Source organism: Pelomonas margarita, from assembly GCF_043555875.1.
Taxonomy (GTDB): Bacteria; Pseudomonadota; Gammaproteobacteria; order Burkholderiales; family Burkholderiaceae_C; genus Pelomonas; species Pelomonas margarita.
Genome location: NZ_JBIGHW010000003.1, coordinates 111,982 through 169,652, shown reverse-complemented (window position 1 = coordinate 169,652; position 57,671 = coordinate 111,982). Strand labels below are relative to the sequence as shown.

42 protein-coding genes, 2 tRNA genes and 1 other RNA gene (2 of these 45 only partly in view) are annotated in these 57,671 nt (G+C 68.6%); 25 read left to right on the top strand and 20 right to left on the bottom strand.

What is annotated here, in order from left to right:
- From ACG0Z3_RS06725 to ACG0Z3_RS06715, 3 genes are all read left to right on the top strand, one after another.
- Positions 1 to 742, top strand: the 3' portion of a protein-coding gene (locus tag ACG0Z3_RS06725; protein ID WP_394396468.1) for a heme biosynthesis HemY N-terminal domain-containing protein. Its footprint begins 506 nt before the window's first position; 742 of the gene's 1,248 nt are visible here — the last part of the coding sequence; its start codon lies beyond the left edge, outside the window; the stop codon is at positions 740 to 742.
- Between the two features lie 81 nt (positions 743 to 823).
- Positions 824 to 900 (top strand) — tRNA-Arg (locus ACG0Z3_RS06720).
- Positions 901 to 972: 72 nt separating this feature from the next.
- Positions 973 to 1,049: transfer RNA gene (locus ACG0Z3_RS06715), tRNA-Arg, on the top strand.
- 92 nt (positions 1,050 to 1,141) lie between these two features.
- Here the strand turns inward: ACG0Z3_RS06715 and ACG0Z3_RS06710 are convergent.
- A complete protein-coding gene (locus tag ACG0Z3_RS06710; RefSeq protein WP_394396465.1) occupies positions 1,142 to 2,092 on the bottom strand; it encodes a LysR substrate-binding domain-containing protein in 951 nt (316 codons plus the stop codon).
- 36 nt (positions 2,093 to 2,128) lie between these two features.
- Entirely contained in the window at positions 2,129 to 3,433 is a 1,305-nt protein-coding gene (locus ACG0Z3_RS06705) for an MFS transporter (RefSeq protein WP_394396463.1), read from the bottom strand.
- 212 nt (positions 3,434 to 3,645) lie between these two features.
- Here ACG0Z3_RS06705 and ACG0Z3_RS06700 point away from each other — a divergent pair, with 212 nt between their 5' ends.
- The 15 genes from ACG0Z3_RS06700 to ACG0Z3_RS06630 all read left to right on the top strand — a co-directional run bounded on the left by ACG0Z3_RS06700 (position 3,646) and on the right by ACG0Z3_RS06630 (position 23,690).
- Positions 3,646 to 4,617 carry an ABC transporter substrate-binding protein gene (locus ACG0Z3_RS06700; RefSeq protein WP_394396460.1) on the top strand — a complete coding sequence of 324 codons (972 nt, stop codon included), beginning with the start codon at positions 3,646 to 3,648 and terminating at the stop codon, positions 4,615 to 4,617.
- A gap of 16 nt (positions 4,618 to 4,633) precedes the next feature.
- Positions 4,634 to 5,659, top strand: a complete 1,026-nt coding sequence (locus ACG0Z3_RS06695) for an amidohydrolase family protein (RefSeq protein WP_394396457.1) — start codon at positions 4,634 to 4,636, stop codon at positions 5,657 to 5,659.
- Between the two features lie 238 nt (positions 5,660 to 5,897).
- The gene (locus ACG0Z3_RS06690; RefSeq protein ID WP_394396455.1) at positions 5,898 to 6,743 is read left to right on the top strand and encodes an amidohydrolase family protein; all 846 of its coding nucleotides are present in this window, start codon (positions 5,898 to 5,900) and stop codon (positions 6,741 to 6,743) included.
- A 29-nt stretch (positions 6,744 to 6,772) separates the two neighbouring features.
- Positions 6,773 to 8,038 carry an MFS transporter gene (locus ACG0Z3_RS06685; protein WP_394396453.1) on the top strand — a complete coding sequence of 422 codons (1,266 nt, stop codon included), beginning with the start codon at positions 6,773 to 6,775 and terminating at the stop codon, positions 8,036 to 8,038.
- A gap of 162 nt (positions 8,039 to 8,200) precedes the next feature.
- Positions 8,201 to 9,193, top strand: coding sequence for a DODA-type extradiol aromatic ring-opening family dioxygenase (locus tag ACG0Z3_RS06680; protein WP_394396451.1), 993 nt, complete (start codon positions 8,201 to 8,203; stop codon positions 9,191 to 9,193).
- Between the two features lie 110 nt (positions 9,194 to 9,303).
- A complete protein-coding gene (locus ACG0Z3_RS06675) occupies positions 9,304 to 10,161 on the top strand; it encodes an HpcH/HpaI aldolase family protein (RefSeq protein ID WP_394396449.1) in 858 nt (285 codons plus the stop codon).
- Positions 10,162 to 10,245: 84 nt separating this feature from the next.
- A complete protein-coding gene (locus tag ACG0Z3_RS06670; RefSeq protein ID WP_394396447.1) occupies positions 10,246 to 11,796 on the top strand; it encodes an acetolactate synthase large subunit in 1,551 nt (516 codons plus the stop codon).
- Between the two features lie 24 nt (positions 11,797 to 11,820).
- Positions 11,821 to 12,705, top strand: a complete 885-nt coding sequence (locus ACG0Z3_RS06665) for a substrate-binding domain-containing protein (RefSeq protein ID WP_394396445.1) — start codon at positions 11,821 to 11,823, stop codon at positions 12,703 to 12,705.
- Between the two features lie 101 nt (positions 12,706 to 12,806).
- Positions 12,807 to 13,703: a helix-turn-helix domain-containing protein gene (locus tag ACG0Z3_RS06660; protein ID WP_394396443.1), complete on the top strand. Its 897-nt coding sequence runs from the start codon at positions 12,807 to 12,809 to the stop codon at positions 13,701 to 13,703.
- A gap of 159 nt (positions 13,704 to 13,862) precedes the next feature.
- Positions 13,863 to 14,996 carry a porin gene (locus tag ACG0Z3_RS06655; protein WP_394396441.1) on the top strand — a complete coding sequence of 378 codons (1,134 nt, stop codon included), beginning with the start codon at positions 13,863 to 13,865 and terminating at the stop codon, positions 14,994 to 14,996.
- A complete protein-coding gene (locus tag ACG0Z3_RS06650) occupies positions 14,986 to 16,119 on the top strand; it encodes a lactonase family protein (protein WP_394396440.1) in 1,134 nt (377 codons plus the stop codon). The genes ACG0Z3_RS06655 and ACG0Z3_RS06650 overlap by 11 nt, the downstream gene beginning before the upstream one ends.
- 44 nt (positions 16,120 to 16,163) lie before the next feature.
- Positions 16,164 to 18,077, top strand: a complete 1,914-nt coding sequence (locus ACG0Z3_RS06645; RefSeq protein ID WP_394396439.1) for a hypothetical protein — start codon at positions 16,164 to 16,166, stop codon at positions 18,075 to 18,077.
- Positions 18,078 to 18,170: 93 nt separating this feature from the next.
- Positions 18,171 to 21,023 (top strand): TonB-dependent receptor domain-containing protein, encoded by a 2,853-nt coding sequence (locus tag ACG0Z3_RS06640; protein ID WP_394396438.1) that lies wholly within the window; start codon positions 18,171 to 18,173, stop codon positions 21,021 to 21,023.
- Between the two features lie 45 nt (positions 21,024 to 21,068).
- Positions 21,069 to 22,508, top strand: a complete 1,440-nt coding sequence (locus ACG0Z3_RS06635; RefSeq protein WP_394396437.1) for an aldehyde dehydrogenase family protein — start codon at positions 21,069 to 21,071, stop codon at positions 22,506 to 22,508.
- A 45-nt stretch (positions 22,509 to 22,553) separates the two neighbouring features.
- Positions 22,554 to 23,690: a PA0069 family radical SAM protein gene (locus ACG0Z3_RS06630; protein WP_394396436.1), complete on the top strand. Its 1,137-nt coding sequence runs from the start codon at positions 22,554 to 22,556 to the stop codon at positions 23,688 to 23,690.
- On the opposite strand, the gene ACG0Z3_RS06625 is transcribed toward ACG0Z3_RS06630, so the two are convergent.
- From ACG0Z3_RS06625 to argA, 14 genes are all read right to left on the bottom strand, one after another.
- Entirely contained in the window at positions 23,687 to 25,402 is a 1,716-nt protein-coding gene (locus ACG0Z3_RS06625) for a phosphoethanolamine transferase (protein WP_394396435.1), read from the bottom strand. The two genes, ACG0Z3_RS06630 and ACG0Z3_RS06625, sit on opposite strands and share 4 nt — an antisense overlap.
- Before the next feature lie 6 nt (positions 25,403 to 25,408).
- Entirely contained in the window at positions 25,409 to 27,055 is a 1,647-nt protein-coding gene (locus ACG0Z3_RS06620; RefSeq protein ID WP_394396433.1) for a response regulator, read from the bottom strand.
- A 275-nt stretch (positions 27,056 to 27,330) separates the two neighbouring features.
- Positions 27,331 to 28,479 (bottom strand): molecular chaperone DnaJ, encoded by a 1,149-nt coding sequence (dnaJ, locus tag ACG0Z3_RS06615; protein WP_394396432.1) that lies wholly within the window; start codon positions 28,477 to 28,479, stop codon positions 27,331 to 27,333.
- 68 nt (positions 28,480 to 28,547) lie between these two features.
- Positions 28,548 to 30,569, bottom strand: coding sequence for a molecular chaperone DnaK (gene dnaK / locus ACG0Z3_RS06610; protein WP_394396846.1), 2,022 nt, complete (start codon positions 30,567 to 30,569; stop codon positions 28,548 to 28,550).
- A gap of 84 nt (positions 30,570 to 30,653) precedes the next feature.
- Entirely contained in the window at positions 30,654 to 31,178 is a 525-nt protein-coding gene (grpE, locus tag ACG0Z3_RS06605) for a nucleotide exchange factor GrpE (protein WP_394396431.1), read from the bottom strand.
- Positions 31,179 to 31,258: 80 nt separating this feature from the next.
- Positions 31,259 to 31,681, bottom strand: a complete 423-nt coding sequence (locus ACG0Z3_RS06600) for an RNA-binding S4 domain-containing protein (RefSeq protein ID WP_394396430.1) — start codon at positions 31,679 to 31,681, stop codon at positions 31,259 to 31,261.
- Positions 31,678 to 32,784: a ferrochelatase gene (gene hemH / locus ACG0Z3_RS06595; RefSeq protein WP_394396429.1), complete on the bottom strand. Its 1,107-nt coding sequence runs from the start codon at positions 32,782 to 32,784 to the stop codon at positions 31,678 to 31,680. The genes ACG0Z3_RS06600 and hemH overlap by 4 nt, the downstream gene beginning before the upstream one ends.
- A gap of 9 nt (positions 32,785 to 32,793) precedes the next feature.
- Positions 32,794 to 33,762 (bottom strand): adenylate/guanylate cyclase domain-containing protein, encoded by a 969-nt coding sequence (locus ACG0Z3_RS06590; protein ID WP_394396428.1) that lies wholly within the window; start codon positions 33,760 to 33,762, stop codon positions 32,794 to 32,796.
- A 57-nt stretch (positions 33,763 to 33,819) separates the two neighbouring features.
- Positions 33,820 to 36,039 carry an RNA polymerase sigma factor RpoD gene (gene rpoD / locus ACG0Z3_RS06585; RefSeq protein WP_394396427.1) on the bottom strand — a complete coding sequence of 740 codons (2,220 nt, stop codon included), beginning with the start codon at positions 36,037 to 36,039 and terminating at the stop codon, positions 33,820 to 33,822.
- Between the two features lie 331 nt (positions 36,040 to 36,370).
- The gene (gene dnaG / locus ACG0Z3_RS06580; RefSeq protein WP_394396426.1) at positions 36,371 to 38,260 is read right to left on the bottom strand and encodes a DNA primase; all 1,890 of its coding nucleotides are present in this window, start codon (positions 38,258 to 38,260) and stop codon (positions 36,371 to 36,373) included.
- Positions 38,261 to 38,269: 9 nt separating this feature from the next.
- On the bottom strand, positions 38,270 to 41,425 hold the full coding sequence (locus ACG0Z3_RS06575) for a putative bifunctional diguanylate cyclase/phosphodiesterase (protein WP_394396424.1): 3,156 nt from the start codon (positions 41,423 to 41,425) through the stop codon (positions 38,270 to 38,272).
- 204 nt (positions 41,426 to 41,629) lie between these two features.
- Positions 41,630 to 41,926: an H-NS histone family protein gene (locus ACG0Z3_RS06570; RefSeq protein WP_394396423.1), complete on the bottom strand. Its 297-nt coding sequence runs from the start codon at positions 41,924 to 41,926 to the stop codon at positions 41,630 to 41,632.
- Between the two features lie 310 nt (positions 41,927 to 42,236).
- Entirely contained in the window at positions 42,237 to 42,515 is a 279-nt protein-coding gene (locus ACG0Z3_RS06565) for an oxidative damage protection protein (RefSeq protein ID WP_394396422.1), read from the bottom strand.
- 74 nt (positions 42,516 to 42,589) lie between these two features.
- Positions 42,590 to 43,933, bottom strand: coding sequence for an amino-acid N-acetyltransferase (argA, locus tag ACG0Z3_RS06560; RefSeq protein ID WP_394396420.1), 1,344 nt, complete (start codon positions 43,931 to 43,933; stop codon positions 42,590 to 42,592).
- 39 nt (positions 43,934 to 43,972) lie between these two features.
- Here argA and hrpA point away from each other — a divergent pair, with 39 nt between their 5' ends.
- The 3 genes from hrpA to ACG0Z3_RS06545 all read left to right on the top strand — a co-directional run bounded on the left by hrpA (position 43,973) and on the right by ACG0Z3_RS06545 (position 52,274).
- On the top strand, positions 43,973 to 47,902 hold the full coding sequence (gene hrpA, locus ACG0Z3_RS06555) for an ATP-dependent RNA helicase HrpA (protein ID WP_394396419.1): 3,930 nt from the start codon (positions 43,973 to 43,975) through the stop codon (positions 47,900 to 47,902).
- A 224-nt stretch (positions 47,903 to 48,126) separates the two neighbouring features.
- The gene (locus tag ACG0Z3_RS06550; RefSeq protein WP_394396418.1) at positions 48,127 to 49,863 is read left to right on the top strand and encodes an HDOD domain-containing protein; all 1,737 of its coding nucleotides are present in this window, start codon (positions 48,127 to 48,129) and stop codon (positions 49,861 to 49,863) included.
- A gap of 14 nt (positions 49,864 to 49,877) precedes the next feature.
- The gene (locus ACG0Z3_RS06545; RefSeq protein ID WP_394396417.1) at positions 49,878 to 52,274 is read left to right on the top strand and encodes a protein kinase domain-containing protein; all 2,397 of its coding nucleotides are present in this window, start codon (positions 49,878 to 49,880) and stop codon (positions 52,272 to 52,274) included.
- A 52-nt stretch (positions 52,275 to 52,326) separates the two neighbouring features.
- Here ACG0Z3_RS06545 and ffs read toward each other — a convergent pair.
- The 3 genes from ffs to ACG0Z3_RS06530 form a co-directional block, all read right to left on the bottom strand.
- Positions 52,327 to 52,423: signal recognition particle sRNA small type (gene ffs / locus ACG0Z3_RS06540), an RNA gene on the bottom strand.
- An 18-nt stretch (positions 52,424 to 52,441) separates the two neighbouring features.
- Positions 52,442 to 52,819 (bottom strand): SirB2 family protein, encoded by a 378-nt coding sequence (locus ACG0Z3_RS06535; RefSeq protein ID WP_394396416.1) that lies wholly within the window; start codon positions 52,817 to 52,819, stop codon positions 52,442 to 52,444.
- A 19-nt stretch (positions 52,820 to 52,838) separates the two neighbouring features.
- Positions 52,839 to 53,948, bottom strand: coding sequence for an AIR synthase-related protein (locus ACG0Z3_RS06530; RefSeq protein WP_394396415.1), 1,110 nt, complete (start codon positions 53,946 to 53,948; stop codon positions 52,839 to 52,841).
- Positions 53,949 to 53,993: 45 nt separating this feature from the next.
- Here ACG0Z3_RS06530 and dnaX point away from each other — a divergent pair, with 45 nt between their 5' ends.
- The 4 genes from dnaX to ACG0Z3_RS06510 are packed head-to-tail and all read left to right on the top strand — an operon-like array spanning position 53,994 to position 57,235.
- The gene (gene dnaX / locus ACG0Z3_RS06525) at positions 53,994 to 55,913 is read left to right on the top strand and encodes a DNA polymerase III subunit gamma/tau (protein WP_394396414.1); all 1,920 of its coding nucleotides are present in this window, start codon (positions 53,994 to 53,996) and stop codon (positions 55,911 to 55,913) included.
- Between the two features lie 11 nt (positions 55,914 to 55,924).
- Entirely contained in the window at positions 55,925 to 56,251 is a 327-nt protein-coding gene (locus tag ACG0Z3_RS06520; protein WP_268165600.1) for a YbaB/EbfC family nucleoid-associated protein, read from the top strand.
- Entirely contained in the window at positions 56,239 to 56,829 is a 591-nt protein-coding gene (recR, locus tag ACG0Z3_RS06515) for a recombination mediator RecR (protein ID WP_394396845.1), read from the top strand. Before ACG0Z3_RS06520 ends, recR begins: the two co-directional genes overlap by 13 nt.
- Positions 56,830 to 56,842: 13 nt before the next feature.
- Positions 56,843 to 57,235, top strand: a complete 393-nt coding sequence (locus ACG0Z3_RS06510; RefSeq protein ID WP_394396413.1) for an MAPEG family protein — start codon at positions 56,843 to 56,845, stop codon at positions 57,233 to 57,235.
- Between the two features lie 18 nt (positions 57,236 to 57,253).
- On the opposite strand, the gene ACG0Z3_RS06505 is transcribed toward ACG0Z3_RS06510, so the two are convergent.
- Positions 57,254 to 57,671 carry the 3' end of a transglycosylase SLT domain-containing protein gene (locus ACG0Z3_RS06505; RefSeq protein WP_394396412.1) on the bottom strand. It continues 1,172 nt past the right edge of the window, so the window shows 418 of its 1,590 coding nt (coding positions 1,173–1,590); its start codon lies off the right edge, out of view; the stop codon is at positions 57,254 to 57,256.

The following is a 57,671-nucleotide window of genomic DNA, read 5'->3' as shown; positions in this document are numbered from 1 at the left end:
CGGCGCCCGGCTGCTGGCTGCCGAGTGGGCGCTGGACGACCGCGACTCCGCGCTTGCGCTGCGGCTGCTGGGCGAACTGCCGCCCGGCGTTGCTCGCCGCACGCAGGCGCTGCGGCTGCGGTTGCAGGCCTCGCGCCTGGCCAACCAGTCGCTGGACGCCCTGCGCACGGCGCGCCTGCTCGCCAAGCACCAGGCTTTCTCCAAGGTGGCTGCGCAAGGTCTGCTGCGCACGCTTGCCTTCGAGGCGCTGGATGCCGCCCGTGATGTGGATCAGCTCCGCACAGCCTGGCAGCAGCTCGATCCCGCCGACCGCCGCGATCCGCTGGTGGCCGCGCGTGCAGCGCATTGCGCCGCACAGCTGGGCGCCCCCGACGATGGCCGAGGCTGGCTACGCCCGTTCTTCGACGACCTGGCCGAGTTGTCGGCTGACGATCGCCACGCGCTGACGCTGGCCCTGGTGCCGGTGCTGGCGGGTTGTGGGCCCGACTGGCTGCAGCGCCTGGAAGCCGCTCAATCACGTTTCCCGCGCGAGCGCGCGCTGGCCTATGCGTTGGGCCATGCGCTGGCCGAGCGCCAACTGTGGGGCAAGGCCCGGCTGATGCTGGATGCCGTTGCGGAGGATGTCGCGATGCCCAGCGCTGCCCGCCGGCGCAGCTGGCTGGCCCTCGCGGCGCTGGCCGAGCAGGAGGGCGATGACGTCCGCCGCGCGCGCTGCTTCGAGGCGGCGGCCCGCCTTCCGTGAGAGCCACGGGCGCTGTCGACATCAAAAATTAGCAAACTATTGCTGAGCGTCTGAAAATCTGGTTATACTGTGAGGCTTGCAGCGGCTGTAGCTCAGTTGGATAGAGTACTTGGCTACGAACCAAGGGGTCGTGGGTTCGAATCCTGCCAGCCGCACCAAAAATAAAAAATTAAATCAACGGATCGCCAGTGCCATCGGCACCGGCCCGTCATAAAAATCGTCAGATTTCAGCGGCTGTAGCTCAGTTGGATAGAGTACTTGGCTACGAACCAAGGGGTCGTGGGTTCGAATCCTGCCAGCCGCACCAATAACAAGAAGTAGTTCAACGGGCCAGTGTCGAAAGACGCTGGCCCGTTTTGTTTTGGGCGCCCGCACGGCGTCAGCGCGCGCGGCGCGTCGTCAGCTGTCGTGGTCGAGCCGCTGCTGGAGCAGCGGCGCCGTGTACTCCAGGCATTCGATGACGCGGCGTGCGCTGGGCGTGAGCTGCCGGTCGCGGTTCCACAGCACTCCCGCGGGGCGCAGCAGGCGTGGCAGGGTCAGTGGCAGCGTGTGCAGCGCCTGCAGGCCCTCGCTGGCATAGGTGCCGGCCATCACGGCCACTGCGTCGGAGATCTGCAGGTAGGCCCGGGCAAAGTGCGTGGACAGCGTCTCGATGTAGTTGTTCGACAGCGGCAGCTCATGTGCCTGCAGGGCGCGCTCCAGCGGGTCGCGCAGGATGGACTCGGGCGGCGGCAGGATCCAGGGGTAGTCGCGCAGGTCGGTCCACTTCACGCCGCGCTTCTTCGCCAGCGGGTGGTGGGCGCCGGTCATCAGTCGAACGGGCTCCTCCAGCAGTTCCTTCTCGTGGAAGCCGCTGACCTCGCCGGGCGGCGGCAGCCGGCCGACGACGAGATCCAACTGGCCGCGCCACAGGTCGGGCAGCAGTGTGGCTTTGGAGCCTTCGATGACCAGCACGTTGGTGCCGGGCGACTGCTGCTTGAGCAGGGCCAGCGCCTGCGGCAGCAGCACCGACGCCGACGCCGGCAGCACGCCCACGCGCACCTTGCCCTCCGTGCCGGTGCTGAGCGCCTTCAACTCGTCTCGCGCCTGGTGCAGGTTTGCCAGCAACGTGCGCGCATGGCGCACCAGGCATTCGCCGTAGACCGTGGGTTTCAGGCCCTGGTTTGTGCGCGAGAACAGTTCCAGTCCCAGGCCCTTCTCCAGCTCGGCCAGCGCCTTGGATACGGCCGGCACGGTGACGTGCGTGACCTCGGCGACCTGTGTGAGGTTGCGGTAGGTGTCGATGGTCACCAGCAGGCGCAGTTGGCGCGCCTTCAGGTTGATCTGCACATACCAGTCGAGTTCGGCCATCAGCGGCTTGAGCGTTTGTTCACTATGGCTTGAATGTTATGGGCGCGGGTGCAGGCTGTCGCGCCTGGCGAGGGCGGGGAAAAGCCGAAACCACAGGCCCACGACGGCCAGCACGCCAAGGCCGCCCAGCAGCACCGAACCGACCGGGCCCAGCACGGCCGCCGTGGCACCGGACTCGAACTCGCCAAGCTGGTTGCTGGCGCCGATGAACACCGAGTTGACGGCGCCGACACGGCCGCGCATGTCGTCGGGCGTCTCCAGTTGCACCAGTGATTGGCGGATGACGACGCTGATCATGTCGGCCGCGCCGCTGATGGCCAGCACGGCGAAAGCGATCCAGAACGAGGTTGTCAGCGCGAAGCCGATCATGGCGAGGCCGAACACGGCCACTGCGCCGAGCAGCCAGTGGCCGGCGCGGCGAGCGATCGGGTGGCGGGCCAGCCACAGGCCGACCAGCAGCGCGCCCAGGGCGGGTGCCGCGCGCAGCAGGCCCAGGCCCTCGGGACCCACATGCAAGATGTCCTTCGCGAAGATGGGCAGCAAGGCGGTGGCGCCGCCCAGCAGCACGGCGAACAGATCCAGCGAGATGGCGCCCAGCACGACGGGCCGTTGCCAGATGAAGCGCAGGCCGGCCGTCACCTCGTGCCAGCTCGGTGCTGCGCGGCGCGTGGCGACCGTGCGCGGCGCGATGCCCAGCACCGCCGCAATCGCCACCGCCAGCAGCAGCAGCGACACCGCATAGACGCCGGCTGCACCCCAATGCGCCGCGTCAGCAGCAGTGGGCGAGGGCGTGTGCCCGAGCTGCCGGCTCAGCCACGGCCCCAGGGCGTACAGCGCGCCGCCCAGCGCAGGCCCGCCGATGATGGCCGCCTGCATCGTGGAGCTGGCCGCAGCCACCGCGCGCGGCAGCAGCGCCGGCGGCACGAGGCTGGGCATCAGCGCTTGCTGTGCCGGCATCTGCAAGGCGCGCGCCATGCCCAGCAGCACCGACAGCGACAGGATCAGCCCCGGCCCCACCCATGCACCCGCGCTGCCCAGCGCCAGCATGGCGGCCACGACGCTTTGCAGCACCAGGCTGGCGGCCAGCAGCAAGCGGCGGTCGCGCTGGTCCACCAGATGGCCGGCGGGCAGCGTCAGCAGCAGCGCGGGCAGGAACTGCGCCAGGCCCACAAGGCCCAGGTCCCAGGCGCTGCCGGTCAGGTCGTACATCTGCCAGCCCAGGGCCACCATGAGCATCTGGTTGGCTGCACCGCCGCTGACACGGGCGGCCAGCAGGCGCAGGTAGTCACGTTGCTCGCGCAGCTTCGGCGTGGCTGCGTCAGGGGTATCCGGCGTATTCATCGCGGCGCAGTCTAAGGCGCTGCACATCGGTGCATCAGGGTTTGTGCCCAGGGCGTGGCGGGTGCGCCGCAGCATCAAAAAAGTGCCAGCGAATCTGCTTTTTGTGGCTGGGCTGCGAAGAGGGGCGCTCCTACGCTTCAGCCTGCCAAATCAATAGGGTCCGGCCAGCATCAGACAGCGGCGGAAACCTCTCAAAACCAAGGAGCAGTCAATTGGCCGAGAAAGTCCACCTGAAGATCGCGATTGCGGAACATCCGCATACCTCGGCCATTCGCAGTGGCGCGATTCCCATCGAAGGCGTGGATGCGGAATTCGTCACCGTGCAGCCGCAAATTGGCGCTTTCCGGCGCATGGTGCGCGATGTCGAGTTTGACGTCTGCGAAATCGCACCGACCACCTACATCATCGCCCGCGCCTATGGCGCACCGTTCGTCGCGCTGCCGATCTTTGTCGTGCGCCGCTTCCACCACGCCGGCCTGCTGGTTCGTCCGGACGCCGGCATCAACTCGCCCAAGGACCTGGAAGGCAAGAAGGTTGGCGTGCGCGCCTACTCGGTGACCACGGGTGTGTGGACGCGCCAGGTGCTGATCGACGAGTACGGCCTGGATGCGTCGAAGGTGACCTGGGTCGTGGACGACGAGGAGCATGTGACGCAGCTCAAGCTGCCGGCCAACGTCATCCACACCGCGCCGGGCACCTCGCTGCACGAGATGATGGCCAGGGGCGAGTTGGCTGCCGGGTTTGCTGCTGCGGCCGGCATCGGCCGCACGGGCGCGCCGACGGGGGGCTGGAAGGAAGTCGAGACCGATTACCCGGATCTGTTCCCGAACGCGGCGCCCATCGAGGCGGAGTATTTCAAGCGCACGGGGATTTATCCGATGCACGGCACCATCGTCGTCAAGGATGAAATCCTCGCCAAAAACCCCTGGGTCGCGCAATCAATATACAAGGCCTTTGATCAAGCGAAAAAGGAATGGCTGGCGAAGCTGGATTCCGGGGAGGCCGCGACGGCCGGCGACAAGAAATATCTGAAATTGCGAGACGTGGTGGGGTATGACCCGCTGCCCTATGGCTTGAAGGAAAACATCAAGACCATTGAAGCGCTGGAGCAGACCGCCTTCAAGCAGGGTTTGACGCCGCGCCGCATGGCGATCAACGAATTGTTTGTCGACCCGAACGCATAAGGTTTCCGGAGCCAAGATGATCATCGACTGCCACGGTCATTTCACGACCGTTCCCGCCTCCTTTCGCGACTGGCGCGCCGCCCAGGTGGCGTCAGCCAACGACCCGGTCAACGCACCGCCGCTGTCCGGCGCCCATGTGTCCGACGACGTCATCCGCGAGGCCATCGGCAACGGTCAGCTCAAGCTGCAGCAGGAGCGCGGCGGCGACCTGACGTTGTTCAGCCCCATCGCCGGCCTGATGAGCCACCACCTCGGCAACGAGCGCACCAGCCTGGAGTGGGCCACCATCTCCAACGACCTGGTGAAGCGCGTCTGCGAGCTCTATCCGGACAACTTCGTGCCGGTCGGCATGCTGCCGCAGTCGCCGCTGGCGCCACCGAAGAATTCGGTGCCGGAGCTCAAGCGCATCGTCAACGAGCTGGGTTTCGTCGGCGTCAACCTGAACCCCGACCCCAGCGGCGGCCACTGGACCGGCCTGCCCATGACGGACAAGAGCTGGTACCCGGTCTACGAGGCGCTGTGCGAGCTGGACGTGCCGGCCATGATCCACGTCGCGGCCTCGTGCAACGCCTGCCACCACGGCACCGGCGCGCACTACCTGAACGCCGACACCTCGGTCTTCATGCAGCTGCTGCAGGGCGACGTGTTCAAGGACTTCCCGACGCTGCGTCTCGTGATCCCGCACGGCGGCGGCGCGGTGCCCTACCACTGGGGCCGTTACCGCGGCATGTCGCTGGAGCTGGCCAAGCGCCCGCTGGAAGGCCTGCTGGACAACGTCTTCTTCGACACCTGCGTCTACCACCAGCCTGGCGTTGAGCTGCTGACCAAGGTGATCCCGGTGAAGAACGTGCTGTTCGGCTCCGAAATGATCGGCGCCGTGCGTGGCCGCGATCCGTTCACGAACCACTACTTCGACGACACCAAGCGCTACGTCGACCAGTGTGACGCCCTCAGCGCCGAGGACAAGCACGCCATCTTCGAGGGCAATGCCCGTCGCGTGTATCCGCGCCTGGATGCGCTGCTCAAGGCCAAGGGACTATAGGCCTAGCTACAGCAGCTGACCGTTTGCTACTCATCCACGTCCCAATGTTTCAACACCAAGCGCGCTCTTCCATGGTCACCACTCCGGTGACCAGCGCTGCACGCCCGCTGGTCTGGCGCTTCGGGCCGTTGGCGGCGTTGCTCCTCCTTGTGGGCACTAGCCCACTGCGTCGTCACGCCTTGCCATCGACCCGCCTCGCCAGCCCCTCGGGCGAGCCCAACTGCTGCATCCAGGCCCCATGAACATCATCGACATCCACCCTCACATCATCTCGGACGACGAGACCCGCTACCCGCCGGCGCCGCTGTTCGGCAAGCGCTCGGACTGGTCGCAAGAGCGCCCCAGCACGGTCGAATCGCTGATCGCCGCGATGGACGCCGCAGGTGTTGCCAAGGCCGCTGTGGTGCACTCGTCGACCACCTACGGCTTCGACAACAGCTATGTCGTCGACGGCTGTAACCAGTATGCGGACCGCCTGGTCGCCGTCGGCTCCGTCGACATGCTGGCCGACGACGTGCCCGCGGTCATCAAGGGCTGGGCCGACAGGGGCTTGGCCGGCCTGCGCATCTTCACCGGCGGTTCGACCAAGGACTTCGACCCCAGCGAGCTGGACAACCCCAAGAGTTTCAAGGCCTGGGAAGCTCTGGCCGAGCTGGGCCTGCCCATGTGCATCCAGACCGGCCCCATCGGGCTGCCACAGGTGCGCATGCTGTGCGAGAAGTTCAAGAACGTGAACATCATCCTCGACCATCTCGGCCGCCCCGATGTGCTCGACGGCCCGCCGTATGCCAACGCGCAGAGCCTGTTTGACATGGCCGACCTGCCCAACCTCTACATGAAGCTCACGCCGCGCATCTTCGGCGACGTGAAGAAGGAAAAGGCCTCGGCCGAGACCTTCTTCCCCCGTGTGGTTGAAGCGTTCGGGCCTCAGCGCCTGGCCTGGGGCTCCAACTTCCCGACCTCGCCCGGCACGTTGGGCGAGATCCTGGCGACGGCGCAGGCGGGCCTTGGCAGCCTGTCCGCCGCCGACCGCGAGTGGATCTTCGGCAAGACCGCGCAGACGCTCTACCCGCGCCTGGCCTGAGCAGCCCCACCAAGAAAGAGAACCACGCGATGGAGACAACCACGAGACCCGCCAGACCCCGGACGCCGCTGCGCATCTGGGTCGTGCTGGGGCTGCTGATGGCCGGCCTGCTTATTTCGTTCATCGACCGCACCAGCCTGTCCTCGGCCCTGGCCGACAAGCACTTCATTGAGCAGTTCGCGCTGAGCAGCGTGGACCGCGGCTGGCTGAACTCGGCCTTCTTCTGGTCCTACGGCCTGATGCAGCTGCCCATGGGCTGGCTGGTGGACCGCTACGGCGTGAAGTGGCCGTACACGGTGTGCTTCGCACTGTGGTGCCTGGCCACGGCGGCCACGGGCGCCGTCACCGCGCTGATGGGCCTGATCATCATGCGGCTGGTGGTGGGGGCGGCCGAGGCCATCGTCATCCCGGCCAGCTACCGCTGGATCGGCAACAACATGAGCGAGCACCACAAGGGGTTGGCGGCCGGCATCCTGTCCATGGGCGGCAAGTTCGGCCCGGCCATCGGCGCACCGGTGGCGGCCTGGATGATCGTCACGTGGTCGTGGAGCTGGATGTTCGTGCTGACCGGTCTGCTCGGGCTGCTGTGGCTGGTGCCCTGGCTGCTGTGCGTGAAGAGCGACCTGCCGAGCAAGGAGCAGCTCATCGTCTCCAAGGCGCATGCCGCGTCGGTGACGCTGTCCAGCATCCTGAAGAGCCCCGTCATCTGGGGCGCCATGATCAACAACTTCTGCTACGGCTACTTCACGTTCTATTGCATGACGTGGATGCCCGCCTACCTGGTGGAGCAGCGTGGCCTGTCGCTGAAGGACTCCGGCCTCTACACCTTCTTCAGCTTCGCGGGCATTGCCATCGTCGCCACGGCCGCCGGCTGGCTGGCCGATCGCATCATCGAGCGCGGCCATAACGCCGTGATGGTGCGCAAGGCCTTCGTCATCGCCGGCTTCATCGGTGGCACGACGGTGCTGCTGGGCACGACAGCTGGCTCGCTGGAAGCGGCGCTGTTCTGGAACGTGCTGTCGCTCACGCTCCTGGGCCTGGCCACGGCCAACAACCTGGCGCTGTGCAAGCTGACGCTGATCCCCAAGCAGGCCATCGGCCTGGCCACCGGGGTGCAGCAACTCGCCACCAGCCTGGCCGGCGGTGTGTCTGCCTCGCTGTCGGGCTGGCTGCTGCACACCAGCGGCAGCTACGACCTGCCCATGAAGGTCATCGTCGTCTTCCTGCTGATCGGCGCGGTCAACACGGTTGTCCTGCTGCAGCCCAAGTGGGCACCAAAGGTGGCTGCGCCATGACGCCCCTCGTCCGCGGAGTACCGCAGCCGGCCCCCCGAGGGGGCGGCGATGCATGCGGCATTGAGCCGCATGCACATCGCCATGACGGGCCGGCTTGGGAGCGGCCCGGCGCTCGGCCCGACGAATTCATGCGTCGCCCTCAACCCTAGACGTTCAAACACCATGGCAAAGATTGTTTTCGGCATGGCCGTGCCGCACAGCGGCATGCTCGGGCAGAAGCCCGAGGACTGGCTCAACAACGCCGAGCGCGACTTCAAGAACCCGGAACTCTGGTTCCGCAACAAGACCTGGACCTACCCGGAGCTGGAGGCCCACCGCGGCAAGGTCTTCGAGCCCTACCTGACGCTGGAAGAACGCACCGTCCGCGCCGCGCGCTGCCGCGCCGCGCTGGACGAGATGGCAGCCGCCTACCGGCGCGCCAACGTCGACGTAGCCATCATCCTCGGCAAGGACCAGAAGGAAATCTGGCCCGACGTGTCGCCCTCCATCGCCATCTACAGCGGCGCCGAGGTGCACAACGGCCCGCCGCAGCGCTCGGTCTATGCGCCCGATCACCACGTCGTGCACCAGGCCCACCCGAAGCTGGCGAACTACCTGCTGAAAACCTTCCAGGCCAAGGGCTTTGACCTGTGCGACCTGCAGGCCTGGCCCGAGAACGTGTGGATGGAGAAGCAGATGAAGCAAAAGGCCGACTACCCCGTCGTGCCGCATGCCTACAGCTTCGTCTACCACCAGATCATGGGCGACAACCCGCCGCCACACGTGCCGGTGCTGATGAACCTGTTCTACCCGCCGACGCAGCCGTCCATGGCGCGCTGCATCCAGTTCGGGGATGTGCTGCGCGATGCCATCGAGGCCTGGCCCGAGGACGTGCGCGTGGCCGTCATCGCGTCGGGCGGCCTGTCGCACTTTGTCAACGACGAGGAGTTCGACCAGGACATCCTGAAGAAGCTGGCTGCCTACGACTACGAGGGCCTGGCTGCCATCCCCGACGGCTGGTTCCAGTCCGGCACATCGGAAATCAAGATCTATTCGGCCGTCATGAAGGCGCTGCAGCACACGGGTGCGCAGATGACGCTCGTCGACTACGTGCCCTGCTGGCGGACCGCCGCCGGCACCGGCGAAGGCATGGGCTTCATGTATTGGATGCCTTGACCCGCCCCTAAGCGCTTCGCGCGCCCCCTCAAGGGGGCACCGCTGGCGGCCCGGAAAAGCCGGTTCCGCGGCGGTCGCTTGGCAAGACACCACTCCTTTGAGAGATCGAAATGACTGAACGTCTGAACAGCATCATCAAGGCCTTCGAGGCCGGCAAGCCCGCGTTCGCGGCCTTCTCCAAGCTCGACAAGCTCAGCGCCGCCGAGTTCGCCGATTCGCCGTATGACGGCATCGTCTACGAGATGGAGCACAACCCCTACGACGTGGCCGCTCTGGGCGACGCGTTGCAGTACATGCTCAACCGCAAGCAGATTGCCGAGACGGGCTCGGTGGCGCCCAAGGTCACGCCGCTGTCCCGAATCCCGGCGAACGGTGTGGAGATGAACCAGAGCTTTGCCAAGCAGGTGCTGGACCGTGGCGCCTACGGCGTCATATGGCCGCATGTGTCCACCGTGGAGCAGGCCTACAACGCCGTGGCGTCGTGCCGTTATGCGCGGCCCAAGGGCGCGCCGCTGTACGAACCCAAGGGCGTGCGTGGTGATGGCCCGGCCAACGCGTCGCGCTACTGGGGTCTGAGCATGGCCGACTACTATAAAAAGGCCGACGTGTGGCCGCTGGTTCCCGAGGGCGAAATCCTCGTCGGACTGATGTGCGAGAGCCCCGAGGCCATCGAGAACCTCGATGACATCCTCGCCAACGTGCCCGGCATCGGTTTCATCCTCATCGGCGAAGGCGACCTCAGCCAGGCGCTGGGCTTCCCGCGCCAGTACGAGCACCCCGAGGTGCAGGACGCGATGCGCCGCATCGTCGAGACCTGCCACAAGCACAAGGTCGTCGTGGGCAACCCGCACGTCACGGCCAAGAACCACAAGAAGCTGCTGGAAGAGGGCTACCGATTCCTGATGGCTGCGCCGACCAAGAGCTATGGCGTCGTCGGCCTGGCTCAACAAGCTGCAACTTCTTACTGACATGAAGCCCCCACGCTCACTTTGTTCGCTGCCCCCCGAGGGGGTGCTGGCCTTCCCTTGGGGCGGCCCGGCGGGAGGCCAGACATGAACGGCGCCGAAAGCCTCGTCGCGACCCTGGTCGACCAGGGCGTCGACATCTGCTTCGCCAACCCCGGCACGTCGGAGATGCACTTCCTGGCGGCGCTGGGCAACAACACGAAGATGCGCAGCGTGCTGTGCCTGTTCGAGGGCATCGCCACCGGCGCGGCCGACGGCTGGTGGCGCATGAAGGACAAACCCGCGTCCACGCTACTGCACCTGGGGCCGGGTCTTGCCAACGGTCTGGCCAACATCCACAACGCCAAGCGGGCGTCGTCGGGCATGGTCAACATCATCGGCGAGCACTCCCTCTCGCACCTGAAGTACGACCCGCCGCTGACCTCCGACATAGAGGGTCTGGCACGGCCGTTGTCGCACTGGGTGCGCCGCTCGGACTCGGCCGGCAGCATTGCCTGGGACGCCACGCAAGCCGTCGCCAAGGCCGGCGAGCACCCGGGCCAGATCGCCACGCTGATCCTGCCCGGCAACACCGCATGGGAGCAGGCCGGTGCGACGGCCGCATTGCCCGCCATCGAAGCCCCGCAGCGCAAGGCGCCTGATGTCGCGCGCATCGAGCACATCGTGCGTGTGCTGCGCTCGGGCGAACCGGCGCTCATCATCCTGGCCAACAAGGCCACGCGCGGCACGGCGCTGAGCAAGGCCGGCCAGCTCGCCGCTGCCACTGGTGCGCGGCTGGGCTCGCAGTTCTTCACCGCCCGCATCGAACGCGGGGCCGGACGTACGCCGATTGAGCGCATTCCCTACGCCGTGCCGCAGGCGCAGGCTTTCCTGAAGGGCTTCAAGCACCTCATCACCGTTGAGACGCGCGAGCCGGTCGCCTTCTTCGCCTACCCCGACAAACCCAGCCTGCTGAAGGCCGAGGGCACGCAGGTGCATGCGCTGGTGCAGGCCGATGAGGACAGCGAACTCGCCTTCGACATGCTGCTGGACGAGCTGGACGCCCGGCGCGTGCCCGGCCTCACGCAGGCGCGCATCGAGACGCCGGTGCCCACCGGGGCGCTGAACCCGCTGTCCATCGCCCACGTGCTGGCCGCGGCCATCCCCGAGCACGCCATCGTCGTTGACGAGTCGCTGACCACCGGCCGCGAATCCATGGGCCACACGATGGGCGCGCTGCCACACGACCTCATCAACAACATGGGCGGCTCCATTGGTTACGCCACGCCTGTAGCCACCGGCGCGGCGCTGGCCTGCCCGGACCGCCGTGTCATCTGCATGGTGGGCGACGGCAGCGCGATGTACACCATCCAGTCGCTGTGGACCCAGGCGCGCGAGAACCTCAACGTCACCACGGTCATCTTCGCCAACAACAGCTACGCCATCCTGAAGGCCGAGTACGCCAACATGGGCGCGGGCACGCCGGGCGAGCGCGCGCTGTCCATGATCGACATCGACAAGCCCCGCATCGACTGGCTGGCCATGGCCCGCAGCATGGGCGTGCCAGCCATCGCTGTCGAGACGGCAGAGAGTTTCTACAAAGCCCTCGCAGATGCCAACCGCGAGCCGGGGCCGCGCCTCATTGAAGTCCGCCTCTAAGGCCAAGAACAAGAGACAACCGACATGCTCAACACCAAGCTCACCCTGCGCACCAACCTGGCCGACTACGCCGTCACCAAGGCGATGAAGGACGGCCGCGTCAGCTCTGACGTCGTCACGCTGGACTACTGCGGCCCCACGCCCGCGCACAACGGCTTCAAGGCCATGGTGCGGGAGAACAAGTTCGAGGCCGGCGAACTGGCCATCGTCACCTTCCTGCAGGCCAAGGCCTACGGCAAGCCGTACGTGCTGCTGCCTGCGCCCATCTCGGGGCGCTTTCAGCACCATTGCGCCGGCTTCAATATCGACTTCGGCGACCTCAAGCCCAAGGACATCGAAGGCAAGCGCGTGGGCGTACGCACCTACACGCAGACCACCGCGCTGTGGATACGCGGCATCCTGCGGCATGAGTACGGTGTGGACCTGGACAAGGTCACCTGGATGACGCTGGGCGATGGCCACCTGGCCGAGTACAAGGACCCCGAGAACTGTCAGCGCCTGCCGGCGGGATCGAGCATCCCCGACATGATGCTCAAGGGTGAGCTCGCCGCCGCACTGCTGGGCGAGGACATGCCCAAGGACCCGCGCGTGCGCACGCTGGTGCCCGATGCGCACAACGCCGCCAAGGCCTGGTTCGAGCGCGAGCACGTCGTGCCCATCAACCACATGTTCGTCGTGCACGAGGAGTTGTCCAGGACGCGGCCTGACGTCGTGCGCGAGGTCTACCGCATGGTGGCCGAGAGCCGCGCCGCCGCGGAAGGGCTGCCGGCCGTGTTCCCGCCACTGGGCCTGGAGGCAAACCGCAAGGGTCTGCAGCTGGCCATCGACTGGGCGCTAGACCAGAAGATCATTCCGCACCGCCTGACCGTGGACGAGCTGTTCGACGACGTCACAGGCTCGCTGGGCTGATCCCTTTGCCGTGGCGCCCGGGCCGGGAGGCCTGGGCGCCGCGTGGTGCAGCGCTACATTCGGCGCATGTGCCGTGTTTTCGTCTCGACGCCCGACCGCCCATGAGCAAGGACTCCCGCGCCGCTGCGGCCACCGTGCCGCAGGTCCGGCTCTACGTGGACAAGCCCGAGAGCGAGCAGGAAGCCTGGTTCGTCAATGTCGGCCACGTGACCGAAGGCGGCCGTCGCCGCACAGCGCCGCATGCGCACCCTGCCTATGGCCAGGTCATCTTCGTGCGCCAGGGGCGCGGCGTAATGAACCTTGAAGGGCGCAGCGTGCCCTTCAGGGGCGCCTGCGCACTGCTGCTGCCGCATGACTGCGTGCATGGGCTGGACTACGAGGTCGACGTGGACCGCTGGGTCGTCACCATCGAGCAGACCTTTCTGCACCAGGTCAACGCCCGCCTGCCCGAGTTCCTGCAGCTGTGGGCTGAGCCGCGCGTCATCCCCCTGGACTACGACGCCGAGGCGCCGCTGCATTTCTACAACCTCGTGCGCCGGCTGGAGCAGGAGGTACGTTCCAAGGCCATCGGCCACATCATCGGCACCGAGTCGTTGCTGACCTCCATGCTGCTGCGCCTGGTGCGCAGCACGCGGCTGGACCAGATCGACAAGGAAGGCGCCACGCGCAACGCGATCAAGCTGGCCGACCGCTTCCGCGAGCTGGTGCACCAGCACTACCGTGAGCACCTGAAGCTGCAGGACTATGCGTCCAGGATGGCCGTCTCTCCCACCCAGCTGCGTGCCGCCTGCGTGGCCGCCACCGGCACGCCACCCAACAAGCTCATCCATGCCCGCCTCATCACCGAGGCCAAGCGCAACCTGATCTTCGGCGACATGTCCATCGAGCAGATCGCCTACGGGCTGGGCTTTGTGGACACGGCCTACTTCACGCGCTTCTTCCGCAAGGAAGTGGGGCAGTCGCCCAGCCAGTTCCGCGCCGCCGCGCGCCAGTCCTGAATCGCCCCCCCCGGGGAAGCCCTGATCGCGCCCGGCCGGCGCACAAAAGTGCCAGCGAAGCTGTCTTTTGTGTAGGGCGCTGCGGTGGCCCGCTCCCTATTCTTGTCGTCATACACAGGGCAGGAACCCTGGGATGACGAGAACGATGTGGAGACAACGATGATGAAGTTCGCGCTGAGCTGGGTCATGCTCGGCTGCCTGGCCGCCCCGGCCCTGGCCCAGTCCTCCTCGGTGCAGCTGTTCGGCATCGTCGACGTTGCGGTGTCGCGCGTCGACGGCGGGCAGAGCAACCTGGGCTATTTCAGCGATTGGCAGATCGGCCGCCCCGGCCGCTGGAACGTGCATTCGGCGTCCAGCTCGCGGCTGGGCCTGCGCGGCAGCGAGGACTTGGGCAACGGCCTCAAGGCCGGCTTCCTGCTGGACCACCGCTTCCAGCCCGACAGCGGGACGGTGGAGCCGCGTGACGGCGTGAGCTACTCGGGTGGCGCGCGCAGCTACAACGCCGGTTTCTGGAACGCGCAGGCTTATGTGTCGCTCGCCAGCCGCGAGCTGGGCGAAATCCGCCTGGGCCGCCAGGCCACGCCGACCTTCGTGCTGGGTCTGCTCAGCGACCCCTGGGGCATGGAGTACAGCGTGGCGGGCCTGGCCGGCTTCACGCGTGGCGGCAACTTCGTCGGTGCCAGCAACAACGCGCTGCTCTACCTGTCGCCCAGCGTGGCCGGCCTGTCGGCCCAGGTGCTGGTCGGGGCGGGCGAGGGCGGGGCGGCCGCCACCGCCACGGGCGCGCCCAACGGGCGCAATCTGGGCCTGGGCCTGCGCTACCAGGCCGGCCCGTTGCTCGCGATGCTGGCCTTCAACGATTCGCGCCGCAGCGACGCCACGCTGAACCGCACGCTGGCGTTCGGTGCGACCTACGACTTCGGCCGCTTGAAGGGCTTTGCGAACTACTCGGTCGGGCAAAACAGCACGCCCGGCAATGCGCGCATGACCACCTGGCTGCTCGGTGCCCATGTGCCGCTGGGCAGCGGCTTCGTGCGTGCGGGCGTGGGTCACCATGCGCCGCCGGCGGGCTACAACCCCAACAGCGTCACGCCGGGTGCCACCGCCGCGACCACGCCCAACCCCTACGCCGCCTATCCCGTGCTGCTGGGCCAGTCGTCCACCAAGCTCGGCCTGGGCTATGTCTATACGCTGAGCCGGCGCACCAGCCTGTCGGCCGATGTCGGCACCAACCACACCCAGGGCTACAGCCGCTCCAGCGGCGTGCAGGGAGGCATCAAGCATGTGTTCTGAGCGGCGCCCCTTCATCGCGACGTTGGTGCTGGCTGCCACGGCGTTGCTGGCCGGCTGCGTCACACCCCCCCAGATGCCGCGCTGCAGCGCCGATGAGCTGGCGTACGTGGGCACCGACGGCACAGGGCTGCGCGCGCTGCGCTTTGACAGCTGCGCGGGCCGGCTCGCCTCGCTGGGTGTGGTGGCCGACGTGGCCAAGCCGCGCTGGACCACGCCGCACCCGCGCCTGCCCGTGCTCTACGCCGCACTGGACAGTGGCCGCGTGGCAGCCTTCGCGGTCGACCGTGCCAGCGGCGCGCTCGCGGTGCTGAACGAGGCCCCTGCCGGCGGCGCCGGCACCACCCATCTGCTGCTGGATGCGCCGTCCCAGACGCTGCTGGCCGCCAACTTCGGCGCGGGCTCGGTGTCCACGCTCGCGGTGCAGCCGGACGGCCGCGTGGGCCCCACCATCAGCACCCGCCAGGCCAGCGGCAGCGGCCCGCACCGCCGTCAGGCCAGTCCGCATGCCCATGGCAGCGCGGTGGACCCGGGCGGCCGCTACGTGCTGGTGCCCGACCTCGGGGCCGACCGCGTATTCGTCTACGGGCTGAACCGCGCCACACGCACCCTGGCCGCCGACGATGTCGGCCGCAGCCTCGTCGTGCCGCCCGGCAGCGGCCCGCGCCGCGCTCTGTTCGGCCGCGATGGCCGCTTCGCCTATGTGCTCAACGAACTCAGTGCCGAGCTCATGGTGTTGGCCTGGGACGGCGCGCAGGGCCTGCTGACCCCGCAGCAGACACTGGCCGTGTCGACGCCCGGGTTCCAGGGTGTGCGCAGCGCGTCGGAGATGCTGCTCAGCGCCGATGGGCGCTTTCTCTACGTCGGCAACCGCGGCGAGCACCTGTTGACCGTCTATCGCGTGGACGCCGCCAGCGGCGCGCTGACGCTGGCCCAGCGCCTGCCAAGCGGTGGGGAGGGGTTGTGGGCGTTCGACCTGCATGCCTCCGGCCGCTGGCTGCTCGTGGCCCATTACCGCAGCAACCGCGTCCAGCTCTTCGCCGTCGACCCGCTGACGGGCCAGCTCACCGACACCGGCCGCACCGTCGAGTCGCCCGCACCGGTCAGCGTCGGCTTCATGCCATGAGGGCGGCGCTCCCGGCCGCCCATTGATTCCACAGGAGACACATCTTGGATCGCAGAAAGTTCCTCGGCGGCGCATCCGCCACGGCGCTGGCCCTGGGCCACGCCCCTCTGAGCGCGCTGGCGCAGTCCGCCCCGGCCGCCCGGCAGCGCCCGCTGCTGCTCAACCGCATCGGCCCGTCGGCATCGCGCCTGTTCATCGCCAATGCTGACGGCACGAACGAGCGCAAGCTGGTCGACAGCGGCACGCTGGACTACAACGCCAGCTTCTCGCCCGACGGGCAGTGGATCGTCTTCACGTCCGAGCGCGACGGCCTGGGCAATTCCAACCTGTACCGCTGCCGCACGGACGGCAGCGCCGTGGAACGCCTGACCGACGGGCCCGCCGTCGAGGACGCCGCCGTCTTCTCGCCGGATGGCCGCAAGCTCGCTTTCGTCAGCACGCGCGATACGCTGCTGGCCAACATCTGGGTTATGGACCTGCAGAGCCGCGAGCTGCAGAACCTGACCGCAGCGCTGCCGGCCAAGGCCGACTCGCCCAACGGCTTCTTCCGCCCGAGCTGGTCGCCCGACGGCCAGTGGCTGGCCTTCTCGTCCGACCGCCACACCGACTGGAAGGGCCACCACAAAGGCGCCGGCTGGGAGCACACCCAGGAGTTGAGCATCTACGTCATCCGCGCCGACGGCACGGGCTTGCGCAAGGTCAGCAGCCGCAAGGACTACTGCCAGGGCTCGCCCAAGTGGTCGGCCGACGGCAAGCGCATCGTCTTCTACGAGACGCTGGCCGAGTACACCTACTGGGTGCTGCGCCCGGACCTGCTGCTGAAGATCGACGCACAGATCGTGTCGGTCGACGTGGCCAGCGGCGCGCGCACCGAGCACACCAGCGGCCCGGGCTTCAAAATCAGCCCGCAATACCTGGGCAACGATGAGATCGTCTACCGCCGCAAGGGCGGCCCCGAGGACGGCCTGTACTCCACGCAGGCGGGCAAGGCCCCCATCAAGCTCGCCGGGCTGCGCACGCCCACCTGGTCGCCTGACGGCAAGCAGGTGGTCTACGAGAAGTTCACCTGGCGCGGCTGGCAGCAGAACCAGGCGCTTTACAGCTGGGACGCCACGCGCGAGTACCGCTACACCGACGTGTGGCCGGCGTTCTCCAAGGACGGCTGGATGGTGCTGACGGCCAAGGGCGAGGACGGCTCGGTGGACGTCATGAAGGCCGACGGCAGCGAGCGCCGCCGCGTCTACGACGTGACGAAACAGAGCGGCCTGGACCCGACGTTGGTCAAGCGCGGCCTGGCGGGCGCTTTCTTTCCGGTGTGGTCGCCCGACGGCGAGTGGATCGTGTTTGGCGTGGGCCAATGGTTCACGCAGCGTGGCAAGGGCCGGGCCAAGCTGATGCGCGTGAAGCGCGACGGCAGCGGCCTGGAGCAGCTCACCGATGACAGCATCTTCAACGCAGGCTTCCCCAGCTACTCGGCGGACGGCCGTGAGGTCGTGTTCCGCATCGCCAATGAGGATGCCAACAGCGCCTCGCTGGGCGGTCTGGCGGTGCTGGACCTGGCCACGCGCAAGGTGCGCCGCATCACCAGCGGCTACGACAACATGCCGATGTGGAGCCCGGACGGCAGTCGCATCATGTTCAACCGCGGCGTGCGGCTGCCGGGCAGCATCTGGTCCAACTTTGACCTCTACACGGTCAAGCCCGACGGCAGCGACCTGCAGCGCCTGACCAGCCACCCGGCCAGCGACGGCCACGCGGTGTGGACGTCTGACGGTAAGCAGATCCTCTACAACAGCGGCCAGGCCGGCTACCGCGACGAGGCCTGCCACTACGACCAGACCTTCCAGCCCTATGGCCAGCTGTTCGTGATGAACGCCGACGGCTCGGGCAAGCGCCAGATCACCGACAACATCTGGGAAGACTCGACGCCGCAGTACGTGCCGCCTGGCGCCCGCTGACCGGCCGGCTCCCGCTCGCCCACCCGCCACCGACACAACGCGCCGACACAGGCGCGGGTGGCTTCGCTTTGCCTAAAAACAGGAGACAAGACCATGAAGAAGCCCCCGAAGCCGGGCCGCCCCCTGATGCGCTGCGGCGCAGGCGCCTTGCTGGCGTTGACACCGCTGGGCGCCGCGCTGGCCCAGGCCACCGAGCCCGGTGCGACGCAGCAGATCGAGAAGGTCGTCATCACCGGCTCGCGCGTGATCAGCAACGGCGACAGCAGCCCGTCGCCGGTCACCGTCATGCGCGCCGACGAGCTGCTGGCGTCCAAGCCTGGGGCCACGCTGGCCGAGGCGCTGAACAGCCTGCCGGTGTTCGCCGGCTCGCGCGGCGCCACCAGCAACCCCACCACCTCGGGCAGTGCGGCAGGCGGCAACGGTGCCGCCAACCAGCTGAACCTGCGCAACATCGGTGCCACGCGCACGCTGGTGCTGATGGATGGCAAGCGGGTGCCGCCGACGCTGTACAACGGCGTCGTCGACGTGGACCTGATCCCGCAGATGTTCGTCGAGCGCGTGGACGTGGTGACCGGCGGTGTGTCGGCCGTCTACGGGTCGGACGCGATGAGCGGCGTCGTCAACTACATCATTAATCGCCAGTTCAACGGCGTGCGCGCGGAGGCGAGCTACGGCCTGTCTGCACTGGGCGACGCGGGCCGTGCGTCGGCGGGCATCGCGTGGGGCGGCAACGTCGCGCCTGGCCTGCATCTGGAGGCGGGCTTCGAGGCGCGTGAGCAAGACGGCATCGACCATCGCACCAGCCGCGACTGGCTCACGCAATGGGGCGTGACTGGCGCGGGCACGACGGCCAACCCCTATGTGCTGCAGAACAACGTGCGGCAGAAGGACTTCCCGTTCGGTGGCCTCATCACCAGCGGTGCGCTGGCGGGCCAGGTGTTCAAGACCAACGGCCAGCTCAGCCCCTTCGTGGCGGGCACATCCACCGGCACCACGTCCCTGCAGTTGGGCGGGGACGGTGGCTACTGGGATGCCAGCCTGATGTCGGCGCTGTCGGGGCGGCAGTTCTTCGGCCGGGCCGACTACCAGGTGTCGGACAGCGTGCGCGCCCACGCGCAGATCTCCGGCAACCTGAAGACCAACACCAACTGGGCCGAGACACCGCAGCTGGCCGCTGTGTCCCTGCGCCGCAGCAACGCCTTTCTGCCCGACGCCGTGCGCGCGCTGATGCCGGCCGGCGAGAGCACCTTCCGCTTCAGTAAGTTCATGTCGGACATCCCGCGTGCCAACGCGGTGGCCGACGCCGAGCAGTGGGTCGCGATGGCCGGCGTGGAAGGTAAGGGTGCCGGCCTGAGCTGGAGCGTGGACGTCGTGCACGGTCGCGCGCGGCTGGAGACGGCGCTGAACAACGTCATCAACCGCCAGTCGCTAGCCGCCGCGCTGGACGCCGTCAGCAGCAATGGCCAGGTCGTCTGCAACATCCGGGTGAGCAACCCCGGCCTGGCGGACGATTGCGTGCCGCTGAACGTGTTCGGCCCCAGCGCCGCGTCGGCCGCTGCCATCGACTACGTGACCGATACGGTGCGCTTCGGCTCCACGACGACGATGAACGATGTGTCTGCACAGGTCAGCGGCAGCCTGTTCTCGACCTGGGCCGGCCCGGTGACGGCGGCCCTGTCCGGTGAATGGCGCGAGCTGTCCTTCAGCTCCACCAGCTCGTCGCGGCCGGGCGACCTCGTCAGCTGCACCGGCCTCACGCTGAATTGCACGGCTGGCACCGTGCGCAACGAATACGTGTTCGGCGAGACGCCGCAGGGCGTCAGCCAGCGCGTGTGGGAGGTTGCCGGTGAGCTTGACGTGCCACTGCTGAAGGATGCCGCCTTCGCCAAGCAGCTGAACCTGAACGCCGCCCTGCGCGACACGCACTACGACACCAGCGGCAACTACAAGACCTGGAAGCTGGGGCTGGACTGGCATGTGCTGGACGCGCTGCGCTTTCGCGTGACCCGCTCGCGGGACATCCGCGCGCCGACGCTGTATGACCTGTACGCGCCCACCTCCATCGTGCAGGTGCGCCCCACCGACCTGCTGACGGGGCTCACGCCGACGGTGCCGCAGTACGACCAGTCGAACCCCCGTCTGACGGCCGAGATCGGCAACACGACGACGGTGGGCCTGGTGTGGAAGCCCGCACCCAGGCTGAGCCTGGCGGTCGACGCTTACCGCATCCGCATCAGCGACGCGGTCACGCAGGTGGCCGGCTCCACGACGACCTTCCAGCAGCTCTGCTACGCCAGCGGTGGCGCGTCGACCTACTGCGCGATGCAGACGCGCCCCAACGGCTACACCGACACCTCGGCCGCCAACGCGGTGACGGCCTGGACCACCAGCTACATCAACATCGCCGAGATCGAGACTTGGGGCGTGGACCTGGAGGCCAACGTGGCCGGCACGCTGCTGAACCGCCCTGCGTCGCTGCGCGTGCTGACGGCCTGGCAGCCGCATGTGTACTACCGCCAGCCGGGGCTCGCGACGGTGGACCAGGGTGGCGTGGCCTTCGGCGCTCTGGGCCTGGCGTCGACGCCGTCGGTGCGCGTGTCGGCCTTCTTCCGCTTCAAGCCGACCGATGCGGTCAGCCTGGAGCTGGGCCAGCGCTGGCGCAGCGCGATGAAGCTGGGCGGCGATCCGACGCAGGTCTGGGTCAACAACCACATGGCCTCGTTCGCGACCACCAGCCTCAACGTGGCCTACGACTTCGGCCTGTCCCTGGGCCGCCATGAGGGCGATGCGCAGGTCTACCTGAACGTCGACAACCTGTTCAACCGCACGCCGCCGCCGGGCGCCTTCTCGGGCAACGGCACGCGTGCTGGCCTGCGCGACGGCTTCTCGCCGGCGGACGACCCGCGCGGGCGCTACTTCACCGTCGGTGCGCGCCTGCTCTTCTGAGCTTGTCGCGCCGGCGCCCACTTTCCTTCACTTCAGAGCAGTCCCATGTTCAAGCAACTGATCAACGGCGAGTGGGTCGCCGGCGCGTCCTCGTCCCGCAACATCAACCCGTCGGACACCCGCGACGTCATCGGCGAGTACGCACAGGCCGATGCCGTCCAGGTGGCTGACGCCATCGCTGCGGCCAGCGCCGCCGCGCCCGCCTGGGGCCTGACGACGCCGCAGCAGCGTTTCGACATTCTGGACGCCGCGGGCAGCGAGATCCTCGCGCGGCGCGCCGAGCTGGGCGAGCTGCTGGCGCGCGAGGAGGGCAAGACGCTGCCCGAGGCCGTCGGTGAGGTCATGCGCGCCGGCAACATCTTCAAGTTCTTCGCTGGCGAGGCGCTGCGCCAGGGCGGCGAGGCGGTGGCGTCGGTGCGGCCCGGCGTGGGCGTGGAGGTCACGCGCGAGCCGCTGGGCGTGGTCGGCCTCATCACCCCGTGGAACTTTCCCATCGCCATCCCCGCCTGGAAGATCGCGCCCGCTCTGGCCCATGGCAACGCGGTGGTCTTCAAGCCCGCCGAGCTGGTGCCCGGTTCGGCCTGGGCGCTGGCGGACATCCTGCATCGCGCTGGCCTGCCCCGCGGCGTGCTCAACCTCGTCATGGGTCGTGGCGCGGTGGTGGGCCAGGCGATGCTGGACGATGCGCGTGTGCACGGCATCAGCTTCACCGGCTCGGTGACCACCGGCCGGCGCGTGGCCGAGGCCTGCGTTGGCCGCCTGGCCAAGTTCCAGCTGGAGATGGGCGGCAAGAACCCCTTCATCGTGCTGGACGACGCCGACCTGGACGTAGCCGTGACGTGCGCCGTCAACAGTGGCTTCTTCTCGACGGGCCAGCGCTGCACGGCGTCCAGTCGCGTCATCGTCACGGACGGCATCCATGACCGCTTCGTCGCGGCCGTCATCGAGCGCATGCGCTCGCTGAAGGTGGGCGATGCGCGCAAGGCCGGCACCGACATCGGCCCGGTCGTCGACGAGCGCCAGCTTGCGCAGGATCTGGGCTACATCGAGATCGGCAAGGCCGAGGGCGCCACGCTGGCCGCTGGCGGCGAGGCGATGGCGCACAACGCGGATGGCGCGCCGGGCTTCTACCTGCAGCCCGCGCTGTTCACCGACACGACGCCGGCCATGCGCATCAACCGTGAGGAGGTCTTCGGCCCGGTGGTCAGCGTGCAGCGCGCGCGCGGCTACGAGGAGGCGCTGGCGCTGGCCAACGACACGCCGTTCGGCCTGGCTTCGGGCATCGCGACGACGAGCCTCAAGCACGCCACGCACTTCAAGCGCCACGCCCAGGCCGGCATGACGATGGTGAACCTGCCGACGGCGGGCGTGGATTACCACGTGCCCTTTGGCGGCCGCAAAGCGTCCAGCTACGGACCCCGCGAGCAGGGCCGTCACGCGGCGGAGTTCTTCACGACGATCAAGACTTGCTACACGCAGGGCTGATTGCCCGATGCGGCACGGGTAGCAAATGCTGTATATATTTACAGCATGTCGTTCACGCCCCGCCGCATCGCCGCCGCCCAGCCGGCCCTGGTTCCCGTCGCCTCCATCAAGGGGCGGGGCACGGCCACGGCCATGCCACATCGCTTCGAGCGGCATGAGCGCGAGCAGGTCGACGACGGCTGGGGCTCGCTGGACCAGGACGCTGCCCAGGAGCACCTGCCGCCGGCCACGCAGGTCATCGAAGAGCTCGCGAAGAAGATCGTTACGAGCAACCAGTCGCCGGACATCTCTTTCGACTACTCGATCAACCCCTACCGCGGCTGCGAGCATGGTTGCGTGTACTGCTTCGCGCGGCCCACGCACAGCTACCTGAACCTGTCGCCGGGGCTGGACTTCGAGACCCGCATCGTCGCCAAGGTCAATGCCGCCGAGCGGCTGCGAGAGACACTGGCCTCGCCGCGCTACGAGCCACGCTCGCTGGTGCTGGGCACGGCCACCGACGCCTACCAGCCGGTGGAGCGCCGGCTGGGCATCACGCGCCGCGTGATCGAGGTGCTGGCCGAGGCGGGCCACCCGTTCTCCGTCGTCACCAAGAGCAGCGGCATCGAGCGCGACCTGGACCTCATCGCGCCGATGGCGGCGCAGGGGCTGGTGTCCGCCTATGTGTCCGTCACGACGCTGGACAACGAGCTCGCCCGCATCCTGGAGCCGCGCGCCGCAGCCCCGGCGCGGCGGCTGCGCACGTTGCGGCTGCTGGCCGAGGCCGGTGTGCCGGTGGGGGTCAGCGTGTCGCCCATCATCCCGTTCATCAACGAGCCGGAGTTGGAGCGCATCCTCGAAGCCGCCGCCGAGGCTGGCGCCAGCAGCGCCTTCAGCATCCCGGTGCGGCTGCCGTGGGAGGTGAACCCGCTGTTCCAGGACTGGCTGCAGCGCCATTTCCCGGAGCGCGCCGAGCGCGTGATGGCGCGCATCCGCGACATGCGGGGCGGCAAGGACAACGATGCCCGCTTCGGCACCCGCTTCACCGGCGAGGGCGTCTGGGCCGATCTGCTGCGTGCGCGGCTGCGGCGGGCGGCGGCCCAACTGGGGTTGCGCACCGAGCGCCGGCCGGTGCAACTGGCGCTGTTCCAGCGGCCGGCCCGGCCGTCGGCCCCCGCGTCCGCGCAGGGCAGCCTGTTCTAGCGCCGGCAGCCGGCCAACAGGTCCCAGTCGGGCCGGTAGACATCGGCCCGCGCGCCCACCCAGCCCATGGCGGTGTGGAAAAGGTGGTCGTGCGACGCCGGCTTGTCGCGCAGCGAGGCCAGGCAGCCGGGCTTCAGTGACCCGGCCAGCGCGCCGCCCTCGGGCACCCACAGGATCATGGGCACATGGGTCTGCTCGCGGGGCGCGAACGCGTAGGGCATGCCGTGCAGGTACAGGCCGTTCTCGCCCAGTGACTCGCCGTGGTCCGACACGTACAGCAGGCCGGTGTCGAAGCGCGGCTGCTGCAGCTGCAGCCAGGCGATGGCACCGGCCAGCAGGTGGTCAGTGCTCACGAGGGTGTTGTCGTAGGCGTTGACGACCTGCTCGCGCGGGCATTGCTGCAGCGCGTTGCTGCGGCACTCCGGCTTGAAAGCCTTCAGCTCGGGCGGTGAGCGCCTGTAGTAGGCCGGGCCATGGCTGCCCATCTGGTGCAGCACCAGCACCAGGCCGCGCTGCAGGCGCTCCGGGTCCAGCGCCGCCACGCGCTGGCTCAGGCCGTGCAGCAGCGCCGCGTCGAAGCATTCCTTGCCGTCGCAAAGCCCGGGCGGCAGCGGCGGCGTGGCCGGCGCCAGCTCGCTCGTGAAGCTGTGGGGCACACGGTCGCACAGGCCTTTGCAGCCGCTTTGGTTGTCCAGCCAGAGCACGGCCAGGCCAGCCCGGTGCAGCACGTCCAGCAGGTTCTCCTGCCGGCCCTTGAGGCTGGTGAAGGCGTCGCGGCCCAGCGGCGAGAACATGCAGGGCAGGGATGCCGCCGTGGCCGTGCCGCAGGACGTGACGTCGCGCAGGCTCACGAGGCTGTCGGCCGGCAGCTTGGCCAGTTGCGGGTTGGTGGGGCGCGCATAGCCGTTTAGGCTGAAGTTCATGGACCGTGCCGTCTCGCCCACCACGAGCAGCAGCAGCGGCGGTTTGCCGTCTGGCGCACGCGGCAGCAGGCGGGCGTCGGCGCCGATGACGGCCGGCGGGCCGGTGGGCGCCTGCCGGCTGCGCACGGCGGCCGCGCTCAGCGAGTACACGGCATTCAGCGGCGTCACCATGTAGCGCAGCGCCTTGTGGTTGCGCATCGTGGACGACAGCTCGGCAAACACGGCCAGCGCCAGTAGCACCATGGCCAGCAGGCCCAGTGCGAAGCCGGCAAGGTTGCCGCCCAGCCGTGCCCCCAGGGCCTGAGGCGGCGCGGCGGGCCGGCGCAGCAGCCACCACAGGGGCAGGGCGCCCAGCAGGGTGAGGCTCAGCAGCAGCCGCCCGTTCAGCAGGTCGCGAGTCTCATGCACGTCGGTCTGCGCCATGTTCGTGACCATTGTTGGGTCGAACACGATGCCGTAGCTGCCGATGAAGTGTGCCAGCGCGGCGGCGCTGAGCAGCAGCACGGCAAGCACGATCTTGATGAGGCGCGGCCACGCCAGCAGGCTGAGCAGGGCGCCCGTGGCCGCCGTGACCATGCCGGCGAAGGCCGCGATGAACAGCGGGCTGGGCTCGGCCATGAGGTGCAGCTGGCGCCACAGCGGCCAGTTGGCCAGCAGGCTCATCCACAGCGCGGCCAGCCAGGCCTGGGTCAGCGGCCGTGCGGCGTCGGGGCGCAGCCATGCCAGCAGGCGGCGGGGCAGCGAGGCGCGGCGGTCGGGGGGCAGGTGGAGGCAGTCGGCGGAGTGCAAGACTGTTCAGGCGGGGGCGGCCGCTTTGCCGCTGCCGGAACGCAGCGCCACGCCGCCCGTCGCGCGGGTCTTGATGGTGCCGCTGCCCATGGGCTTCACGTAGCGGTTGTGCAGCTCGTCGATGCGCTGGGCGAGGTCTTGCGCACCTTCGATCTTCTCGGCGTGGCGGCGCAGCACGAGGCCGGCCATGTCGATGAGCTTGGCGCTGCGTGTCAGCTCGCCTTGCTGGATCAGCAGCTCCACGGCCACCTTGGCCGTGCCGCGCAGCGAGTGGCGCATGGCCGTCTCGGCGACGTTGAAGATCTGCTGGTGGCAGTCACGGAACTGGTCGGCCGCACCCTCGTGCGTCTCGGCCATGGCCACGAGGATCTCGGTGCTGGCCTTGGAGGTGCAGTGGCGCAGCCCCAGGGTTTTCAGGACGGGCATCATTTCCTCAAGCTCGACCTCCTGGCTGGACAGGCGCAGCCACAGCGCCGACAGCAGCGACGCGACCTCCAGGTCGAAGTCACCAGCGTCGGCTTGGTCGGTGAACTCGCGCGCGATCAGCAGCGCCTGGCCCACGCGCCGTTCCAGCAGGTAGGACAGGCCGCGGAACACAAGATCGAAACGCTGCAGCCGGATGGCGCCGGGGGCACGTTCCAGTGCGCTGGTCAGCGCGTCGTGCGCGTACTTGAAACCCTTGTAATCCTTGTTGTCGAAGCGGATCAGCCCCACGAGGACGACGCTCAGCATGTCGAACAGCTTGGAGCGTAGCCCCAGCGACATGGCCCGCTCCAGCATGCGCAAGGCCTCGACGCGGTGGCCCGAGTAGAAGCCGAGCGCCCCGCAGCGTTGCAGGCGCAGCAGGCAACCCGGCGTCAGGTTCACGGCGGTCTGGTAGGTTTTCAGCGCCTCGGCCAGATCGCCCTGTTCCATCTGCACATGGCCCATGAGGTCGTGCGAGTCGGCGTAGTCAGGGAGCTCGCCGATGAGGTTCTCCAGCGTGCGGCGGGCCTTTTGCAGGTTGCCGGTGGCCACCTCGGTGCGCGCGACGCCCAGGCGCGCCCAGGGCACGGTCTTGGCGGCGATGATGGCTTCGTAGAGGATCCTGGCGTCATCGAAACGCTTCAGCCGCAGCAGCAGCTCGGCGCCGATGCGCGCGGCGTACAGCCAGTACTTGGCCTTGGTCTCGAAGCGCGCCATGCACAGGTTGGCGGCGGTCTCGAAGTCCTCGTTCTCGATGGCCTCGAAGATGTCCCTCAACAGACGCTTGCGCTGGCGCGCACTCGTCAGCCGCTCCGCCAGGTTGGCGCTGGTATAGGGCTTGATGAGGTAAGCGTCCAGCGCGGCCTCGGCGGCCTCGGCCACCTTGGCGTAAGTGGCCTCGCTGGTCACCATGACGAAGACGGTGGAGTGGGGCAGCAGGCCTTCGCGCCGCAATTCATCCAGCAGGTCCTGGCCCGAGGTGTCGCTGCTGTCGAAGTGGTAGTCGCACAGCACGATGTCGAAGGTGTGATGTTCCAGCATCACGCGGGCGTCCTTCACACGCGGCGTCTGGCGCACGGTGCCCACGCCGAGGTCTCGCAATTGCGCCGACATCAGGCTGCGCGAGCTGGAGTTGCTGTCGATGATCAGCGCCGATGCCCCCTGGATGGTCTGGTCCATCAGGAGCATGCGCCCTCCTGCCTTGGCAGGCGGCCACAGGCCGGAGGTGCAGACGACAGCGAGGGAATCACTGATGACGGGTTGCGTTGAGGTTGCTGCACTGTAGGCGCGACAACTTCGCAGGGTGAGATGGTTTACGCGGGGCAGCCCCGGGATTTCGTGACATCGGACGCGGGAAACCCGGCGCCGGCCGCAGCCCCTTCACCCGTGAAAAGGCCGCAGTCCCCCGGGCGGGGCTGCGGCCTGTCACTCACCCTGCCGGCGCGGGGCCGGCGTGTGGCGGCTTACTTGAACAGGTCCTTGACGCGATCGGTCCAGCTCTTGGCGTTGGGCGAGTGCTTCTCGCCACCCTTCTTGAGTGACTCGTCCAGCTCCTTGAGCAGCTTCTTCTGGTGCTCGGTGAGCTTGACCGGTGTTTCGATCGCGATGTGGCAGTACAGGTCGCCTGGGTAGCTGCTGCGCACGCCCTTGATGCCCTTGCCGCGCAGGCGGAAGGTCTTGCCGTGCTGCGTGCCCTCGGGCAGCTCGATCTCGGCCTTGCCGCCCAGCGTCGGTACCTCGATGCCGCCGCCCAGCGCGGCCGTGATCAGCGAGACGGGCATCGTGCAGTGCAGGTCGTCGCCGTCGCGCTCGAAGATGTCGTGCTGCTTGATGCGGATTTCGATGTACAGGTCGCCCGCCGGGCCGCCGTTCACGCCAGGCTCGCCGTTGCCCGCCGAGCGGATGCGCATGCCCTCGTTGATGCCGGCCGGGATCTTCACTTCCAGCGTCTTCTGCTTTTTCACCTTGCCCTGGCCGTTGCAGGCCGTGCAGGGGTCGGGAATGATCTTGCCGCTGCCGTGGCAGTGCGGGCAGGTCTGCTGGATGCTGAAAAAGCCCTGGCGCATGTGCACCGTGCCCGAGCCGCCGCAGGAGCCGCAGCTCTTGGCGCTGGTGCCGGGCTTGGCGCCGGTGCCGGAGCAGGTCTCGCAGCCTTCCCAGCTCGGGATGCGGATCTGCGTTTCCTTGCCGCGTGCGGCTTCTTCCAGCGTGATCTCCATCGCGTAGCTGAGGTCGCTGCCGCGGTAGACCTGCTGGCCGCCGCCGCGACGCTGCCCGCCGCCCTGGCCGCCGAAGATGTCGCCGAAGATGTCGCCGAAGGCCTCGGCAAAGCCGCCGAAGCCCTCCGCGCCCGGCCCGCCGCGGCCGCCCATGTTGGGGTCCACGCCCGCATGGCCGTACTGGTCGTAGGCGGCCTTCTTCTGCGGGTCGGAGAGCATCTCGTAGGCCTCCTTGGCCTCCTTGAACTGCTCCTCGGCCGCCTTGGCCCCGTCACCCTGGTTGCGGTCAGGGTGGTACTTCATGGCCAGCTTGCGGTAGGCCTTCTTGATGTCGTCTTCGGTCGCGTTCTTGGCGACGCCGAGGACTTCGTAGTAATCGCGCTTGGAAGCCATTGCTCTTCTCTGTAAGGGCAAAGGCCCGGCGGCGCCTCGCAGCGCTGCCGGGCCGAGTCAACGAGGGCTTACTTGCCGTCCTTGACTTCCTTGAACTCGGCATCCACGACGTTGTCGTCGGCCGGGCGCTTGGCTTCGCCTTGCGGCGCGGCCTGGGGCTGCTCGGCGGCACCGGCACCGGCACCGGCACCGGCACCGGCGGCGCCCGCGGCGGCTTGCGCGGCCTGCTGGTCGGCGTACATCTTCTCGCCCAGCTTCTGGCTGGCGGTCATCAGCGTCTCGGTCTTGGCCTCGATGGCGGCCTGGTCGTCGCCCTTGATGGCTTCTTCCAGGTCCTTGGCGGCCGCTTCGATGGCATCCTTCTCGGCCGCGTCCAGCTTGTCGCCATGCTCGGCCACCGACTTGCGCACGCTGTGCACGAGGCCGTCGGCCTGGTTGCGGGCCTGCACCAGCTCGACCTTCTTCTTGTCCTCGGCCGCGTTGGCTTCGGCGTCCTTCACCATCTTCTCGATCTCGGCTTCCGACAGGCCCGAGTTCGCCTTGATGGTGATCTTGTTTTCCTTGCCGGTGCCCTTGTCCTTGGCGCCGACGTGCAGGATGCCGTTGGCGTCGATGTCGAACGACACCTCGATCTGCGGCACGCCGCGCGGGGCCGGCGGGATGCCTTCGAGGTTGAACTCGCCCAGCGACTTGTTGGCTTGGGCCAGCTCGCGCTCGCCCTGGTAGACCTTGATCGTCACGGCCGGCTGGTTGTCGTCAGCAGTCGAGAAGGTCTGGCTGAACTTCGTCGGGATGGTCGTGTTCTTCTTGATCATCTTCGTCATCACGCCGCCCAGGGTCTCGATGCCCAGGCTCAGCGGAGTGACGTCCAGCAGCAGCACGTCCTTGCGCTCGCCGCCCAGGACCTGGCCCTGGATGGCGGCACCGACGGCCACGGCCTCGTCGGGGTTGACGTCCTTACGCGGCTCCTTGCCGAAGAACTCCTTGACCTTCTCCTGCACCTTGGGCATGCGGCTCATGCCGCCGACCAGGATCACGTCATCGATGTCCGACACCGACACGCCGGCGTCCTTGATGGCGATGCGGCAGGGGGCGATGGTGCGCTCGATGAGCTCGTCCACCAGCGACTCCAGCTTGGCGCGGGTCAGCTTGACGTTCAGGTGCTTCGGACCCGTCGCGTCGGCCGTGATGTAGGGCAGGTTGACATCGGTCTGCGACGAATTCGACAGCTCGATCTTGGCCTTCTCGGCGGCTTCCTTCAGGCGCTGCAGGGCCAGCACGTCCTTGGTCAGGTCGACGCCTTGTTCCTTCTTGAACTCGGTGACGATGTAGTCGATGACGCGCTGGTCGAAGTCTTCGCCGCCCAGGAAGGTGTCGCCGTTGGTCGACAGCACTTCGAACTGCTTCTCACCGTCCACGTCGGCGATCTCGATGATGGACACGTCGAACGTGCCGCCACCCAGGTCATAAACGGCGATCTTGCGGTCGCCCTTGCCATGCTTGTCCAGGCCGAAGGCCAGGGCGGCGGCGGTGGGCTCGTTGATGATGCGCTTGACGTCCAGGCCGGCGATGCGGCCGGCGTCCTTGGTGGCCTGGCGCTGCGCGTCGTTGAAGTAGGCCGGCACCGTGATGACGGCCTCAGTCACTTCCTCGCCGAGGTAGTCCTCGGCGGTCTTCTTCATCTTGCGCAGCACTTCGGCGCTGACCTGCGGGGGCGCGAACTTCTTGCCGCGCACTTCCACCCAGGCGTCGCCGTTGTCGGCGGCGGCGATGGTGTAGGGCATCAGGTCGATGTCCTTCTGCACTTCCTTCTCGGTGAACTTGCGGCCGATCAGGCGCTTCACCGCGTACAGCGTGTTCTTCGGGTTGGTCACCGACTGGCGCTTGGCCGAGGCGCCGACGAGGATTTCGCCGTCTTCCTGGTAGGCAATGATGGACGGCGTCGTGCGAGCGCCTTCGGCGTTCTCGATGACGCGGGTCGTGTTGCCTTCCATGACCGCCACGCACGAGTTGGTGGTGCCGAGGTCAATGCCGATGATCTTTCCCATGGGGTGCTCCTGAGGATTCTGTGATGTGTTCGATTTGTGGATAACTCGGCCGCCTTCAAGAGGCGCGAGCTGTGAATTAGTGAGGACAGAGCATGTCGCTGTGCGCCAAGGTCTGTCCCCAGGTCATTAGCGAGGCGCGGCCACCGTCACGAGCGCGGGGCGCAGCACGCGGTCGGCGATCAGGAAGCCCTTTTGCAGCACGGTGACCACCGTGTTGGACTCCTGCGTCGGCGCCGGAACCATGGAGATGGCCTGGTGCTGGTGCGGGTCGAACTTGGCGCCCTGGCCGGGGTTGATCTCGACGACCTTGTTGCGCTCCAGCGCGCTGGACAGCTGGCGGCGCGTGGCGTGCACGCCTTCCAGCACCGTCTCGACGCTGGCGTTGGGCGTGGCGATGGCGCCTTCCAGGCTGTCCATGACCGGCAGCATGGCTTCGGCGAAGGCCTCGACGGCGAACTTGCGGGCCTTGGCGATGTCTTCGTCGGCACGGCGGCGCACGTTCTCGACCTCGGCCTTGGCGCGCAGGTAGGCGTCGCTCATCTCGGCCAGCCGACCTTCCAGCTCGGCGATCTTGATCTCGGGGTTCAGTTCAGCCGCCGTGGGCTCGGGGGCGCCTGCGGCGTCTTCGGGCAGGGGATGTTCGGTAGTCATGGCAGAAAAGAAAGCAACCGCGCCGACGTGGGGCGCGATGTCCTGGTTTCAAGAGGGGGATTGGAGAGAAATTATCCGGGTCAACCCGGATCTTCGTCGTCCACGGAGGCTGACCAGCGGTCCCAGTCCGCCAGGCGGCGGCGGTCCTGCTTGGTTGGCCGGCCTTGCTCGATGGTGGCAGCCGGCTCCGGTGCCAGTCGGCGGGCCTCGGCGGCAGCCTCGCGGGCGGTGATGCTGGCGGGCGTCTCGGCATAGAGCGCCTGGGCTTGCGGTGCCGGCCCGCGCTGGTTGGACAGCCCCAGCACCGCGACTTCGCGCGCCACCGTGCCGATGCGCAGGCTCAGCACATCGCCGATCCGTACGTCACGCGCCGGCTTGACCGGCTGGCCGCCCACGCGCACACGGCCGAGGTTGATCTCATCGACGGCCAGGGCGCGTGTCTTATAGAAGCGCGCGGCCCACAGCCACTTGTCCAGCCGCATGGCGGCGGGCGCTTCGCTCATTCGCGCGCTCCGGCGGCCAGCGCCCGGGCGCGTTGTGCAGCCAGCGTGTCGCCGTGGGCAGGGTCGGTGGGCCAGCCCTGCAGGTGGCGCTCGGCCAGCTGCGCCAGCGCCCGCATGCCGGCCGGGTGGTCGTTGAGGCAGGGGATGTAGCCGAAGCGCTGCCCGCCCGCGTGCAGGAAGGCCTCGCGAGCCTCCTGGTTGATTTCCTCCAGTGTCTCCAGGCAGTCCGCCGAGAAGCCGGGGCAGATCACGTCCACGCTCTTCACGCCGCCCTGTGCCAGCTTCACGAGGCTGGGCTCGGTGTAGGGCTGCAGCCATTTGGCCTTACCGAAGCGGCTTTGGAAGGTGACCAGCCATTCGCCGTCCCTCAGACTCAGCGCCTCGGCCAGCAGGCGGCCGGTCTTCAGGCACTCGCAGTGGTAGGGGTCGCCCAGGTGAAGTGTGCGCTCGGGCATGCCGTGGAAGCTCATCACCAGCTTCTCGGCGCGGCCGTCGCGCTGCCAGTGCTCGCGCACGGTCTTGGCCAGCGCGGCGATGTAGGTCGGGTCGTCGTGGTAGCGGTTGACGAAGCGCAGCTCGGGCAGGTGGCGGGTCTTGAGCGCCCAGCGCGACACATCGTCGATGACACTCGCTGTCGTGGCGCCCGAGTACTGCGGGTAGGCGGGCAGCACCAGCACGCGGCGCACACCTTCGCGCTTGAGGGCGTCCAGTGTCTGGCCGATCGACGGCTGGCCGTAGCGCATGGCGTGGGCCACGCGCACGCACAGGCCGCGCTCGCCCAGCTGGCCTTGCAGCAGCTTGGCCTGCTTCTCGGTCCAGACCTTCAGCGGCGAGCCCTCGGCGGTCCAGACGGTCGCGTACTTGGCCGCCGACTTGGCCGGCCGCACGCGCAGGATGATGCCGTGCAGGATCAGCGCCCACGCCAGCCGGGGTATCTCGACGACGCGCGGGTCGGCAAGGAACTGCGCCAGGTAGCGTCGCAGCGCCGGGGCGGTCGGGGCGTCGGGCGTGCCGAGGTTGCACAGCAGGACGGCCACGTCGGTGGCCAGGGGGCCGCCGGGTGCCGCACCGTGACGATGCGTGGGTTCGGGAGAGAAGGGCATGGGGGAGGCTCAGCGCCGCGAACGCGGGCCGCCGAAGGCTTGGGGTTCGGTGTCGGCGAAATGCAGCACCTCGAAGCGCACGATGGGGGATTGCTCGTCGGTTGGCAGGCCGCCCAGGCCGATGACGCCGCTGCCGTGCAGCGTGCAGCTGCCGCGCTTGAGGCTCAGCAGCTCGCCCGATTCGCCGAAGCGCACATAGGTGCCGTTGTAGGAGAGGTCGGTCAGCTCGAAGCTGCTGCCCTGCCAGTCGATGCGGGCATGCGAGCGCGACACGCGGGCGTCGGTGATGCAGTAGGTGGCCTGTACGCTGCGGCCCAGCACGATGGGCATGGCGCCGAGGTCGAATACGCGGTCCAGGTCGTGCCAGATCAGGCGCATGCCGTCGGGCTCGACGGAGCGCATGGGCTCGCCGAACTGCGTGGCCGTGTCGTCTGCGCTGACCAGTGGCGTGGCGTCCATGCGGTAGACATGCACGGGCTCGACGCGGCCACGCACCGAGATGCGGTCCAGGCTGCGAAAGCGCCCCTTGGAGGCGTGGTGCAGGCCGGCCAGCACCTCGGCGGTGATGAGGATCTCGCCGTCGCCGGCGTGATCGATGAGGCGGGCCGCCACGTTGACCGCGTCGCCGAAGCAGTCGCCGTTGAGTTCCACCACTTCGCCGCGAGCCAGCGCTACCTGCAGACGTAGCGACAGCATGGCCGGGTTGTTCATGCGCCGGGCACGCTGCACGGTGCGCTCCAGCATCTCCTGCATGCGCTGGGCGGCCCGCACGCCTTCGCGCGGCGTCTCGAACGCGGCCATCAGGCCGTCGCCCAATGTCTTGATGAGGTGGCCGCCGCTTTCCAGCACTGCCTCGCTGACCTGGCTGACCGTCTGCGTGACCAGGCCGCTGGCCTCGGCATTGCCGAGAGACTCATACAGCCCGGTGCTGCCACGCAGGTCGGCGAAGAGAACGGTGCGCTCGCGGATCGCGGTCATGTCGAAAGTTTATAGGCGCAAAAAAGGCCGGGGGACCGGCCTTCGTTGATATCCCGATCAGAGGTTGTCGAGATAGGTGCGCAGCTTGTCGCTGCGACTCGGGTGCTTGAGCTTGCGAATCGCCTTGGCCTCAATCTGGCGGATGCGCTCACGGGTCACGTCGAACTGCTTGCCGACTTCTTCCAGCGTGTGGTCGCTCTGCATCTCGATGCCGAAGCGCATGCGCAGCACCTTGGCTTCGCGCGGCGTCAGCGAGTCGAGGATGTCCTTCACCACGTCGCGCAGGCCGGCCTGCATCGCAGCCTCGATGGGCGCAGTGTTGTTGGTGTCCTCGATGAAGTCGCCCAGGTGGCTGTCGTCGTCGTCGCCGATCGGCGTCTCCATGGAGATCGGCTCCTTGGCGATCTTCATGATCTTGCGGATCTTGTCTTCCGGGATCTCCATCTTCTCGGCCAGGGTCGGGGCGTCCGGCTCGTAGCCGAATTCCTGCAAGTGCTGGCGCGAGATGCGGTTCATCTTGTTGATCGTCTCGATCATGTGAACCGGGATGCGGATGGTGCGGGCCTGGTCGGCGATGGAGCGCGTGATGGCCTGGCGGATCCACCACGTCGCGTACGTCGAGAACTTGTAGCCGCGGCGGTATTCGAACTTGTCCACCGCCTTCATCAGGCCGATGTTGCCTTCCTGGATCAGGTCCAGGAACTGCAGGCCGCGGTTGGTGTACTTCTTGGCGATGGAGATCACGAGGCGCAGGTTGGCCTCGATCATTTCCTTCTTCGCGTCACGAGAGGCCTTCTCGCCCTCGTTCATCTTTTTGTTGATGTCCTTCAGGTCATCCAGCGGCACGACGGCCTTGGCCTGAATGTCCGTCAGCTTCTGCTGCAGTTCCTGCACCGGCGGCAGGTTGCGGCTCAGGATGGCGCTGTAGGGCTTGCCGGCGGCGACTTCCTTCTCGGCCCACTTCAGGTTCAAGGCGTTGGGCGGGAAGGTCTTGATGAAGTGTTCCTGCGGCATGCCGCACTTGTCGACCACGATCTTGCGCAGCTCGCGCTCGTAGCGGCGCACGTCGTCGACCTGGCTGCGCAGGATGTCGCACAGCTTCTCGATGGTCTTGACCGTGAAGCGGATGGTCATCAGCTCGGCGCTGATGGCCTGCTGGGCCTTGTTGTATGAAGCCGATTTGTAGCCTTCCTTCTCGAAGGCCTTGCGCATCTTGTCGAAGTTGCCCGACAGGGAGTCGAGCTTGACGAGCGCGGCGTTCTTCAGCTCTTCGAGCTTCTTGGTCAGCGCCTTGGAGCCGCCGTTGCCGTCGTCGTCGTCTTCCTCGTCGAACTCGTCGAAGTCTTCTTCGGCGACATAGTCGTCCGCCTCGTCGGCCGCGACGAAGCCGTCGACCACCTCGGAGATCTGCATCTCGCCGGCGCGGATCTTGGTCGAGAACTCGAGGATGTGGGCGATGGTCGTCGGCGATGCCGAGATCGCCAGCATCATGGCCTGCAGGCCGCCTTCGATGCGCTTGGCGATTTCGATTTCGCCTTCACGGGTCAGCAGTTCGACCGTGCCCATCTCGCGCATGTACATGCGCACCGGGTCGGTCGTGCGGCCGAACTCGGAGTCCACCGTCGACAGCGCGGCTTCGGCGGCTTCTTCGGCTTCTTCTTCGGTCGACGTGGCCGTCGTGTTGCCCTGGATCAGCAGCGTGGCGGCGTCGGGCGCCTGCTCGTACACCGCGATGCCCATGTCGTTGAGCATGGACACGATGGCTTCGAGGATTTCCTCGCTGACCAGCTTCTCGGGTAGGTGGTCGTTGATTTCCTGGTGCGTCAGGAAACCACGCGTCTTGCCCATCTTGATGAGGGTCTTCAGCTCGCTGCGGCGCTTGAGGGCTTCCTCTTCGGTCAGCGCGGTCTCTTCCAGGCCGAACTCGCGCATCAGCGCACGCTCCTTGGCGCGGCTGACCTTCATGCGCAGCGGCTTGGCCTTGACGGTGGTTTCTTCCGCAACCGCCGCAGGCTCCTCGGCTTCTGCCTCTTCGCCTTCACCCTCGGCGTCGGCGTCGGCGTCGATGTCGGAGAAGTCTTCGTCGTCCTCGGACTCCTTCTTCGCGCCGGCCTTCTTGGACGTGGTTTCCGCCTTGGGCTTGCGGCCGCGCTTGGGCTTGTCCTCGTCGACGGTGGCTGCCTTGGCCGGCTTGGCTGCGGCCTTGGCCGCAGGCTTCTTCTTGGGTTCTTCGGCGGGGGCGACGCTGGCCTTGGGCGCGGTCTTCTTGGCGGTCATGCAGGTCCTTCGAGGGGTTGCGCGGGTCAATTCAGAAATGCAGCAGCCACCGCAGCCGGCCCGGGCTCGATCGCAAAACCGGCGGGGCTGGGGGCGGTGGCTTTCATCGCCGGGGTTTCAGTGAGGGACCCTGGCGTGGCGCGAACAAGCTGGCGTGATCGTTTGGAGTGCAGAGGTGGCGGATGTGGTGGCCTTTAAAACTCGCAGGTGCCTTGTTTCGCAAGGTGGCCGGGCCCGGCATCGCTCTGCCGTCACTCTTGTTGACGCGCGCGGAAAACGCAAGATTATCAGCGACAAACCGCCGAATTGCAAAATATTGGCCGGGCAAACCCTAGGATCGCACGCCGTGCCGCTCGCGCAGCCGGGCCAGGGCCTCCAGGGCGCGGCGGCGTTCGTCGTCGGTAGCGCCACTGCCGCCGGGCAGCTCGGCCGGTGCGCGGGTGTGCAGTTCTGAGACGGCATGGGCCAGGTCGCCGGCGGGGTCGGACTCCTCGATGCCCAGTTCCTGCGACGGACGCACCAGGCGCTGCGCCTGTTCGCCCAGGCCGTCGGCGTGCAGCCCGGCCTGCACGACGGCCCAGGGGCTGGCGCCGTGGTGGGTCAGGTGGCGCTCCAGCCAGTGGATGAGCTGGCCGTGCATGCCGGGCAGGTCGTGAAGCAGCGCCCGGTCCTCGTCTGGCAGCGTCTCCCACAATTCGCTGTGCTGCAGAAGCAGGCGCACGGCGTTGTCGGTGGGCGTGGGCGGCGCGGCGCGCGGGCCGGCCGGGCGTTCCTCCTCGCCGCGGCGCTTGCCTTTCCAGTCGCCCTTTCCCTTCCATTCCCCCTTGGGCTTCCATTCGCTCTTGGGTTGCCAGCGAGGTTTCTCGGCCGGGGGCTCGCTCGGCGGGCCGTCGGCGGCTGTCGTGCCGGGTGCGGCCTGGCCCAGCCACAGCGTCTGCAGCTCGGTCTCGGGCATCTGGCCTTGGCGGGCCAGCTCGCCCAGCAGCTGGCGGCGCAGCAGGCCGTCGGGCAGCAGGCTCCACAGCGGGTGGGCCTGCTTGAGCATGCGGGCGCGGCCTTCCGGCGTGCCGAGGTCGCAGCCGTCGGCGGCCACGACGCTCAGCTGGCGCGACAGCGGCACGGCGCCTTCGACGCAGCGCTCGAACGCGTCGGCGCCCAGGTCGCGGACGTAGGAGTCGGGGTCGTGCTCGCTCGGCAGGAATAGGAACTTGACGGTGCGCGTCTCTGTGGCGTGGGGCAGGGAGGCCTCCAGCGCCCGCACGGCGGCGCGGCGGCCGGCGGCGTCGCCGTCGAAGCTGAACACCACGGTGTCCGTGTGGCGGAACAGCTTGTGGACGTGCTCGGCCGTGCAGGCCGTGCCCAGCGTGGCGACGGCATTGCCGATGCCGTACTGGGCGAGCGCCACGACGTCCATGTAGCCCTCGACGACCAGCGCATAGCCGCGCTGGCGCATGGCCTGGCGGCCTTCGTAGAGGCCGTACAGCTCGCGCCCTTTGTGGAAGACCGGCGTCTCGGGCGAGTTCAGGTACTTGGGTTCACCCTTGTCGAGCACGCGGCCGCCGAAGCCGATGACCTCGCCTTGCACGTTGCGGATGGGGAACATGACGCGGTCGCGGAAGCGGTCGTAGCGCTTGGCGTCCTGGCCGGGCTCGACATCCGGCGTGATGACCAGCCCCGACTCCACCAGCTGCGGGTCGTCGTAGGACGGAAAGCCGCTGGCCAACGAGCGCCAGCCCTCAGGCGCGTAGCCCAGGCCGAAGCGCGCGGCGATCTGGCCGGTCAGGCCACGGCCCTTGAGGTAGGTCACGGCCCGTTCCGACTTGCGCAGCTGCGCCTTGTAGAAGTCGGACGCGCGGGCTAGCACGTCGGTCAGGCTTTGCTGCTTTTGCTTTTCGGCCTTGGCTTTCTCGCGCTGCTCGGGCGAGCGCTCGTCCTGCGGCACCACCATGCCCACCTGCTGGGCCAGGTCCTCCACGGCCTCGACGAAGGTGGCGGCCGTGTGCTCCATCAGGAAGCCGATGGCGTTGCCGTGCACGCCGCAGCCGAAACAGTGGTAGGTCTGGCGGCTGGGGCTGACGATGAAGCTGGGGGACTTCTCGCCGTGGAAGGGGCACAGGCCCTTGTGGTTGATGCCGGCCTTCTTGAGGTCGACATGGCGGCCGACCACATCGACGATGTCGACACGGGAGAGCAGGTCGTGGATGAAGCCCGGTGGTATCACCCCAGCAGTTTAAAGACGTGCCTGCGTGGGCGGCTTCAGTTGAGTGGTCCAGCCGTCGTGCGCGAAGCGGGTGATCCAGCCTGGCAGGCTTTGTGGCGCCATGGCAGCAGCGATGCCATGGCCCTGGCCCAGGCGGCAGCCCAGACGCAGCAGCTCCCGTGCGTGGGCGCGGCTCTCAATCCCCTTGGCCATCACTGCGCAGCCGATATTGCGTCCCAGGCCGATGACGCTTTCCACCAGCGACAGGTCCTGGGCGTCGCCCAACATGCCCTGGACGTAGCTGCGGTGCAGCTTGAGCGTGTCGACGGACAGCTGTTTCAGCGAGGACAGCCGCGAATAGCCGGCACCGAAGTCATCCAGCGCGATGCTCACGCCCAGCACCAGGCAGCGCTGGATCAGCGCCTGCGTGGCGGCGGTTTCTTGCAGCGCGTCGGCTTCGAGGATGTCCAGGTGCAGCAGCGCGGCCAGCCCGGCGGGATGGCGCTGGATGAGTTCCTGCAGGCGTTGCGGGAAGTCGGCGCGGCGCAGCTGGCGTGCGCCCACGTTGACGCTGACCGGCAGGCCGCGGCCACCATTGATGCCCGCCTGGGCCCAGGCTGCCGCCTGCGCGAGGGCTTGTTCGATGACCCAGTCGCCGATCTGCACGGCCAACCCGGTGGTCTCGGCCAGCGGCAGGAAGTGCGCGGGCGTCAACAGCCCGCGGTCAGGGTGGTGCCAGCGCAGCAGTGCCTCCACACCCATGACTTGGCCGGTGCGCAGGTCGATCTGGGGCTGGTAGTAGAGCTCCAGCTCATCGCTGTCCAGCGCACGCTGCAGCCGCGCCAGCGCGATGAGGCTGGCCTCGTCGCGCTGGTCCAGCGCCGGATCATGAAACTGCGCTACGCCACGGCCGGCGTGTTTGGCGCGGTACAGCGCATGGCCGGCGTGGCGCAGCAGCGTCTCGGGGTCGGCGTCGTCCAGTGGATAGATGGTGGCGCCCATGCTGGCTCCGATCTCCAGCGCCAGTCCGTCGCCGATGCGGCTCTCGCGCACCGCGACGGGCGTGGACAGCAGGCCCATCAGGCGCTCGACGGCCCTGTGCCCCTCCTCGAGCGACTGCACGCGCAGCAGCACGGCGAATTCGTCGCCATGCAGGCGCGCGAGCTGGTCGGCCGTGTCGGGCCAGGCGCCACGCGCGCCGCGCAGTGTGGCCTGCAGCCGGCGGCTGAGCTGCAGCAGTACGGCGTCGGCGACGAGCTGGCCGTGTTCGACGTTCACGCGGGCGAAGTCGTCCAGGTCGATGACGGCGATGACGAGCTTGAAGTCGTCGCGGTTCGCCGCGCCCATGGCCTGGTGCAGCAGCCGCATGAACTCGTCGCGGTTGGGCAGCCCGGTGGCGATGTCGTAGCGCAGGCTTCGCCGCAGCTGCTCCTGCTGGCGCAGGCTCTCGCCCAGGTCGGTCAGGCTGAGCAGGCGCCAGCGCGGCGCTGCGCCGTCGGGCTCGGGCACCGGGCTCAGGCGGGCCGCGAAGATGTGGCGGCCGCCGTCGTCCAGTTCGGCCTGCAGCTGCCCGCTCCAGCTGTCGCCGGCGCGCAGCCGGGCCGCCATGTCGGCCGGGTCGTGCGCGCTGCGTTGCAGGTTGGGCGTGCTCAGGGGGGCGGCCACGCGGCCGATCAGCGTCTCGCGCGGCGCATGCAGGATCTCGCAGTAGGCCGGGTTCACCTCCACGACGCGCCATTGCGAGTCCAGCACCGCCAGGCCCTCGGCGGCCTGCTGGAACAACGTGGCGGACATGCGCTCGCGCTCCTCGGCGGTGCGGCGCCAGCTGATGTCGGCCAGCGTCATGATGAGGTGGCGCGCGCGGCCGTCGCGGTCGCGCTGGGGCACGTGGGCGTGCAGCTCATGCCAGCGCCAGTCGCCGCCATCGGCGGCCAGGCGAAGCGACAGTTCGAGACGGTCCTCGCCGGGCATGCCCATCAGGTCGCGCAGCGCGCGGCGCGCCGGCTCGCGGTCGCGGGGGTGGGCCAGCCGCATCCAGTCCAGCGGCGCGTTGCCGGCGGCGGCTGTGGCGTCGGGCGGTGTCGTCAGCGCCAGCCAGCGGGCCGAGGCATGCCGGCGCCCGTCCGGCAGTCGCCATTCGGCCAGCGCCAAGCCCTGAGCGTCGAGAGCGCTGCGCCAGCTGTCACGGTCGCGCAATTGGTGCTGGGTCAGCGCGATGACCGCCAGCGGCAGGGTGGCCAGCAGGCCGCCCGCAGCATAGGCGGCCGGCGTGGCGGCGGCTCCCAGGGCCCACAGCGCCAGCAGGCCCAGGCCCAGCCGTGCGTTGCTGCGCGGCGAGGCCTGCAGTGCGTGCAGGCACAGCAGCAGGTGTGGCAGCAGCAGCATGGCCAGGCCCGCGTTGGGCAGCCAGGGCTGGGCGGCCTGGGCGGCCAGGGCCGCCAGCGCGATCAGCGTGCCTGTCCAGCGTCCGCTGCGGCGGGGCTTCAGCGTGCTGGCCTGCAGGGCGGTGCCGCTGCTCACCAGCGCCATGGCCCAGGTGGCAGCGAGGGCTGCGGCCGCGACAGCGGCGCTGGCCACCGGCTGGCCGGTGGCCAGCACCAAGCCGAAGGCCAGCAGGCCGGCCGGCAGCGGCGCGGCCACCCCGGCCAGCAGGCCGAAGCTGCCGACCTCACGCAGCGAGGCCAGCCGGCCTGTGAGCCCGAAGCGACGCAGCAGCGTGCGGTTGAGCACCGCCGCCAGCAGGGGCAGCGCGAGCGTGGTCAGGACCGGGGGCGTGGCCATCAGGTCAGCAGGGTTGCCGTGCGGGTTCAGCAGCAGCGGCAGGCCACAGCCCAGCAGCAGCCCGGCGATGACCAGCGGCAGCATCCAGGCGCTCAGGCGCCAGAGCGCGGCCAGCCCCAGCGTGGCCAGCAGCAGGGGAGCCAGCAACTGGGCGGCCGGCTGGGCCGATGGCGGCGCCGGCAGGCGCAGCGGCGCCGGCAGTTCGGGGGCCAGCATCGACCAAGCCGCCAGCCCGCCGCCGGCCAGTCCCGTCAGCGCCGCCAGCCCTGCGCGCCGCAGTCGGAGCCAGCCGCGTCGCTGGTCGTGGATGCGGCGGGGGCCGGGTGGCAGGGTCGAGGGTGGCGCTCCCGTCGTCGTGTGACCGACGCTCTCGGTCGTGTCGCCCATGCTGGAGAGCTGCACCATGGCTCAGCGCGCGGCGTGGCGCGTGTCATCACGCAGGCGGCGCACTGCCTGCGGACGATGTCCGCAGCCCGGGCCTGCTGGTGTTGAGGCGATGCACATGCGCGCGAGTTTAGGTGGCGGCGCCGTGCCACGTGAAAAAGGCCGCCTCGCGGGCGGCCCTTGATTCACGGGGGCGCCTGACGGGCAGGCGCCTGGGGAACGCGATCAGACGGCGAAATCGGTCAGCTGGGCGCCGCCGGAAATGGCGGCCTTCAGCCATTTCGGCTGCAGGCCGCGGCCGCTCCAGGTTTCACCGGTGGCCTGGTTTCGATACTTGGCAGCGACTTTGGACGTCTTGACCGGCTTGGGCGTGCGCACGCTCAGGTCTGCCACCGTCAGGCCATATTCGCTCATCAGCGTGCGGACCTTGTTGATGGCTTCGCCGCGCTCGCGGTCCTTGGTTTCGTTGATCTGTTCATCCAGCGCGGCGCGTTGGGCAAGGAGTTCTTTGAGACTGGACATGTAGCTATTCCTCTTGCGAATTGACCGATGAGGCTCGCGACCCTGGGGTTTGCGGCCTCGGAGCGGGCGGTGCGGGCCGCTCGAATATCTCCGTGCCCGGATTAAATCGCGACGGGGAGGTTTTATGCAAGAGTTTTCGTTGGCCGGTCGCTACGGGTTTTCATTTGGCGACGGCTATTTTCGGGATAAGGCCGCCGCCCAGGCTGCGTGGCGCGCCGCCACGGCTGGCGTGCCTGCGCCGGCGGGGCGCAGAAACTGAAAGGGCCGGCGACTGGCGTCCCGGCCCTTGAGTATCTCGACAGGTTGGCGCTCAGGCGGAAGGCGGCACGTAGCCGGCGACGGCTTCGGCGCCGGTGCCGAAGAAAAACTGGTCGGCCTGCCGCATGAGGTATTGCCGGGCGCGCAGGTCGGCGAGGTTCAGCCGGTTTTCATTGACGAGCATGGTCTGGTGCTTCATCCAGGCGGCCCAGGCTTCCTTGCTGACGGATTCCCACACTTTCTTGCCGAGTTCCGTATGCACGGGGTAGGGCGGGAAGTCCAGCCCTTCGGCTTCCTTCTTCAGATAGGCGCATTGGACGACGCGGGACATGGCGGAACTCCTGGGTATCAAAACAAAACGGGTGGCACTTTAGCGTGCCGGGCGTATCGGGGGCGGATGGGGGCTTAGTTGAAACGTTTGACAAGCACCAGCGAGCGGCGGTCCCAGTTGTATTTGCGCTTGCGTTCCTCGGGCAGCCATTCGGGGTCGACCTGGCTGAAACCGCGCTTGATGAACCAGTGCATGGTGCGCGTGGTCAGCACGAAGATGCTGTCCAGCCCCATGGCCTTGGCGCGTTGCTCAACGCGCTTGAGCAGCCGGTCGCCGTCGCCCTGGCCCTGCACTTCCGCCGAGACGGTCAGCGCCGCCATTTCGGCCGTGCGGGCTTCGACATAGGGGTAGAGCGCGGCACATCCGAAGATGACGCCGTCGTGCTCGATGACGGTGTAGAGCTCGGCATCGCGTTCGATCTCGGTGCGGCTGCGCTTGACCAGGGTGCCGTCGCGCTCGAAGGGCTCGATGAGCTGGATGATGCCGGCCACGTCGTCGGCGCTGGCCTCGCGCAGGCTCTCCAGCTTCTCGTCCACCACCATGGTGCCGATGCCGTCGTGGGTATAGACCTCCTGCAGCAGCGCGCCGTCCACGGCGAACGGGATGATGTGCGAGCGCTCCACGCCGGCGCGGCAGGCTTCGGCGCAGTGGCGCAGGTAGAAGGCCACGTCGGTGGGCTCGGGGGCCGGGCCGGCCTGGGCCACCATGCGCTCGGCGTCGGCCAGTGCCAGCTCGGTGTCGATGGGGCTGTCGGGGTCGCGGATGTCCTCGGGCACGCCGGGCACCTCGCAGACGAACAGCAGCTTGTCGGCCTGCAGCGCGATGGCCGTGGCCGTGGCGACGTCTTCCATGCTGAGGTTGAAGGCCTCGCCGGTAGGCGAGAAGCCAAAGGGGGACAGCAGCACGATGGCGCCGATGTCGATGGCGCGCTGGATGGCGCCACCGTCGACCTTGCGCACGAGGCCGGAGTGCTGGAAGTCCACGCCGTCGACGATGCCGACCGGGCGGGCTGTCAGGAAGTTGCCCGAGACGACGCGCACGGTGGCGTTGGCCATCGGCGTGTTGGGCAGGCCCTGGCTGAATGCTGCCTCGATTTCGAAGCGCAGCTGGCCGGCGGCTTCCTGGGCGCAGTCCAGCGCGACGGCGTCGGTGATGCGCCGGCCGTGGCTGTAGCGGGGCGTCTGGCCCTTGGCGGCCAGCTGCTCGTTGACCTGTGGGCGGAAGCCGTGGACGAGCACGATCTTGATACCCATGGCGTGCAGGATGGCCAGGTCCTGCACGAAGTTGTTCAGCTTGCCGGCGGCCACCAGCTCGCCCGGCATGCCGACGACGAAGGTCTCGCCCCGATAGGCGTGGATGTAGGGCGCCACTGAACGGAACCAGGGCACGAAGGTGTGGGGGAAGACGAGACCGCTCATGGCGCGGGATTCTCGGGCCTGCGGGACAATGGCGCGGCAATGAGTTCCCAAAACCTCGAGAGCCGGTCTCCAGCGCCGGCTCTTTCCATTTCCTTCCCTGAATCGCTGCCGGTCTCGGCTCGACGCGACGAGATCGCTCAGGCGATGGCTGACCATCAGGTCGTCATCGTCTGCGGCGAGACCGGCTCCGGCAAGACGACGCAGTTGCCCAAGATCGCGTTGGCCATGGGCCGTGGGCGCCTGAACGGCGGCGGGCTGATCGGCCACACGCAGCCGCGGCGCATCGCCGCCAGCAGCGTGGCCAAGCGCATCGCCGAGGAGCTGAAGACGCCGCTGGGCGAGGTGGTGGGCTACAAGGTGCGCTTCCAGGACCGGCTGTCCAAGGGCGCGTCGGTCAAGCTGATGACGGACGGCATCCTGCTGGCCGAGACGCAGAGTGACCCGCTGCTGAAGGCCTACGACACGCTCATCATCGACGAGGCCCACGAACGCAGCCTCAACATTGACTTCCTGCTGGGCTACCTGCGCGAGCTGCTGCCGCGCCGGCCTGACCTGAAGATCATCGTCACGTCGGCCACCATCGACGCGGACCGCTTCGCGAAGCATTTCGAATCCAGCAAGGGCCCGGCGCCGGTGCTGATGGTGTCGGGCCGGCTGTTCCCGGTCGAGCAGCGCTACCGCCCGTTCGAGGAAAGCCGCGAGTACGACCTCAACAACGCCATCACCGATGCGGTGGACGAGTTGTGGCGCGAGGGTGGCGGTGATGTGCTGGTGTTCCTGCCCGGCGAGCGCGAGATCCGCGAAGCGGCCGAGGCGCTGCGCAAGCACCACCCGCCGGGCGTGGACATCCTGCCGCTGTTCTCGCGGTTGTCCGAGGCCGACCAGAACAAGGTCTTCGAGCCTCACGGCGCGCGCCGCATCGTGCTGGCCACCAACGTGGCCGAGACCTCGTTGACGGTGCCGGGCATCCGCTACGTCATCGACCCGGGCCTGGCGCGCGTGAAGCGCTACAGCTACCGCAACAAGGTCGAGCAACTGCTGATCGAGAACATCAGCCAGGCGGCGGCCAACCAGCGCGCCGGCCGCTGCGGGCGCGTGTCCAACGGCATCTGCGTGCGGCTGTACAGCGAGAAGGAGTTCAACGAGCGGCCCAAGTTCACCGACCCGGAAATCCTGCGCAGCAGCCTGGCCGGCGTCATCCTGCGCATGAAGTCGCTGCATCTCGGGGATGTGGAGCGCTTCCCCTTCCTGGAGGCGCCGCGGCCCAAGGCCATCGCCGACGGCTACCAGCTGCTCAACGAGCTGGGCGCCACCGACGAAGCCAATGAACTGACCAGCCTGGGCCGCGAGCTGTCGCGCCTGCCGCTGGACCCGCGCGTGGGGCGCATGATCCTGGAGGCCCGCACGCGCGACGCGCTGACGGAGGTGCTGGTCATCGCGTCGGCGCTCAGCGGCCAGGACGTGCGTGACCGCCCGCAGGAAGCGGCCCAGGCCGCCGACGAGAAGCACAAGAAGTTCGACGACGAGAAGTCGGAGTTCATGGGCTACCTCAAGTTGTGGAAATGGCTGGGCGATTCCAAGGGCGGGGAGGGCGAGCACAAGCTGTCCCACCGCAAGCACGAGGCGCTGCTGCGCGAGAACTTCGTCAGCCCACGCCGCGTGCGCGAGTGGCGCGACGTGCATTCGCAGCTGCAGACGGTCGTCGCCGAGCATGGCTGGCGGCTCAACCAGAGCGCGGCGACTTACGAGCAGATCCACCTGTCGATGCTGGCCGGCCTGCTGGGCAATATCGGCCAGAAGAGCGACGATGAGGACTGGTACCTCGGCGCGCGCGGCATCAAGTTCTACCGCCACCCGGGCGCCCACCTGAGCAAGAAGCCGGGGCGCTGGATCGTCGCGGCCGAGCTGGTGGACACGTCGCGGCTCTACGGCCGGGGCCTGGCCAACATCGAGCCGCAGTGGTTGCCGCCCATCGCCGGTCACCTGATCAAGACGCAGCTGCTGGAGCCGCACTGGGAGAAGAAAGCCGCCGAGGTCGTGGCACTCGAACGGGCGACCCTCTACGGCATCGTGCTTTACAGCGGCAAGCGCGTGAACTTCGGTCGCGTGGACGCGAAGACGGCGCGCGAGATCTTCATCCGCGAGGGGCTGGTCAACGACGATCTGCCGGAAGACCTCGTGCGCAGCCTGCCGTTCATAGCCCACAACCGCCGCCAGATCGCGAAGGTCGAGGCGCTTGAGCACAAATCGCGCCGCCAGGACGTGCTGGTGGACGACGAGCTGATCTACGCCTTCTACGACGACAAGCTGCCGGCGCACGTGTACAGCGGCGCGACGCTGCTGAAGTGGTGGCGCCAGATATCGGAGCCCTCCGCCCGCGAGTGCGCGGGTGACTCCCCGGGGGAGTCAAGTCGGTCTTGGGAGCGGCCCGGCGACCGACTTGGCAGCAAGCCCGACGCCAAGCTGTTGTATCTGAGCCAGGACGAGCTGATGCGCCATGAGGCGTCGGGTGTCACCAGCGAGGCGTTCCCCAAGGTCATTCGCCTCGGTGGCGTGGACTGCGCGGCGACCTATCTGCACCAGCCCGGCGACGCGCGCGACGGCCTGACGGTGACCGTGCCCATCTTTGCGCTGAACCAGGTCAGCGAGGAGCGCGCCGAGTGGCTCGTGCCCGGCATGCTTGCGCCCAAGGTGACGGCGCTGCTGAAGAGCCTGCACCAGAAGCCGCGGGCGCGTCTGACGCCGCTGCCTGACTTCGTCGCCGAGTTCATCGAGCTGCAGCCTTTCTGCCAGGGCGGCCTGGTGGACACGCTGCTGCGGGCCGTCAGGGACCGCAGCCAGATCGCCGTGCAGCGCAACGACTTCAAGCTGGAGCAGCTGCCCGCCCACCTGTTCATGAACTTCCGCGTCGTCGACGAGCACGGCCGTCAGTTGGGCCAGGGGCGGCAGCTCGCGGCACTGAAGGCGGAGCTGGGCGGGCAGGCGCGCTCGGCCTTCCAGGCGCTGGCGGCGCTGAAGCTGCCGGCCAAGGACGAGGTACCCAAGCCCGCACCGCCGCCCGTGGCTGGCAAGGGCATCCGTGCCGAGATCGTCAAGAAGCCGGAGCCTGCGCGTGATGCGAGCCAGGCCTACACGGACTGGACGTTTGGTGAGCTGCCCGAGCTGCTGGAGGTGCGCAAGGGCGGGCAGACGCTGATCGGCTTCCCGGCGCTGATCGACAAGGGCAACCATGTCGAGATCGAGGTGTTCGACGAACCCGAGGTGGCCGCCGCCAAGCACCGCGCCGGCCTGCGCCGGCTGATCGCGTTGCAGCTGAAGGAGCCGCTGAAGTTCCTGGAGAAGAACATCTCCGACCTGCAGCGCATGTCGGTGCTGTTCATGGGCCTGGGCACGGCCGAGGACCTGCGCGACCAGGTCATCGGCGTCGCGCTGGACCGCGCCTTCCTGGCCGACCCGCTGCCCGCCGACCCGATCGGCTTCAAGAAGCGCATCGACGAAGGCCGCAGCCGGCTCAACCTGATCGCGCAGGAGGTGGCGCGTGCCGTGCACGCGGTGCTGCAGGAACTCGCCAACGCGACCCGCAAGCTCAAGGACGCGCGGCCGCCCAAGGATGTGTCGGACGACATCGCCGCGCAGCTGCAGCGGCTCGTTCCCAAGCGTTTCGCCATCGACACGCCCTGGTCACAGCTGCAGCATCTGCCGCGCTATCTGAAGGCCGTCACCGCGCGGCTGGACAAGCTGCGCGCCGACCCGGCCCGCGATACCAAGCTGATCGGCGAGATCCGGCCGCTGGAGCAGCGCTACACGCGCCGCATCGCCGAGCTCAAGGGCGTGCGCGATGCGCGGCTGGACGATTTCCGCTGGCAGCTTGAGGAATTGCGTGTCAGCCTGTTCGCGCAGGAGCTGCGCACGCCGCAGCCCGTCAGCGTGAAGCGGCTGGAGAAGGTCTGGAGTCAGCTGGCGGGCTGACGGCCCGACCGTGAGCTGCAGCACGAAAGGCATCGATTGCGGGATGACCCGGGGGAAATCCGTCGCATTTCGATGCTTCTTTCAGGTTCGGGCCAGCTGGCGTGGAGTCCAATGCAGGAATAACAAGTGTTACGCCTGCGGTCACTTCTGTCGTGTCTGAGCCCACTCCTGCTGTTGCTGCGCCGTCCCCGCTGAGAAGCTTCGGCCGCTTCGAATTGCGCGCCTTGCTGTCCAAGAGCGTGCGCAGCCTGATCTGGCGTGTGTTCGACGCGCGGCACGGCCAGGAGCTGATGCTGTGCATGCCGCGCGAGAAGCCCAACAGCGCCGCGGCCCTGGAGCACTGGTTGCGCATGGCCCAGGGGGCCGAGCGCGTGCAGCATCCCAACCTGGCACAGCCCTTCGAGATCGGCCAGGTCGAGCACTGGCCCTACGTGGCCTACGACCGGGCGCTGGGGGAAACGCTGGACGAGCGCCTGGCGCGCCAGCCGGCGCCGCTGCCCCTGGATGCCGCGCAGTGGATCGGGCAGGTGCTGGAGGGGCTGGCCTTTGCCCACGAGGCGGGCCATGCACACCGCGACCTGCAAACGGCCAGCCTGCTCATCGACAGCAACGACAAAGTGCGGCTGATGGGGCTGGAGGTGGTGCAGGAGGTGTTCCCCGCCACGGTGGACTTCAACGCCGTGACGCGTCGCGCCGTGCGTGAGTCGGCCGAAGAAGACGTGCTGTGCGTGGGCCTGATGCTCAACCGCATCCTCAGCGGCAAGCCGGTGCTGGAGGAGAACGACCTGCAGCACGTGGTGCAGCAGATGCAGCCACTGGGCCGCGAGATCGTGCGCCTGGGCTGGGAGACGCCGCACCCCATCCCCGACCCGCTGCGCGCCATCTGCAACCGCGCGACGGACCGCCAGCTGCGCCAGCGCTACCACCTGGCCCGCAGCTTCTGGCGTGCGCTGGACGGCTGGCGCCAGGCGGCGGCGCAGGACAACGGTGGCCCCATCGTGCTGCTGCTGGACAAGCTGCAGCGCCTGGGCCACCTGCCGACGACGACCACCGGCATCCACCGCTTCACCGCCGGTTCGGGCCTGGAGGCACAGCACGCCAGCGCGCTGTCCGACCTCGTGCTCAAGGACATGGCCCTCAGCCTGGAACTGCTGCGCCGCGTCAACAACGCGCTGCGCCAGAGCGGGCACCAGTCGGCGGACAGCGGCGAGACCGTGCTCAACATGCAGCGCGCCATCCAGATGCTGGGCATGGACGGCGTGCAGCGCGCGGCCAACGCGCTCAAGCCGTGGCCCGGCCCGCTGTCACCGGTGGCGGCCGAGATGCTGCGCCAGGTGATGGCCCGCGTCATCAAGGCCGGCCAGGTCGCGCAGGCGCTGCGCCCGGCGGGCTACGACGCCGAGGTGGTCTACCTCATCACCGTGATGCAGAACCTGGGCCGGCTGCTGCTTCAGTACCACTTCCCGGACGACGCCCAGCAGATCCGCCAGCTCATGGTGCCGCCCGAGCCCACGGAAGAGGTGCCGCACCCGCCTTCCCTGAGCGAGCAGGCGGCGGCCTATGCCGTGCTGGGTTGCGACCTGGACGCGCTGGGTGCGGCCGTCGCCCGCCACTGGGGCCTGGGCGACGAGTTGCTGCAGATGATCCGCCGCCAGCCGCTGGACGCGCCGGTGCATCCGCCGCGCACCGATGGCGACACGCTGCGCCTGACCTGCAGCCTCGCCAACGAACTGGTCGATGCGCTGACCCTGCCCGAGGCCAGGCGCCGCCCCGGCGTGGAAGCCGCCACGCGCCGCTACGCCAAGCCGCTGGGCCTGGGGCTGCGCGAGGTCATGGACGCCCTCAACCCCGGCGCCCAGAAGGCCGGCCAGCCGGCGCCCGCCACCGCGGCGCAGACGCCCGCCGCCAGACCGCCCCAAGCCAGCCCCCTGCGCGAACGCCTGAGCGGCCGCAGCTCCTGACCTCCGCCTCTCCGATGACCGACGACACCCCTCCCGAGCTGGGCCGCTTCCGCCTGCTGCAACGCCTGGGCGAGGGGGCGCAGGCCACGGTCTGGCTGGCCCATGACCCGCTGCTGGACCGCGAGGTGGCCGTCAAGCTGCTCAAGACGCAGGCCGTGGACGCCACGGCGCCGGGCACCGTCGACGAATGGCTGCACGAGGCCCGCGCCGTCAGCCGGCTGACGCATCCCAACATCGTGCCGGTGTTCGAGGCCGACACGCAGGGTGGCCGCTCCTACCTGGTGTTCGAGTACGTCAGCGGCGGTACGCTCAGCGAGCGCCTGCGCGCCGGCCCCCGGCCCAGCGCGGCCGAGGCCGTCACGCTGATGCTGGGCGTGCTGGACGGCCTGGTCGCCGCCCACGCCGCCGGCCTGGTGCACCGCGACCTCAAGCCCAGCAACGTGCTGATGGACGCGCGCGGCCGCCCCCGGGTGATGGACTTCGGCATCGCCGCGCGCGTGTCGTCGGCGGCCAACCAGCCCTCGCGCGTCGTCGGCACGCCGGGCTACATCTCGCCCGAGGCTGCGGCTGGTGCAGTGCCGCACCCGCAGATGGACGTGTTCGCGGCGGCCATCGTGCTGGCCGAGATGCTGTCCGGCCAGCGCCTGAACTACGACCCCGATCCCTGGCGTGCCGTGCAGCGTGCGCAGACGACCGATCTCGAGCTGCCCTCCGGCCTCGGCCGCGACGTGGACGATGCCTTGCGCGCCATCGTGCAGCGCGGCCTGGCGCGCGATCCCGATGCCCGCTGGCCCAGTGCTACGCAGATGCGCGATGCGCTGGCCGCCTGGCTGCGGCCGGTGGTGGAGCCCGATGCCGATGCCCAGGACGCGCCGGTGCTGGATTTCCTGCTGCGGCGCATGCGCCACAAGAGCGATTTCCCCGCGCTGTCCGATGCCATCGCCAGCATTCAGCGGCTCACGCAGTCGGAGAACGAGAGCCTGGCCAGCCTGTCCAACGAGATCCTCAAGGACGTGGCGCTCACGCAAAAGCTGCTGCGCCTGATCAACACGGCGGCCTACCGGCACACCGGTGGTGGTGGCATCAGCACCGTGTCGCGCGCGGTGGCGCTGATCGGCTTTGCCGGCATCCGCAATCTCGCGCTCAGCCTGGTGCTGCTGGAGCGCATGGAGAACAAGGGCCACGCGCAGCGCCTGCGCGAGGACTTCCTGCGCTCGCTGATGGCGGCCTCCCTGGCGCGCGAGCTGTGCCTGAACCCGCGGGAGGCCGAGGAGGCCTTCCTGGGGGCCATGCTGCACCACCTCGGGCGAACGCTGACCGAGTTCTACTTCCCCGAGGAGGCCGATGCCGTGCGCCGCCTCGTCAGCCCGGCCGACGACGGCCTGGCCGCCAGCGAGGCCGCCGCCTCCGCCCAGGTGCTGGGCATGAGCTACGAGGCGCTGGGCCTGGGTGTGGCCAAGCAATGGGGCCTGCCCGAGAGCCTGCAGCGTTCGATGCGCCGCCCGCCGGGCGAGGCGCCGGCCAAGCATGTCGACGAGGCGCCGGAGCGACAGCGCTGGCTGGCGCGCGCCTCCAACGAGATGGCCGACCTCATCCTGCAGACGCCGCCCGATCAGGCCTATGCCAAGGTCAAGGCGCTGGCCCAGCGTTACTCGCGCGCACTGGGCATCCGGCCCGAGAGCTTCGAGGAGGCCGCCGACACCGCGCGCCAGCGCCTGACGCAGGTCACCGAGGCGCTGGAATTGCGGCTGCCGCAGAACTCGCGCGCGCAGCGCCTGCTGGCGCCGCTCGCGCCGGCCGCACAGGACTCCCTGACCGCCCATGAGTTGGCACCCACCATGGTCATGGAGCGCACCCAGGCCATTGCGGCGCCGCAGCCGCAGCCTCAACAGCAGGTTGCCGAACTGCTGGCGGCCGGCGTGCAGGAAATCACCGACGCCATGGTCAACAGCTTCCAGCTCAATGGCGTGCTGCGCATGATCCTGGAGACCATTTACCGCGCGCTTGGGTTGCGGCGCGTCATCTTCTGCCTGCGTGACGGCCGGGGCCAGACGCTGACCGGCCGCCTGGGTGTGGGACAGGACGTGGAGCGGCTGGCGCCGCTGTTGCGCGTGGAGCTGACCCAGCAACCACCCGACCTGCTGGCCGCCGTGTGCATCAAGGGCGCCGACACGCTGATCCAGGACGCCCGTGCGCCCAACGTCGCGGCCCGTCTGCCGGCGTGGTTCAAGGGCGAGATGCAGGCGCAAAGCTTCCTGCTGCTGCCGTTGGTGCTCAAGGGCGCGCCGCTGGGGCTCATCTATGCCGACCACGCCGAGGCTGGCGCGGTGCAACTGGGCGAGAAGGAGTTGTCGCTGCTGCGCACGCTGCGCAACCAGGCAGTGATGGCGTTCCGGCAGGCGAGCGGCTGACGTCGCCTGCGCCCGGGCGCGGTGCCATTGGGCTGAACGGTGAGGAGGGGAGGGTGACGAGCCTGACCCCGGCACTGGTTGCAACGCTTAGGGCTGCTTGGTTCCCCACCTGACCCGGTTGGGCGCGCTTCCATGCGGGGAGGCCCGTCGAGGCGCATTCTAACCGGCTACAGACCCCGGTTGATCGAAAGATCCATGGCCAGCGCCAGCAGCGCGAGTGCGGTCAGGTAGCCCAGCAGGTGCAGCCGGTCGCGGCTCATCGCCCAATGGCCGCAGGCGGCATAGCCGATCAGTGCGACCAGCTTGATGCCCAGCCAGCCGTCGCGCAGCGGGTGGTAGCCCATGCTGCTCCACAGGCTCAGGCCCGACACCACCAGGCAGGCATTGATGCCCACCGACAGCACCACCAGCCGGGCATCGCGCGCCAGCTCCTGCACGCGCAGCGTGCCGAACTGGCACACCGCGCCGCGCAGGAAGAACAGCGCGATGCTGACCCAGGCCAGCAGCGCGTGCCACTGCACCAGTTCGTGAAAGTTCAGGGCCATCGGTGAGCCGGCTGGCCCCTCAGCGCAGGGCCAGGTCGTCCTCGCTGAAACGGATGTCGAGCGGCTCGATCAACAGCTGCTTCTCGCCCGCCTCCACCGTGCCCGCCACCCAGGCCTGGATGCCACAGTCGCGCGCCACTTGGGCTGTGCGCTCGGCGTCCTCGGCCTTGACGAAGATCGCAAAGCCGGCGCCCATGTTCAGCGTGGAGTAGGCCTCGCGGTCGTCCTGGCCGGCCTGCTGCTGGATGAAGTCCAGCACGGCGGTCTTGGGCGGTACGGTGTGGATGCGGTAGGTCAGCGCCGACGGGTGGCGCAGCAGCTTGCGCCAGCCGTGGCCGGTGATGTTGGCGCAGTAGTGCGGCGCGATGCCGGCCTTCCACAGCGCTTCGGTCACCGGCGAGTACAGCGCGGTGGGTGCCAGCAGCGCCTCGCCGTAGGTCAGGCCGGGTTCGATCTCGGTCAGGTAGCCCTGCGGCAGGCGCTCTGCCAGCTTGCGAGCCAGGCTCAGGCCGTTGGCATGGATGCCGCTGGAGGCCAGCAGCACGATGGCGTCGCCGGCGCCGAGCTTGTCGCCGACCGACAGCCGCTCCTTGGGGTTGATGAGGCCGGTGCAGGAGGCTGCCAGGTCGATGCGGCCGTCTTCGACGATGCCGGCCAGTGCCGGCGTCTCGCCGCCGCCCCAGGCGACCTGGCAGGTATCGCAGGCGGCTTTCCAGCCGGCAACCAGGGCTTGGGCGCGTTGGGCGTCGCCGAACCAGTCGCTGCCACCGGCGGCCCAGTAGGCCTGCACGACCAGCGGCGTGGCGCCGACGGTGATGAGGTCGTTGACCGCCATGGCGATGGTGTCTTGCGCGATGCCGGCGAAGAAGCTCTTGCCGGTCAGCTTGGCCATCTCATCGGCCACCAGGGTCTTGGTGCCCAGGCACTCGACGATGGAGGCGACGTAGAACGGGCCCACGTCCACGACATAGGCCGACTCGCCGCGCGAGGCCTTGACCTCGCTGAAGCCGTGGCTGGTCAGGTGGGATGCGGTGGCGGCGGCGGCACGCTGGGCGGTGACCTTCAGCGGGTCAATCAGGTCGTAGTTGACGCCGGCTTGGTCGTAGGTGAGGGGGGCTTGCGAGGTCATGGGCCGGGATTATCCCCGGTGGCCCCACCCATAGAATCGCGGCCCATGAGTTATCTGGTCCTGGCCCGCAAATACCGCCCGCAGAGTTTCGAGCAGCTCGTCGGGCAGGAGCACGTCGTGCAGGCCCTGGCGAACGCGCTGACGCAGGGGCGCCTGCACCATGCCTATCTGTTCACCGGGACGCGTGGCGTTGGCAAGACGACGGTGTCGCGCATCCTCGCCAAGAGCCTGAACTGCACCGGTGCTGATGGCGCGGGCGGCATCACGGCCCAGCCCTGCGGCGTGTGCAATGCCTGTCGCGACATCGACTCCGGCCGCTTTGTCGACTATGTGGAGCTGGACGCAGCGTCCAACCGCGGCGTTGAGGAGATCTCGCAGCTGCTGGACCAGGCGGTCTACAAGCCCGTCGTCGGCCGCTTCAAGGTCTACATGATCGACGAAGTGCACATGCTGTCGAACACCGCGTTCAACGCGATGCTGAAGACGCTGGAGGAGCCGCCCGAGTACCTGAAATTCGTGCTTGCGACGACCGATCCGCAGAAGGTGCCCGTCACCGTGCTGTCGCGCTGCCTGCAGTTCAACCTGCGGCCGATGGCGGCGGCGGATGTGCAGAGCCACCTGGGCAATGTGCTGGGCGCCGAGAACGTGCCCGCCGAGCCGGGCGCGCTGCGGCTGCTGTCGCGCGCGGCGCGAGGCTCCATGCGCGACGCACTGTCGCTGACCGACCAGGCCATCGCCTTCGGCGCCGGAAACCTGACCGAGGCTGGTGTGCGCCAGATGCTGGGCAGCGTGGACCGCGGCCATGTCGTATCCATCGTCGATGCGCTGGCGGCGGCCAGTGGCGAGGCCGTCGTGGCCCAGGCCGATGCGCTGCGAGGCGCAGGCCTGTCGGCCGCCGGCACGCTGGAGGACCTGGCCTCCCTGTTCCAGCAGATGGCGCTGGCGCAAGCTGCGCCAGCCGCGCTGGACGACGCCGACGGCGAGACGGCTGAGATCCGGCGGCTGGCCGCTTTGCTGCCTGCCGATGAGATCCAGCTGATGTACAGCATGGCGCTGCACGGCCGCGCCGAGCTGCACCTGGCGCCTGACGAGTACGCCGGGCTGTTGATGGTGCTGCTGCGCATGCTGGCCTTTCGCCCGGCCGGCACGACGCCCAAGCCAGTGAAAGCTGCGGCACTGGTGCGTCCGCCAGCGGTCGCCAAGGCCGTGGTGGCGGTGCCGCTGCCCAAGGCCGTGGCGCCGGTGGCCGACATGCCCGCGCCAGTGCCTGCACCCGTGCCCGTTCCCGCGCCCGCGATCGCGGCACCTGTCGTGGCGCCGCAGCCATCGCCAGCGCCCGTGAGCGCGGCGCCTGCGCCTGTGGTGTCGCCCAAGGCGGCCGAGCCGGCCGCTTCGTTTGGCGCCCGTCTGCGCCCACGGCCCGTCGAGCAAGCGGCGGTGGACGATGAAGCCGACTTCGGCGATGGCCCGCCGCCCGACGACGCGCCGCCGCCGTGGATGGAGGCCGATGACGCCCCCGTCACCGCCACGCCCGACGCCCGCGAGCCGGACGCGCCGCGCCGCATCGAGCTGCGCGAGACCCCCGAAGGCGCACGCTGGGCCGAGCGCATCGCGGCGCTCAACATCCTCGGGATGACCGGCGAGCTGGCCCGCCAGGCCCAGGCGCTGGGTTGCGAGGCGGCGGACGGCCGGGAGGTCTGGCGCCTGCGCGTGGAGCGCGAGTCGCTGCGCGCGCCGGCGCTGGTCGCCAAGCTCGAAGCCGCGCTGGACGCCAAGCTGCTCATCGAGGCCGGCGTGGCCGAGGACTCCATCGCGCTGCGCACCGTCGCCCGCGCCGAAGCGCAGCAGCGCGCGGCCGAGGACCTGGCCGAGACGCACCCGATGACGCGCACGCTGCTTTCCCAATTCCCGTCGGCACGCATCCTGCCGGGCTCCGTGCAGCCCGTGCTGACACCTTCAACTTAAAGGACAAGACCATGATGAAAGGCCAACTCGCCGGCTTGATGAAGCAAGCCCAGGCGATGCAGGACAACCTGAAGAAGGCGCAGGAAGAGCTCGCCAACGTCGAGGTGGAGGGCCAGAGCGGCGCCGGCCTCGTGAAGGTGCTGATGACCTGCAAGAACGAGGTTCGCCGCGTGACCATCGACCCCAGCCTGCTGGCCGATGACAAGGACATGCTGGAAGACCTCGTCGCGGCCGCCTTCAACGACGCGGCTCGCCGCGCCGAGGCCACCAGTGCCGAGAAGATGGGCAAGCTGACCGCCGGCATGCCGCTGCCCCCGGGCATGAAATTCCCCTTTTGAACGCACTCGACACGCTGATCGAGGCGCTCAAGCGCCTGCCCGGCGTAGGCCAGAAGTCGGCTCAGCGCATGGCCTACCACCTGTTGCAGCATGACCGCACGGCCATGCCGCGGCTGGCCGATGCGCTGACGGCGGCCAGCGAGGGCATCCGCCACTGCGAGCGCTGCCACACCTTCAGCGAGGCACCGATCTGTGGTGTCTGCGCCGATACCGAGCGCGATGGCCGTCTGCTGTGCGTCGTCGAGACACCGGCCGACCAGGCGGCGCTGGAGCGCACCGGCTCCTACCGAGGCTACTACTTCGTGCTGCTGGGGCGGCTGTCGCCGCTGGACGGCGTGAGCACGCGCGAAATCGGCGCGGCCGAGCTGCTGGTGCGGGCCTCGGAGGCCGGTGTCGGCGAGGTCATCCTCGCCACCAGCTTCACAGCCGAGGGCGAGGCGACGGCGCATGTGCTGGCCGAGGCCTTGCGCGTGCGCGGCATCAAGTCCACACGACTGGCGCGCGGCGTGCCGGTGGGCAGCGAGCTGGAGTATGTGGACCTGGGCACCATCGCCCATGCATTGACGGATCGCCGTTGAAGGAAGCCGCCTGATGACCATCGCCCAACTCTGCCTGCTGGTGGCCTGCGTGCTGCCCATCGTCTGCGCTGGGCTGGCCAAGTCCAAGGGTTTTGGCAAGCGCCGCCGGGATGGCGGCTTCGACAACCACGCACCGCGCGAATGGCTGGCCCGGCTGCAGGGCTGGCAGGCCCGCGCCAACGCGGCGCAGGCCAACAGCTGGGAGGCGCTGCCCGTCTTTATCGCGGGGCTGGTCGTGGCGCATCAGCACCAAGCCGCCCAGGCCTCTGTGGATGCGCTGGCCGCGGGCTTCATCGCCGCGCGCCTGGCCTTCATCGGCCTGTATCTGGCCGACCAGGCCTGGTTGCGGTCTGTGGTGTGGGTGGCCGGCCTGGCGGCCTGCGTAGCGCTGTTCTTCGTGCGCTGAGGCCGCCAGCCTCCCAGATCAGGGCGCGGCCGACGCGACGACGTTGCGGCCCTTGCCGCCGCGTTCTTTGGCCAGCGTGCGCGCTGCCGGGGCCTTGGCGGCCCGGGCGCTGGCCTTGGCCTTGGTGCTGCTGCGCGTGGATGCCGAGGCCTTTGCCACTGTGGTGGGCTTGAAGGCGGTGTAGACCACGACGGCCTGGCCCGGCTTGAAGCGGGCGCTGCGGCCGACGTTGTTCCACTGGGCCACCTGCTCGGCCTTGACCTTGTAGCGCGCGGCGATGCCGGCCACGGTGTCGCTCTTGCCGGCCTTGACGCTGATGCGGCGCAGCGGCGGCGCATCGGGGGCCAGGTTCAAGCTGGCGGTGTCGGCCAGGCGCTCGGAGACGTCGTCGCGCACATGCTCGGCGCGCGGCACCAGCAGCGTGGAGCCGGCCTTG

Bases quoted from the DNA above. Each gene is read 5' to 3' on its own strand.
- ACG0Z3_RS06535 (WP_394396416.1), bottom strand. From the start codon at position 52,819: ATGGCCCTGAACTTTCACGAACTGGTGCAGTGGCACGCGCTGCTGGCC.
- ACG0Z3_RS06635 (WP_394396437.1), top strand. From the start codon at position 21,069: ATGTTCAAGCAACTGATCAACGGCGAGTGGGTCGCCGGCGCGTCCTCG.
- ACG0Z3_RS06600 (WP_394396430.1), bottom strand. From the start codon at position 31,681: ATGAGCGAAGCGCCCGCCGCCATGCGGCTGGACAAGTGGCTGTGGGCC.
- ACG0Z3_RS06520 (WP_268165600.1), top strand. From the start codon at position 55,925: ATGATGAAAGGCCAACTCGCCGGCTTGATGAAGCAAGCCCAGGCGATG.
- ACG0Z3_RS06665 (WP_394396445.1), top strand. From the start codon at position 11,821: ATGCTCAACACCAAGCTCACCCTGCGCACCAACCTGGCCGACTACGCC.
- argA (WP_394396420.1), bottom strand. From the start codon at position 43,933: ATGAGCGGTCTCGTCTTCCCCCACACCTTCGTGCCCTGGTTCCGTTCA.
- ACG0Z3_RS06670 (WP_394396447.1), top strand. From the start codon at position 10,246: ATGAACGGCGCCGAAAGCCTCGTCGCGACCCTGGTCGACCAGGGCGTC.
- ACG0Z3_RS06650 (WP_394396440.1), top strand. From the start codon at position 14,986: ATGTGTTCTGAGCGGCGCCCCTTCATCGCGACGTTGGTGCTGGCTGCC.
- hrpA (WP_394396419.1), top strand. From the start codon at position 43,973: ATGAGTTCCCAAAACCTCGAGAGCCGGTCTCCAGCGCCGGCTCTTTCC.
- ACG0Z3_RS06575 (WP_394396424.1), bottom strand. From the start codon at position 41,425: ATGGTGCAGCTCTCCAGCATGGGCGACACGACCGAGAGCGTCGGTCAC.
- ACG0Z3_RS06695 (WP_394396457.1), top strand. From the start codon at position 4,634: ATGATCATCGACTGCCACGGTCATTTCACGACCGTTCCCGCCTCCTTT.
- hemH (WP_394396429.1), bottom strand. From the start codon at position 32,784: ATGCCCTTCTCTCCCGAACCCACGCATCGTCACGGTGCGGCACCCGGC.
- rpoD (WP_394396427.1), bottom strand. From the start codon at position 36,039: ATGACCGCCAAGAAGACCGCGCCCAAGGCCAGCGTCGCCCCCGCCGAA.
- ACG0Z3_RS06630 (WP_394396436.1), top strand. From the start codon at position 22,554: ATGTCGTTCACGCCCCGCCGCATCGCCGCCGCCCAGCCGGCCCTGGTT.
- ACG0Z3_RS06570 (WP_394396423.1), bottom strand. From the start codon at position 41,926: ATGTCCAGTCTCAAAGAACTCCTTGCCCAACGCGCCGCGCTGGATGAA.
- ACG0Z3_RS06680 (WP_394396451.1), top strand. From the start codon at position 8,201: ATGGCAAAGATTGTTTTCGGCATGGCCGTGCCGCACAGCGGCATGCTC.
- ACG0Z3_RS06530 (WP_394396415.1), bottom strand. From the start codon at position 53,948: ATGACCTCGCAAGCCCCCCTCACCTACGACCAAGCCGGCGTCAACTAC.
- ACG0Z3_RS06545 (WP_394396417.1), top strand. From the start codon at position 49,878: ATGACCGACGACACCCCTCCCGAGCTGGGCCGCTTCCGCCTGCTGCAA.
- dnaJ (WP_394396432.1), bottom strand. From the start codon at position 28,479: ATGGCTTCCAAGCGCGATTACTACGAAGTCCTCGGCGTCGCCAAGAAC.
- ACG0Z3_RS06685 (WP_394396453.1), top strand. From the start codon at position 6,773: ATGGAGACAACCACGAGACCCGCCAGACCCCGGACGCCGCTGCGCATC.
- ACG0Z3_RS06660 (WP_394396443.1), top strand. From the start codon at position 12,807: ATGAGCAAGGACTCCCGCGCCGCTGCGGCCACCGTGCCGCAGGTCCGG.
- ACG0Z3_RS06565 (WP_394396422.1), bottom strand. From the start codon at position 42,515: ATGTCCCGCGTCGTCCAATGCGCCTATCTGAAGAAGGAAGCCGAAGGG.
- ACG0Z3_RS06620 (WP_394396433.1), bottom strand. From the start codon at position 27,055: ATGCTCCTGATGGACCAGACCATCCAGGGGGCATCGGCGCTGATCATC.
- dnaX (WP_394396414.1), top strand. From the start codon at position 53,994: ATGAGTTATCTGGTCCTGGCCCGCAAATACCGCCCGCAGAGTTTCGAG.
- ACG0Z3_RS06655 (WP_394396441.1), top strand. From the start codon at position 13,863: ATGATGAAGTTCGCGCTGAGCTGGGTCATGCTCGGCTGCCTGGCCGCC.
- ACG0Z3_RS06690 (WP_394396455.1), top strand. From the start codon at position 5,898: ATGAACATCATCGACATCCACCCTCACATCATCTCGGACGACGAGACC.
- ACG0Z3_RS06590 (WP_394396428.1), bottom strand. From the start codon at position 33,762: ATGACCGCGATCCGCGAGCGCACCGTTCTCTTCGCCGACCTGCGTGGC.
- ACG0Z3_RS06710 (WP_394396465.1), bottom strand. From the start codon at position 2,092: ATGGCCGAACTCGACTGGTATGTGCAGATCAACCTGAAGGCGCGCCAA.
- ACG0Z3_RS06510 (WP_394396413.1), top strand. From the start codon at position 56,843: ATGACCATCGCCCAACTCTGCCTGCTGGTGGCCTGCGTGCTGCCCATC.
- ACG0Z3_RS06640 (WP_394396438.1), top strand. From the start codon at position 18,171: ATGAAGAAGCCCCCGAAGCCGGGCCGCCCCCTGATGCGCTGCGGCGCA.
- ACG0Z3_RS06705 (WP_394396463.1), bottom strand. From the start codon at position 3,433: ATGAATACGCCGGATACCCCTGACGCAGCCACGCCGAAGCTGCGCGAG.
- ACG0Z3_RS06675 (WP_394396449.1), top strand. From the start codon at position 9,304: ATGACTGAACGTCTGAACAGCATCATCAAGGCCTTCGAGGCCGGCAAG.
- grpE (WP_394396431.1), bottom strand. From the start codon at position 31,178: ATGACTACCGAACATCCCCTGCCCGAAGACGCCGCAGGCGCCCCCGAG.